The sequence below is a fragment of the Dietzia sp. IBK-p2-16D genome (genome assembly GCF_057773085.1).
On sequence record NZ_JBYMTL010000007.1, the window covers coordinates 1 to 55707 of the forward strand.

55 protein-coding genes (1 of these 55 only partly in view) are annotated in these 55707 nt (G+C 71.8%); 16 read left to right on the forward strand and 39 right to left on the reverse strand.

Annotated elements, in window-relative coordinates; genetic code table 11:
- On the forward strand, window positions 1–1372 hold a 1372-nt coding region (locus AC3DE3_RS14300), incomplete at its 5' end, for an HNH endonuclease (protein WP_488370434.1).
- A 69-nt stretch (window positions 1373–1441) separates the two neighbouring features.
- Here the strand turns inward: AC3DE3_RS14300 and AC3DE3_RS14305 are convergent.
- The 4 genes from AC3DE3_RS14305 to AC3DE3_RS14320 form a co-directional block, all read right to left on the reverse strand.
- Entirely contained in the window at window positions 1442–2197 is a 756-nt protein-coding gene (locus AC3DE3_RS14305; protein ID WP_132061553.1) for an SDR family oxidoreductase, read from the reverse strand.
- Window positions 2194–3069 (reverse strand): DNA-formamidopyrimidine glycosylase family protein, encoded by an 876-nt coding sequence (locus tag AC3DE3_RS14310; RefSeq protein WP_488370435.1) that lies wholly within the window; start codon window positions 3067–3069, stop codon window positions 2194–2196. The genes AC3DE3_RS14305 and AC3DE3_RS14310 overlap by 4 nt, the downstream gene beginning before the upstream one ends.
- A gap of 3 nt (window positions 3070–3072) precedes the next feature.
- Window positions 3073–3984, reverse strand: a complete 912-nt coding sequence (locus tag AC3DE3_RS14315) for a cation diffusion facilitator family transporter (RefSeq protein WP_488370436.1) — start codon at window positions 3982–3984, stop codon at window positions 3073–3075.
- Between the two features lie 75 nt (window positions 3985–4059).
- Entirely contained in the window at window positions 4060–8736 is a 4677-nt protein-coding gene (locus AC3DE3_RS14320) for an ATP-dependent helicase (protein ID WP_488370437.1), read from the reverse strand.
- A 66-nt stretch (window positions 8737–8802) separates the two neighbouring features.
- Here AC3DE3_RS14320 and AC3DE3_RS14325 point away from each other — a divergent pair, with 66 nt between their 5' ends.
- Genes AC3DE3_RS14325 through AC3DE3_RS14335 form a run of 3 tightly spaced genes read left to right on the forward strand, consistent with a single transcriptional unit; the run spans window position 8803 to window position 10908 of the window.
- Window positions 8803–9552 (forward strand): 3'(2'),5'-bisphosphate nucleotidase CysQ, encoded by a 750-nt coding sequence (locus AC3DE3_RS14325; RefSeq protein ID WP_260488392.1) that lies wholly within the window; start codon window positions 8803–8805, stop codon window positions 9550–9552.
- 28 nt (window positions 9553–9580) lie between these two features.
- Window positions 9581–10381, forward strand: a complete 801-nt coding sequence (locus AC3DE3_RS14330; RefSeq protein WP_488370438.1) for a thymidylate synthase — start codon at window positions 9581–9583, stop codon at window positions 10379–10381.
- 14 nt (window positions 10382–10395) lie between these two features.
- Window positions 10396–10908: a dihydrofolate reductase gene (locus tag AC3DE3_RS14335; protein ID WP_312027445.1), complete on the forward strand. Its 513-nt coding sequence runs from the start codon at window positions 10396–10398 to the stop codon at window positions 10906–10908.
- A gap of 37 nt (window positions 10909–10945) precedes the next feature.
- Here AC3DE3_RS14335 and AC3DE3_RS14340 read toward each other — a convergent pair whose 3' ends face one another.
- The 14 genes from AC3DE3_RS14340 to mftA all read right to left on the reverse strand — a co-directional run bounded on the left by AC3DE3_RS14340 (window position 10946) and on the right by mftA (window position 22598).
- Complete coding sequence (locus AC3DE3_RS14340; protein ID WP_260488394.1) at window positions 10946–11554, reverse strand: DUF1707 SHOCT-like domain-containing protein; 609 nt, start codon at window positions 11552–11554, stop codon at window positions 10946–10948.
- 13 nt (window positions 11555–11567) lie between these two features.
- Window positions 11568–11954, reverse strand: coding sequence for a DUF302 domain-containing protein (locus AC3DE3_RS14345; protein ID WP_488370439.1), 387 nt, complete (start codon window positions 11952–11954; stop codon window positions 11568–11570).
- A gap of 91 nt (window positions 11955–12045) precedes the next feature.
- Window positions 12046–12345 carry a metal-sensitive transcriptional regulator gene (locus tag AC3DE3_RS14350; protein ID WP_260488396.1) on the reverse strand — a complete coding sequence of 100 codons (300 nt, stop codon included), beginning with the start codon at window positions 12343–12345 and terminating at the stop codon, window positions 12046–12048.
- A gap of 170 nt (window positions 12346–12515) precedes the next feature.
- The gene (locus tag AC3DE3_RS14355) at window positions 12516–13637 is read right to left on the reverse strand and encodes an NDMA-dependent alcohol dehydrogenase (protein WP_260488397.1); all 1122 of its coding nucleotides are present in this window, start codon (window positions 13635–13637) and stop codon (window positions 12516–12518) included.
- 159 nt (window positions 13638–13796) lie between these two features.
- Window positions 13797–14180 carry a thioredoxin gene (gene trxA, locus AC3DE3_RS14360; protein WP_260488398.1) on the reverse strand — a complete coding sequence of 128 codons (384 nt, stop codon included), beginning with the start codon at window positions 14178–14180 and terminating at the stop codon, window positions 13797–13799.
- 179 nt (window positions 14181–14359) lie between these two features.
- Window positions 14360–15277, reverse strand: coding sequence for an alpha/beta fold hydrolase (locus AC3DE3_RS14365; RefSeq protein WP_260488399.1), 918 nt, complete (start codon window positions 15275–15277; stop codon window positions 14360–14362).
- A gap of 56 nt (window positions 15278–15333) precedes the next feature.
- Window positions 15334–16578, reverse strand: coding sequence for a mycofactocin system GMC family oxidoreductase MftG (gene mftG / locus AC3DE3_RS14370; protein WP_488370440.1), 1245 nt, complete (start codon window positions 16576–16578; stop codon window positions 15334–15336).
- A complete protein-coding gene (mftF, locus tag AC3DE3_RS14375) occupies window positions 16575–18095 on the reverse strand; it encodes a mycofactocin biosynthesis glycosyltransferase MftF (protein WP_260488401.1) in 1521 nt (506 codons plus the stop codon). The genes mftG and mftF overlap by 4 nt, the downstream gene beginning before the upstream one ends.
- Window positions 18092–18805 (reverse strand): mycofactocin biosynthesis peptidyl-dipeptidase MftE, encoded by a 714-nt coding sequence (mftE, locus tag AC3DE3_RS14380; RefSeq protein WP_260488402.1) that lies wholly within the window; start codon window positions 18803–18805, stop codon window positions 18092–18094. Before mftE ends, mftF begins: the two co-directional genes overlap by 4 nt.
- Before the next feature lie 6 nt (window positions 18806–18811).
- Window positions 18812–19627 (reverse strand): mycofactocin-coupled SDR family oxidoreductase, encoded by an 816-nt coding sequence (locus tag AC3DE3_RS14385; RefSeq protein WP_260488403.1) that lies wholly within the window; start codon window positions 19625–19627, stop codon window positions 18812–18814.
- A 33-nt stretch (window positions 19628–19660) separates the two neighbouring features.
- Window positions 19661–20884: a pre-mycofactocin synthase MftD gene (gene mftD / locus AC3DE3_RS14390; protein WP_260488404.1), complete on the reverse strand. Its 1224-nt coding sequence runs from the start codon at window positions 20882–20884 to the stop codon at window positions 19661–19663.
- 46 nt (window positions 20885–20930) lie between these two features.
- Entirely contained in the window at window positions 20931–22187 is a 1257-nt protein-coding gene (gene mftC, locus AC3DE3_RS14395; RefSeq protein ID WP_488370441.1) for a mycofactocin radical SAM maturase, read from the reverse strand.
- Entirely contained in the window at window positions 22184–22510 is a 327-nt protein-coding gene (mftB, locus tag AC3DE3_RS14400; RefSeq protein ID WP_260488406.1) for a mycofactocin biosynthesis chaperone MftB, read from the reverse strand. The genes mftC and mftB overlap by 4 nt, the downstream gene beginning before the upstream one ends.
- Window position 22511: 1 nt before the next feature.
- A complete protein-coding gene (gene mftA, locus AC3DE3_RS14405; protein WP_067716580.1) occupies window positions 22512–22598 on the reverse strand; it encodes a mycofactocin precursor MftA in 87 nt (28 codons plus the stop codon).
- A 113-nt stretch (window positions 22599–22711) separates the two neighbouring features.
- On the opposite strand from mftA, the gene mftR reads away from it, so the two are divergent.
- The 4 genes from mftR to AC3DE3_RS14425 all read left to right on the forward strand — a co-directional run bounded on the left by mftR (window position 22712) and on the right by AC3DE3_RS14425 (window position 25006).
- Entirely contained in the window at window positions 22712–23314 is a 603-nt protein-coding gene (gene mftR / locus AC3DE3_RS14410; RefSeq protein WP_260488408.1) for a mycofactocin system transcriptional regulator MftR, read from the forward strand.
- A 62-nt stretch (window positions 23315–23376) separates the two neighbouring features.
- The gene (locus AC3DE3_RS14415) at window positions 23377–23898 is read left to right on the forward strand and encodes a hotdog fold domain-containing protein (protein ID WP_260488409.1); all 522 of its coding nucleotides are present in this window, start codon (window positions 23377–23379) and stop codon (window positions 23896–23898) included.
- Window positions 23899–24083: 185 nt separating this feature from the next.
- Window positions 24084–24665: a hypothetical protein gene (locus AC3DE3_RS14420; protein WP_488370442.1), complete on the forward strand. Its 582-nt coding sequence runs from the start codon at window positions 24084–24086 to the stop codon at window positions 24663–24665.
- Window positions 24662–25006: a transcriptional regulator gene (locus tag AC3DE3_RS14425; RefSeq protein ID WP_488370443.1), complete on the forward strand. Its 345-nt coding sequence runs from the start codon at window positions 24662–24664 to the stop codon at window positions 25004–25006. The genes AC3DE3_RS14420 and AC3DE3_RS14425 overlap by 4 nt, the downstream gene beginning before the upstream one ends.
- 3 nt (window positions 25007–25009) lie before the next feature.
- On the opposite strand, the gene AC3DE3_RS14430 is transcribed toward AC3DE3_RS14425, so the two are convergent.
- Together AC3DE3_RS14430 and AC3DE3_RS14435 are read right to left on the reverse strand one after the other, a co-directional pair.
- Window positions 25010–25888 (reverse strand): ABC transporter permease, encoded by an 879-nt coding sequence (locus tag AC3DE3_RS14430; RefSeq protein WP_488370444.1) that lies wholly within the window; start codon window positions 25886–25888, stop codon window positions 25010–25012.
- Window positions 25885–26880: an ATP-binding cassette domain-containing protein gene (locus AC3DE3_RS14435; RefSeq protein ID WP_260488413.1), complete on the reverse strand. Its 996-nt coding sequence runs from the start codon at window positions 26878–26880 to the stop codon at window positions 25885–25887. The genes AC3DE3_RS14430 and AC3DE3_RS14435 overlap by 4 nt, the downstream gene beginning before the upstream one ends.
- 133 nt (window positions 26881–27013) lie before the next feature.
- Between AC3DE3_RS14435 and AC3DE3_RS14440 the strand changes: the two genes are divergently transcribed.
- Entirely contained in the window at window positions 27014–27409 is a 396-nt protein-coding gene (locus tag AC3DE3_RS14440; RefSeq protein WP_260488414.1) for a VOC family protein, read from the forward strand.
- 109 nt (window positions 27410–27518) lie between these two features.
- A complete protein-coding gene (locus tag AC3DE3_RS14445) occupies window positions 27519–28340 on the forward strand; it encodes an HpcH/HpaI aldolase/citrate lyase family protein (RefSeq protein ID WP_488370558.1) in 822 nt (273 codons plus the stop codon).
- A 35-nt stretch (window positions 28341–28375) separates the two neighbouring features.
- On the opposite strand, the gene AC3DE3_RS14450 is transcribed toward AC3DE3_RS14445, so the two are convergent.
- The 6 genes from AC3DE3_RS14450 to eccCa form a co-directional block, all read right to left on the reverse strand.
- Complete coding sequence (locus AC3DE3_RS14450; RefSeq protein ID WP_488370445.1) at window positions 28376–29248, reverse strand: sulfurtransferase; 873 nt, start codon at window positions 29246–29248, stop codon at window positions 28376–28378.
- 46 nt (window positions 29249–29294) lie between these two features.
- Complete coding sequence (locus tag AC3DE3_RS14455; RefSeq protein WP_260488416.1) at window positions 29295–30653, reverse strand: NAD-dependent succinate-semialdehyde dehydrogenase; 1359 nt, start codon at window positions 30651–30653, stop codon at window positions 29295–29297.
- Between the two features lie 161 nt (window positions 30654–30814).
- Window positions 30815–31108, reverse strand: a complete 294-nt coding sequence (locus AC3DE3_RS14460; protein ID WP_260488417.1) for a WXG100 family type VII secretion target — start codon at window positions 31106–31108, stop codon at window positions 30815–30817.
- A gap of 34 nt (window positions 31109–31142) precedes the next feature.
- Window positions 31143–31463 (reverse strand): WXG100 family type VII secretion target, encoded by a 321-nt coding sequence (locus tag AC3DE3_RS14465; protein WP_260488418.1) that lies wholly within the window; start codon window positions 31461–31463, stop codon window positions 31143–31145.
- 128 nt (window positions 31464–31591) lie between these two features.
- Window positions 31592–32431: a hypothetical protein gene (locus AC3DE3_RS14470; protein WP_488370446.1), complete on the reverse strand. Its 840-nt coding sequence runs from the start codon at window positions 32429–32431 to the stop codon at window positions 31592–31594.
- Entirely contained in the window at window positions 32428–36474 is a 4047-nt protein-coding gene (gene eccCa, locus AC3DE3_RS14475) for a type VII secretion protein EccCa (RefSeq protein WP_488370447.1), read from the reverse strand. Before eccCa ends, AC3DE3_RS14470 begins: the two co-directional genes overlap by 4 nt.
- A 189-nt stretch (window positions 36475–36663) precedes the next feature.
- Here eccCa and eccD point away from each other — a divergent pair, with 189 nt between their 5' ends.
- Both eccD and mycP read left to right on the forward strand, forming a co-directional pair.
- Complete coding sequence (gene eccD / locus AC3DE3_RS14480) at window positions 36664–38181, forward strand: type VII secretion integral membrane protein EccD (protein ID WP_488370448.1); 1518 nt, start codon at window positions 36664–36666, stop codon at window positions 38179–38181.
- The gene (gene mycP / locus AC3DE3_RS14485; RefSeq protein WP_488370449.1) at window positions 38178–39560 is read left to right on the forward strand and encodes a type VII secretion-associated serine protease mycosin; all 1383 of its coding nucleotides are present in this window, start codon (window positions 38178–38180) and stop codon (window positions 39558–39560) included. The genes eccD and mycP overlap by 4 nt, the downstream gene beginning before the upstream one ends.
- An 11-nt stretch (window positions 39561–39571) precedes the next feature.
- Here mycP and eccB read toward each other — a convergent pair whose 3' ends face one another.
- Complete coding sequence (gene eccB, locus AC3DE3_RS14490) at window positions 39572–41062, reverse strand: type VII secretion protein EccB (protein ID WP_488370450.1); 1491 nt, start codon at window positions 41060–41062, stop codon at window positions 39572–39574.
- 100 nt (window positions 41063–41162) lie between these two features.
- Between eccB and AC3DE3_RS14495 the strand changes: the two genes are divergently transcribed.
- Complete coding sequence (locus AC3DE3_RS14495) at window positions 41163–42842, forward strand: hypothetical protein (protein WP_260488424.1); 1680 nt, start codon at window positions 41163–41165, stop codon at window positions 42840–42842.
- On the opposite strand, the gene AC3DE3_RS14500 is transcribed toward AC3DE3_RS14495, so the two are convergent.
- The gene (locus AC3DE3_RS14500) at window positions 42796–43917 is read right to left on the reverse strand and encodes a DUF695 domain-containing protein (RefSeq protein ID WP_488370451.1); all 1122 of its coding nucleotides are present in this window, start codon (window positions 43915–43917) and stop codon (window positions 42796–42798) included. The genes AC3DE3_RS14495 and AC3DE3_RS14500 overlap by 47 nt on opposite strands.
- 149 nt (window positions 43918–44066) lie before the next feature.
- Between AC3DE3_RS14500 and AC3DE3_RS14505 the strand changes: the two genes are divergently transcribed.
- The gene (locus tag AC3DE3_RS14505; protein ID WP_488370452.1) at window positions 44067–45227 is read left to right on the forward strand and encodes an NAD(P)H-binding protein; all 1161 of its coding nucleotides are present in this window, start codon (window positions 44067–44069) and stop codon (window positions 45225–45227) included.
- Window positions 45224–45943, forward strand: coding sequence for a CPBP family intramembrane glutamic endopeptidase (locus AC3DE3_RS14510; protein WP_488370453.1), 720 nt, complete (start codon window positions 45224–45226; stop codon window positions 45941–45943). Before AC3DE3_RS14505 ends, AC3DE3_RS14510 begins: the two co-directional genes overlap by 4 nt.
- A gap of 13 nt (window positions 45944–45956) precedes the next feature.
- On the opposite strand, the gene truA is transcribed toward AC3DE3_RS14510, so the two are convergent.
- A complete protein-coding gene (gene truA, locus AC3DE3_RS14515) occupies window positions 45957–46835 on the reverse strand; it encodes a tRNA pseudouridine(38-40) synthase TruA (RefSeq protein WP_488370454.1) in 879 nt (292 codons plus the stop codon).
- Between the two features lie 77 nt (window positions 46836–46912).
- Between truA and AC3DE3_RS14520 the strand changes: the two genes are divergently transcribed.
- Window positions 46913–47818: an SGNH/GDSL hydrolase family protein gene (locus AC3DE3_RS14520; RefSeq protein WP_488370455.1), complete on the forward strand. Its 906-nt coding sequence runs from the start codon at window positions 46913–46915 to the stop codon at window positions 47816–47818.
- Window positions 47819–47967: 149 nt separating this feature from the next.
- Here AC3DE3_RS14520 and rplQ read toward each other — a convergent pair whose 3' ends face one another.
- From rplQ to secY, 10 genes are all read right to left on the reverse strand, one after another.
- Window positions 47968–48564 (reverse strand): 50S ribosomal protein L17, encoded by a 597-nt coding sequence (rplQ, locus tag AC3DE3_RS14525; RefSeq protein ID WP_488370456.1) that lies wholly within the window; start codon window positions 48562–48564, stop codon window positions 47968–47970.
- Window positions 48565–48598: 34 nt separating this feature from the next.
- Window positions 48599–49633, reverse strand: coding sequence for a DNA-directed RNA polymerase subunit alpha (locus AC3DE3_RS14530; protein ID WP_067716627.1), 1035 nt, complete (start codon window positions 49631–49633; stop codon window positions 48599–48601).
- 106 nt (window positions 49634–49739) lie between these two features.
- A complete protein-coding gene (gene rpsD / locus AC3DE3_RS14535) occupies window positions 49740–50345 on the reverse strand; it encodes a 30S ribosomal protein S4 (RefSeq protein ID WP_260488431.1) in 606 nt (201 codons plus the stop codon).
- A gap of 22 nt (window positions 50346–50367) precedes the next feature.
- Complete coding sequence (gene rpsK, locus AC3DE3_RS14540; protein ID WP_043566757.1) at window positions 50368–50775, reverse strand: 30S ribosomal protein S11; 408 nt, start codon at window positions 50773–50775, stop codon at window positions 50368–50370.
- Window positions 50775–51143, reverse strand: a complete 369-nt coding sequence (gene rpsM / locus AC3DE3_RS14545) for a 30S ribosomal protein S13 (protein ID WP_488370457.1) — start codon at window positions 51141–51143, stop codon at window positions 50775–50777. Before rpsM ends, rpsK begins: the two co-directional genes overlap by 1 nt.
- Window positions 51144–51310: 167 nt before the next feature.
- Window positions 51311–51532: a translation initiation factor IF-1 gene (gene infA, locus AC3DE3_RS14550; RefSeq protein ID WP_005140011.1), complete on the reverse strand. Its 222-nt coding sequence runs from the start codon at window positions 51530–51532 to the stop codon at window positions 51311–51313.
- A 149-nt stretch (window positions 51533–51681) separates the two neighbouring features.
- Window positions 51682–52962, reverse strand: a complete 1281-nt coding sequence (locus tag AC3DE3_RS14555; protein WP_260488433.1) for a lipase family protein — start codon at window positions 52960–52962, stop codon at window positions 51682–51684.
- Between the two features lie 117 nt (window positions 52963–53079).
- Entirely contained in the window at window positions 53080–53883 is an 804-nt protein-coding gene (gene map, locus AC3DE3_RS14560) for a type I methionyl aminopeptidase (RefSeq protein WP_260488434.1), read from the reverse strand.
- 8 nt (window positions 53884–53891) lie between these two features.
- Window positions 53892–54437: an adenylate kinase gene (locus tag AC3DE3_RS14565; RefSeq protein WP_260488435.1), complete on the reverse strand. Its 546-nt coding sequence runs from the start codon at window positions 54435–54437 to the stop codon at window positions 53892–53894.
- Between the two features lie 48 nt (window positions 54438–54485).
- Window positions 54486–55707, reverse strand: partial view of a preprotein translocase subunit SecY gene (secY, locus tag AC3DE3_RS14570; protein WP_260488436.1) — the 3' portion only. The gene runs 101 nt beyond the window's last position; 1222 of the gene's 1323 nt are visible here — the last part of the coding sequence; its start codon lies off the right edge, out of view — the gene reads right to left on this strand; its stop codon occupies window positions 54486–54488.

Genomic DNA, 55707 nt, shown 5'->3' on the forward strand with positions numbered 1-55707 from the left:
CTCCCAGATGGCCACCGTCCACGTCGACGTGCTCGATTTGGTGCAGCAACAGGTCGTCGACGAGTACCTCGCCGCGATCGAGGGCGGGATCCGCCTGGGCGAGAAAGCCATCCGCAGCAACGTCGACGCCATCATCGCCGGCTACGACGCCAATGGCATCCGCCTGCGCCGCCAGGAAGCCACCCGCACCCGCGGGGTGCGCGTGCACAAAGGCATCGACGGCATGTCCACCATCTCGGCGATCCTGGCAACCGAAGAAGCCGCCGTCCTGGCCGAGGCCCTCGACCACCGCGTCGCCGACCACCGGGCCACCGACGCCGCAACTGCCGCAACTGCCGCAACTGCCGGCACTGATGCCGACGCTAGCGCCGCCGGTGAGGTCGACGCCGACGCCAGCGCCGCCGGTGAGGTCGACGACTACTCCCTCGCCGAACGCCGCGCCGACGCGTTGATGTCCCTGGTCTGCGGCGACACCGGCCCCGGCCAGCCCGGTGCCGCGGGCCAGTCCGCCACCGCGGGTGCCGGGGTGGCGCCGTTGCGGCCACGGGTCACCGTCATCGCCACCGGCAACCACGCCCGCGACGACGGCGGGGCCCGGGTGGAGTTCGCCCGCACCGGCCAGGCCGCCCTGCAGGCCCTGCTCGACATGCTCGCCACCAGCGACGGGGCCACGTTTGAGGCCGTCGATCCCCGGATCGGGGCCGCCGACGACGCCCGGGCCGCCCTGACCTACCGGCCTAGCGCCGACCTGGCCCGCCGCATCCGACTGCGCGACGGCGCCTGCCGCCACCCCGGCTGCACGATCCCGGCCGAGACCTGTGATCTGGACCATGTGGTGCCGTTCGATCACACCGACCCCGAGCGTGGCGGGCACACCACCGAGGTCAACCTCGCCGCGATGTGCCGGCGCCACCACCGGTTCAAGACCTTCTCCGACTGGCGCTACCACCTCCAGCCCGACGGCACCCTGACCGTGACCACCCCCGAGGGCTCGACCATGCTCACCCGGCCCTCCGGCCCCCTGGCCGACTACCGACGCGAACACGCCCACACCGAAACCAGCGCCTGGGCCCGTCAGCAACGCCGCACCCCCGACCCCACCGGCGACGACCGGGCCGACGCCGAACCGACCTACTGGTCCCGCCGCGCCGCCCGCCACAACACCGAACGCCACAACACCGAACGCGCCCGCACCACAACACCGGACACCGCCGCCACTACCGACACCATCCCCACCCCACCGGCCGAGTCCAGCCGCTGGTGGAACCGCAACGCCCCACACGCCAGCGCCATCGAACTCGGCATCCGCACCCTCCTACTCGACCACCACCGCCAACGCCTCGACGACATCATCGACCCACCACCCTTCTGACGCCACGAGGGCCGCGCCGGGCATGACCGGCGCGGCCCTCGTCAGGACCCGGGTGGGGCCGCCAGGGGTTCAGACGAAGCGGCGGCTGACCTTCTCCGGTAGGAGCGTCAGCAGCGGACCGATCGCCTTCCATGGTTTGGCCGGCACCAGCGCGCGGGTGGGCTCGGCGTCGATCGTCTTGACCAGCGCGTCGACACCCTCGTCGAACTCGGTCATCAGCGCGGTCTTCACCGAACGGTTGATGTCCGTGCGGATGTACCCCGGCAGGATGTCGGTCACCTTGATCCGGCTGCCCGCGCTGTCCAACTCGGCGTACAGGCCCTGCGCGAGCGCCGAGACGAACGCCTTGGTCGCGCCGTAGGTGTTCTGCGCCTTCGGCATGCCGCGCAGCGAACTCACTGACGAGATGAACACCAGGTGCCCCTCACCCCGAGTGAAGAGCCGTTCCATCGCCGCCTCGGCCTGGTTCAGCGTCCCGACCACGTTCACCATCGCGGTCTCCCGGTTGGCATGCGCCTTCCCGGTGCCGATCGAGGCTCCCTTGCCCAGCCCGGCGTTGAGTACGAACCGGTCGATGCCACCGAGCTCGGCGTCCAGCTCGCCGAAGACCCTCTCCACCGCGTCGCCGTCGGCCACATCGAGCTCACGAACCGCCACCGTGATCGAGGGATTCGCGGCCAACAGTTCGGCGCGGAGCTCCTCCAGGCGGTCCAGACGCCGCGCACACAGCGCGAGGTTCTTTCCCTGCGCGGCCCAGCGGCGGGCCATTCCCTCGCCCAGACCAGAGCTGGCACCGGTGATCAGAATCGTCTTGCGGTCGGTCACGAGCTCTCCTCCGTTGGCGATGCGCCCAGTGTGGCACGACGCGGCTGGCAGGACGGGCAACGGTAGGCGATGCGGTCGAGCGAGTCACTCGGCTCGTCCGGGTCCGCGAGCCCGCCGAGGCGGAATGCCTCCACCTCGGTCCCGCACCGGCGGCACGGCTTGCCGTCACGGCCGTACACCCATAGTTCGCGCCCGCGCCGGGTGTCGCCGGTCGTCACCCGGACGGTGCGGTCGGCGTTGGCGACCAGCATCCGCCGCGCCAGTGTGACCATGGCCCGTGGATCCGGCACGGCCTCGACCGGATCCCGCGGGTCCACCCCTCGCAGGAAACACAGTTCCGCCCGGTAGACGGTCCCGATCCCGGCCAGATTGCGCTGGTCGAGCAATGCCTCGCCGATCGTACGGGTGGGTCTCTCGCCGATGCGCCGCACGACCTCATCGGTACTCGTGACCGGGTCCCACTCCGCACCCAGGAGGTCGGGCCCCAGATGGTCGACGGCGCGCTCCGCCTCGGCGGGGGTCAGCGCGCGCACCAGACCGAGCTCGGTACCCACCACCTCGACGTCGCCGGAGCGCAGCAGCAGTCGCACGGTGTGCGCGGGGAACCGCCAGCGGTCTCCCGACCGGAGAATGTGGATCCGGCCCTCCATCTTCAGGTGGATGTGGAGGGTGACGGGATCGCGGCCCTGCCCGTCTGGGCCGACGACGACGAAGAGGTGCTTTCCCCGGGACCGGGCACCCTCCACGGCCCTGCCGCGCAGGTCGACGGCGGCGAATCTCGGCACCCGGAGCTCGGTGCGGTCCAGGGTCCGCCCGGCCAGGACCTCATGGACCCGGGCCGCGGCCCTGTGCACTGAATCGCCTTCGGGCACGGCTCACCACCCCAGTTCGCGGCAGCCGACGACCCCTGCGGTCTCGATCTGCACGGTCACATGCTCGACCCCGTGCCCCTCCAGCAGGACGCGACGCGCGTCGTCGAGCACCACGGCATGATCGGCATCCGGGTCGACCACCAGGTGCACGGTACCCACGTCCATCCCCGAGGTCAGGGTCCACAGGTGCAGGTCGTGCACGTCCTCGACGTCCCGCAACGCCCCGAGCTGGGCCTCCACCTCCGCGGGTTCGACGCCGGCGGGAGCGTGCTGGGCGAGGACGGCGAGCACCTGCCGGCCGAGCACCACGGCGCGCACCACGATGAACACGGCGATGGCCACCGCGACCACAAGGTCCCACACGCCCGACCCGGTCGCCCGCACGAGTAGGGCGGCAACGATCACCCCGACGGACCCGGCTGCGTCGGCGAGCACCTCGAGGTACGCGCCCCGGACAGCCAGACTCTCGGTGGAGCCGCTGCGCAGCAACATCAGCGAGATGATGTTGATGACGAGTCCCAGCGCGCCGACGAGCAGCATCGTCCCCACGGCGACGGGGGCCTCCGAGCCGATCCTGCGGGCGGCTTCGACCAGGACGTACCCGCCCATGGCGACCATGATGATCACCGCCAGGCCAGAGGCGAAGATCTCCACGCGGTAGTGGCCGAAGGTCCGGCGGCCGGTCCCGTCGGGGCGGGTGGCGATGATCGTGGCCAGCAGGGCGGCGCCGAGTGCCACTACGTCCGCGCCCATGTGGCCGGCGTCGGAGAGCAGTGCGAGGGATCCCGAGACCAGACCGGCGACCAACTCAACGACGAAGAACGACGCCGTCAGCACGAATGCGGCGGCGAGCCGAGCCCGGTACCGGGCCCCGGCGTGACCGGCGGACGGAGCGTGGGAGTGACCCGCACCCATGAGCACCTCCTCCCCACACATGCACTAATGCGCATATTCTAACTATTCGCGGCGGCCGGCTCAAGATGTGGACGTTCAGCGCCGGATCCGGAGCCCCTTGGGAGTGATGCCGAAACCAGCGGTTTCGAACGCCGCGGCATGGGGCGAGGTGTGGACGGGTTCCCCGCCGAGCGTGGTGACGGTGAGGGGCCCCACCGCGCCCGCCTTCACTGTCTCCGCGAGCGCGGTGGCAGCGAGCGGGACGGCCCGGTCACGGTCGTCGAGGACCAGGACGGTCCTCCCGCCCCGCTCGACGAACAGCACGCACACGCCGTCCACCAGCACCACCAGAGCTCCCGCCTTGCGGCCGGGACGGTGTCCGGACCCGTTCCCGGCTCCGTCTCCGTCACCGCTCGGGGATGCTGCGGGCCAGGGCAGGGCCGCCCCGTACGGGTTGGCGGGATCGGTCGCGGCGAGAACCCGGACGGTGGGGTCGTCCGCCCCGGACGGCCAGTGGGCCTCGTCGGCGGTGTCGTCGAAGGTCCGTAGTCGGTCGATGGTGTTGCCGGCGGCGAACTGCGCGGCCCCGAGTCCGTCGACGAAGTACCCGCGTCTGCAGCGACCCGAGTCCTCCATCTGCGCCAGCACCTTGTACACGGCTGCGAACCCGCCGGGGATCTCCTCTGCCTCCACCGCGCCCCGGGTGACCACACCGTGACGCAGCAGCAGCGTCTCGGCCCAGGCATGAGCACGCAGGGTCGCATCGGTGACCGGCTCCGGCACGAGCGACCAGCGGCCCGCGAGAACGGGAGGCGTCCTCGTCCCCGCGGCGACGGCGCCGTTCAGCTGCGCCATGGTCGTTCTCCCCAGGCGGGCTCGGCGGGGCCGGGCCGACGCCCGGGGCGAACGGTGCGCGGTCCCCGACCCCGACGAACCACCGCCGGCCAGCACCGCGCGCAGTGGCGCGAGGGTGTCATTGGTGACCACTCCGTCCCACACGAGGTCCCACAACGCGTCGCGGACGACCGCCTCGGTGATGGTGTCGGTCGGTGCGGTGGCCTCTTTCACCCTGGCGACGATGTCGCGGAAGAACAGGGCTCCGCCGCGCAGGGAGTCGACGACGGCGAGGTGGACCAGCCCCTCCGGCTGCGGTCGATCGAGGGGCAGGGTCGCACCGGCTGAATCGGCCGGATGCAGGGAGACCCATCCGTCGCGGGAGCCGGCCCGACCGCGCCCGCTCCAGATGACCTCTCCCCCGGCCAGGAGCTCGTCGAGCATCGTCGGGGAGTAGTCCCGCACACGGGGAGCCAGGACCAGCGGTTCGAGCGCGGAGGCGGGCAGGGCGAGCCCGTCGAGTTGCTCGATCACCGCGAGCACCCCGTCCACACCGGACTCCGCGCCCGCCCCGGTGCCCAGGCTCTGCCAACCGGGCAGGAAGCGGCCGAGCGCGGAGTGCGAGACCGGTTCGATCTGCGAGCGCAGCGCGGCCAGCGACCGGCGACGGATGTGCCGCAGGACCTCGGCGTCGCACCATTCCGGGCCTGTCGAACCCGGGCGGAACTCACCGGCCAAGAGCACGCCGGAGGAGGTGAGCCGATCGAGGACGCCACGGGCGACGGCCACCCCGAGCCCGAAACGCTCGGCGACGGCGTCGACGGTGAACGGGCCGTGTGTACGCGCAAAGCGTCGGATGAGCTCGCCGAGGGGGTCATCGACATCGCCGAGGAACGCCGACGGCACCCCCGGCGGCGGCGGGACACCCAACCCGTCGCGGAGCCTGGCCACGTCCTCGACGCCGGCCCACCACGTCCGGCCGGAGTGCTCGACGGTGACCACACGCCACGCCTCCGCCAGGGAGTCGAGCCAGGCGGGGACGGCCGCGGGATCCGCGGAACGGGCGGCGATCTCCGCCGCCGTGAGTGGGCCCAACAGGCGCAGGAGATCGACCACGGCCTCGGCGTCACGGGCCGCGCGCTCGGGCTCGAGGTGCTGTAGGCGCCGTTCGATCGAGTCCAGGACCTCGATGTCCAGCAGCTCCCGCAGCTCGACGCGCCCCAGGAGCTGTCCGAGCAGCGACGGGTCTATGGCGAGCGCCGCAGCCCGCTTCTCCGCCAGCGGCGAGTCACCCTCGTAGAGGAACGCCCCGACGTAGTCGAACAGCAGCGACTGCGCGAACGGCGAGGCGCCGGGCGTGTCCACCTCGACGATCCGTACGGTCCGCGACTCGATCTCGTTGAGGATCCGCTCGAGGGCGGGCACGTCGTAGACGTCCTGCAGGCACTCGCGCACCGCCTCGAGGATCATCGGGAAATCCGGGTAGCGGCGCGCGACGTCGAGCAACTGAGCCGACTTCTGCCGCTGCTGCCACAACGGCGCCCGCCGGCCCGGGTCGAGCCGGGGGAAGAGCAGGGCGCGCGCCGAACACTCACGGAAGCGGGAGGCGAACAACGCGGACCCGCCCACGTGCCGGGTGACCAGGTCCACCGCCTCCTCGGCCCCGATGGCGAACGTCTCGGCTCCCGGGCGTGCGCTCGCCTCGCCGTCGTCGCCCATGTCCGGGACCCGGAGGATGATGCCGTCGTCGGACACCACCGGCACCGCGTCGAACCCGTGCGCGGCGGCGAGCCGGGCGCGCACCGCCTCCGCCCACGGCCAGTGCACCCGCGCACCGAACGGCGAGTGGAGCACCACCCGCCAGTCCCCGACCTCGTCGCGGAAACGCTCCACGACGAGCGTGGTGTCACTGGGGACGTGGCCCGTGGCCTCGCGCTGCTCCGTCAGGAAGCGACGAAGATTGGTCGCGGCGTTGGTGTCGAGTCCGGCGCTGTCCAACCGTGCGGCGACCTCCGCGTCCGTTCCGCCCGCCACCTCGCGCAGGAATCCCCCCAACGCGCGACCGAGCTCGGCGGGCCGACCCTGGTCGTCGCCGAGCCAGAACGGCAACCGGCCGGTGCCGCCCGGCGCGGGGGTGACCAGCACTCGGTCGTGCGTGATCTCCTCGACCCGCCAACTCGAGGCGCCGAGCGCGAAGACGTCACCGACGCGCGACTCGTAGACCATCTCCTCGTCCAGCTCGCCGACGCGGGTGGCCTTCTCCCCCACCATGAACACGCCGAACAACCCGCGGTCCGGGATGGTGCCGCCCGAGGTGACGGCGAGACGCTGGGCGCCGGGACGGCCGGTGAGTGTGCCCGCGTCGCGGTCCCAGACGAGCCGCGGCCGCAACTCCGCGAAGTCGGCGGACGGATACTTTCCCGCGAGCATGTCGAGCGTGGCCTCGAACGCGGGCCGCGGAAGCCCCTGATACGGGGCCGTGCGCCGGACGGCCGAGAACCACTCCTCGACGTCGATCGGCTCCAGCGCGCACGCCGCCACCGTCTGCTGGGCCAGGACGTCGAGGGGGTTGGCGATGACCGACAACTCCTCGATCGCGCCCTCGAGCATCCGCTCGACGGTCACCGCGCTGTGCACCAGATCTGCGCGGTGCTTGGGGAACACCACCGCCCGGGAGACCTCGCCGACCTGGTGGCCCGCGCGACCGACGCGCTGCAGCCCCGACGCCACCGACGGCGGCGACTCGACCTGGATGACCAGGTCCACCGCGCCCATGTCGATGCCCAACTCGAGAGACGAGGTGGCCACCACCGCCCGGAGTCGGCCCGATTTCAGGGCGTCCTCGATGAGTGCCCGGCGCTCCTTGGACACCGACCCGTGGTGGGCCATCGCCAACTCGGGCGGCGCCCCCCGCGAGACCTCCGAGGGCACCATCACCTGGGCGGGCGGCCGGGCCGGGGGCGCGGGCAGGGACCCGGGATCGGTGTCCTCGGCGTGGATCTCGTTGAGCCTCGCGGTGAGTCGCTCGGCCAGGCGGCGGGAGTTGACGAACACGATCGTCGAACGGTGTGCGGTGACCAGGTCCACCACCTGCCGCTCGACGTGCGGCCAGATCGATCCCTGTCCCGGTGTGCCCGGCGGGGCGGACACCTCCGGCGCCGACGCCGACAGGTCCGCCATGTCCTCGACCGGAACCCGGACGGACAACTCGAAGCGCTTGTCCGATCGCGGTGCCACCACGGTGACCGGGCGCTCGCCCGCCAGGAAGCGGGCCACCTCGGAGTGCGGCCGGACCGTCGCCGACAAACCCACCCGCTGCGCGGGCGCGTCGAGCATCTCGTCCAGCCGCTCCAGGCTCAGCGCGAGGTGCGCCCCGCGCTTGCTTCCGGCGACCGCGTGGATCTCGTCGATGATGACCGTGTCCACGCCCGTCAGGGTCTCGCGGGCCGCCGAGGTCAGGAGCAGGAACAGCGACTCGGGCGTGGTGACGAGGACGTGCGGGGGCCTGGCGCGCTGGCGGCGCCGTTCGTCCGGCGGGGTGTCGCCGGTCCGGATCCCGACGGTCACGTCCGGCGTCTGTACGCCCAGCGCCGCGGCCTCCCGGGCGATCCCCGCGAGCGGCGCCCGGAGATTCCGCTCGACGTCGACCGCCAGGGCCTTGAGCGGGGAGATGTAGAGGACGCGGGTGCCGGGTCCGGACGCCCGGGTGCTCGCGACGGGATCTCCCGGATCGGGTTCGCTCGGCCCCAGGAGCAGCCCGTCGAGCGCGGCGAGGAACGCCGACAACGTCTTGCCCGAGCCCGTCGGTGCGACGACCAGGGTGTGCGCACCGCCGGCGAGCGCCGCCCACGCGCCGGACTGCGCGGCGGTGGGCTCGCCGAACGCGCCACGGAACCAGGAGACGGTGGCCGGGTGGAACCGGTCCAGGGCGACGGACATGAACTCATGATGTCGTACGCCTACGACACGCGCCGTGACACGCCGACCGCTCCGTAGAGTGTCGGCATGCGCGATCTCGATGACCACGACCTGGCCTCCCACCTCGCCCACGGCATCGGGGACATCGTCCGGGGCACCCGCGCGGGCGGCCTGCTGCACGGCCGTTCGCTCGCACGGGTGGCCAACGAGGTCGCCCAGAACTGGACCGACGAGGTGCTCGCGGTGCACCGTCCGGACGACGGGACGCTCTCCGAGGGCGTCGCCGACGACCGCAGTCGGCTCAGCAGGTCGCGGGTGTGGATCATCGACGTGATCGACGGCACCAAGGAGTTCTCCACCGGCCGGTCCGACTGGTCGGTACACGTGGCGCTCGTCGTGGACGGCCACCCCACCGTCGCCGCGGTCGGACTCCCCGACGCCGGCCGGGTCTTCCGCTCGGACCAGGTCGACCACGTCGACGGCCCGCACTCCGGGACCATGGTCATCAGTCGGAACAACCCGCCCGCCGGGATCCACGAGGTCGCCGATGAACTCGGGCTGCACGTACGGCCGATGGGTTCGGCCGGCGCCAAGATGCTCTCCGTGCTCCTCGGCGACGCCGACGTCTACCTCCACGCCGGTGGGCAGAACGAGTGGGACCAGGCGGCGCCCGTCGGCGTGGCGCTGGCCGCCGGGCTGCACGCCTCCCGGATAGACGGGTCACCCCTCGAGTTCAACAAGTCCGACACCTACTCCCCCGACATCCTGGTGTGCCGCCCCGATCTCACGGAGAAGGTGCTGACCGTGACGGCGGGGCACCCGGTCTGGACGGCGTGAGCGGACAGCTTGAGTAGACTTGAGCGCCATGACCGTCCCCACCCCGTACGAGGACCTGCTCCGGTTGGTCCTGGAGCAGGGCACCCCCAAGGCGGACCGCACCGGCACGGGCACACGCAGCCTGTTCGGCCACCAACTGCGCTATGACCTCGCACAGGGGTTTCCGCTGATCACCACCAAGCGCGTGCACTTCAAGTCCGTGGCCTACGAGCTACTGTGGTTCCTGCGTGGCGAGTCCAACGTCGGGTGGTTGCGCGAGCACGACGTGACCATCTGGGACGAGTGGGCGGACGACGACGGCGAGCTCGGCCCCGTCTACGGCGTGCAGTGGCGCTCGTGGCCCACCCCCGACGGTGCCCACATCGATCAGATCGCCGCGGCCGTGGAGCTGCTGAAGACCGACCCGGACTCGCGGCGCAACATCGTCTCCGCGTGGAACGTCAGCGAGCTGTCGGACATGGCACTGCCGCCCTGCCACCTGCTGTTCCAGTTCTACGTGGCCGACGGCAGGCTCAGCTGTCAGCTGTACCAGCGCAGCGCCGACCTCTTCCTGGGCGTGCCCTTCAACATCGCCTCGTACTCGCTGCTCACCCACATGGTTGCGCAGCAGGTGGGTCTCGAGGTGGGCGAGTTCATCTGGACCGGCGGCGACTGCCACATCTACGACAACCACGTCGAGCAGGTCCGCAAGCAGCTCTCCCGGGACCCCTACCCCTACCCCGAGCTGCGGCTCCACAGGGCGGACTCCCTCTTCGACTACACCTTCGAGGACTTCGAGGTCGTCGGTTACGAGCACCACCCGGGCATCAAGGCCCCGGTCGCGGTCTGACCCGGCGGGCGGCGGTGACGGTGCGGATGGTGTGGGCGCAGGCCCGCGACGCGGTGATCGGTGACGGCCGCGACATGCCGTGGCACATCCCCGAGGACCTCGCGTTCTTCAAGCAGGCCACCACCGGGCGGCCCGTCGTGATGGGCCGGGCCACGTGGGAGTCGATCCCGGAGCGGTTCCGTCCCCTACCCGGTCGTCGCAACATCGTGTGCACCCGTGACCCCGACTGGTCGGCGGAGGGGGCCGAGCGGGCCGGGTCGGTGGAGGCCGCCCTGGAACTGGCGGGTCCGGACGCCGCGGTGATGGGCGGCGGTCAAATCTACGCGGCGGCGCTGTCCGCGGCGGACGAGTGCCTGGTCACCGAGATCGACGCCGACGCGCCGGGCACCGTGCTGGCGCCCGAACTGGGCGACGCCTGGGAGCTGGTCGAGGTCGGCGAGTGGATCACCGATCCACGGAGTCGGGTCGAGGGGTACGACGACGAGGTGCGGCACCGACACACCGTGTGGCGTCGCCGGCAGCGCTGAACCGGCCGGGACCGCGCCAACTGGAACCACTTGCCGGCTAGAACCACTTCCACGTCTTGGGGATCTTCTCCCCCGCTGCGAGGATCTTGATCTTGGCCGTGGCCATGAACCCGTTGATCTCGATATCCAGGTGTGGGCCGCCGTGGACGTCGTAGCGTCCCTCGTCGATCTTCAGTTCGCTCATGGTCCGGTTGCCGGTGATCGACACCGACACCCCGGGCGGGAGCAGGATCTTCGCGTTGGCGCCCCACAGGTCCACCTGGAGGTGGGTCCGTGGGCGGTCGACGACGGCCTCCCGGGCGTCGAGGTAGATCTCACCGAGCCAGGACGTCAGTCGGTAGTCGTCCGGCAGCATCCAGCGCCCCTCGCGCTTGAGCGTGTCGAAGACAGAGGTCCTCTTCTGGCTCTCGTCGACCGTGATCGCGCTGCCGGGCCGGGTGGCCGGCGGGCGGGACTGCTGTGCGGGGCCGGGCCGATCGGCGGGGAGACCGCTCAGTGCCACGTCGAGTTCGGCGGGGCAGGTCGCGGCCCAGATCTTGGCGGCGCGGTCCGAGAACTCGGCGAGCGACAGCTCACCACGCCCCACCATCGCCTCGAGTCGCCGCTGCGCCAGGGTCCGCGGGTCGTTGTCCTGCTCCGGGTTCATGCCCCCAGGTTACTCAGCGCGTGAGGTCCTTCATCATCGAGCGCATGTCGGCTGCCAGTTCGTCGGCCAGGTCCTGGAGGCCACCGGAGATGACCTGCGAGAGGAGATCCGGATTCTGCGCCTCGATCACGCAGCCGCCGCCGGACTCGCGGATGACCACGTTGCACGGGATCATCAGGGCCACGTCCTTGCTCACGTCGAAGGCCTTCCCCGCGAACCCGGGGTTGCAGGCGCCGAGGATGAGGACGCGCTCGATGTCCTTGCCGATCTTGTTCTTCAGGGTGGCCGTGAAGTCGATCTCGTGGAGGATCCCGAATCCACGATCGGCGAGCGCTGCCCGGGTCGCCTCGACCGCCTCGTCGAACTCCATCTCGGTGTACGTGCCGATTCCGATGTCCATGTCGACTACCTCCGATGTCTCGTTGGTGCTTGGTGCCGTCGGTTCTGGTCTCCGGTGTCGTCACCCAGCCTGCCATGCGGCCGGGCGGTGGTCAGGCGAGCGAGAGGAACAGCTTCTCGAGTTCGGGCAGGTCGACCCCGTCCGCCCCGGGTTCGCCGTCGCGGGCGATGCACTCCTGGATGTTCTCGCTGATGATCTTGAACCCCGCACGGTCCAGCGCCTTGGACACCGCCGCGAGCTGGGTGACGATCTCCTTGCACGAGCGCTCCTGCTCGACCATGTCGATCACCGCGTTGAGCTGGCCACGCGCCCGGCGGAGCCGGTTGAGGACCTGCTGGCGGGGCTCGGACGCGGCCCTTTCGGGCACCGCCCGGTCGGGCACAGCTTTCACGGACTCTGCTCGTTCGGTTTCCGACATCGTCGTTCCTCTCGCGGATCGCTGATGGTCTCGGATGGTGAAGGCGGACTGACGCGAGACCCCCGTGGGTCCACCGGATGCCTCCAGTGTACCCACGGGGGTATATTTGCGCGAGTGCCGGTTCGGGCCGGCCCGGCTGACGCTCAGTCGTCGTGGACGATGATCCCGCGGACCATCCCCTCGCCGCCCTTCTCCATGATCTCGTAGCCCTCGTTGACCTGGTCCAGCGTGAAGCGGTGGGTGATCAGCTCGTCCAGCTTGAGCTGCTTCTCGTCCCACAGCCGCAGGATGTTGGGGATGTCGTGGAAGGCGTTCGCGGAGCCGAAGAGTGAGCCCTTGATGACCTTCTCGTACTGCGAGACGAACAGCCCGGGCAGGGTGATGGACTGGTTGTCGAGGCCACCCATGGAGGTCAGGACCACGACGCCGCGCTTGCCGACCATGTCGGTCGCGTCGGCGGTGACCTTCGCGTCGGCCACCCCGATGGTGATGATGGCCTTCTCCGCCATCGTGCCCCAGGTCAGCCCCGGGAGCTCGGCCTTGGCCTCGTCCACGTCCGTGTAGACGTGGGTGGCGCCGAACTCCTTGGCCTTGGCCAGCTTCGACTCGTCGGTGTCGATGGCGAGGATGAAGCGCGCACCGGCGTGCTTGGCACCCTGGATGGCGTTGATCCCGATCCCGCCGATACCGAAGACGACGACGGTGTCGCCGGCCCGGACGTCGGCCGAGTAGACGGCGGAACCCCAGCCGGTGGTGACGCCACAGCCGACCAGCGCCGCCACCTCGAAGGGGATCCAGTCCTGGACCTTGACCACCGAGTTCATGTTGGCCACGGTGTACTGCGAGAACGTCCCCAGGGTGCACATGGCCCCGGCGGTCTCGCCGTTGTCCAGCTTGAACGGGTAGCGGCCGTCGGCCATCTCACCGATGGTGCCGTTGAGGCCGCCGTCGCAGAGGTTGGTCATGCCGCGCGCACAGGCCGAACACTTGCCACAGGCGGGGATGAAGGACCCCACGACGTGGTCACCGGGCTGGACGTGGGTGACGCCCTCGCCGACGGCCTCGACGACGCCGGCCCCCTCGTGACCCCCGACGATCGGCAGGCGACCGGGCAGGTCGCCGCTGGTGATGTGCAGGTCGGAGTGGCAGAGTCCGGCGACCTTCCACTTGACGAGCACCTCGCCGAAGTTCGGTCCGTCGAGCTCGGCCTCGACGATCTCGAACGGCTTGCCGAGCTCGCGGGCGATGGCGGCCTTGGTCTTCAATTGATCTCCCTCCGGGCGCGACGGGGCGAGACCCGTCACTGAAACGTGTTCTAGCAACGTTAGCCCCATAGGTGAATTTCGTGGGGTGGTTACAAGAACACGTTCCAGTGCGGATGCCCGTCGCGGTGACCGGTCAGGAGGCGCGAGCCGGGTCGCAGATCAGGGCTGGGCGTCGCCCTGCTGCGCCTGGGCGTCCTCGACGGCCTTGCGGACCTCGTCCATGTCGAGCCCCTTGATCTGCTCGACTAGGTCGTCCAGTGCCTGCTCCGGGATCGCTCCCGAGTGGCGGAACACCGCGATGCCCTCGCGGAACGCCATGAGCGTCGGGATGGACTGGATCTGCAACATCGCCCCGAGCTGCTGCTCGGCGTCGGTGTCCACCTTGGCGAAGGTCACCTCGGGGTTCTTGCCCGAGACCTTCTCGAAGACCGGACCGAAGGCCTTGCACGGGCCACACCACTCGGCCCAGAAGTCCACCAGGACGATGTCGTTGTCGGTGACGGTCTTCTCGAACTCGGCGGTCGTGATGTCGACGGTGCTCATACGAATGCCCTCCTAGCGCGGACGGGGCGACTCTCGTCCCGCCTCGTGTGGTCGCCAGCCTACGGACAGCCCGCGCCGGCGACGACCTTGCGCGTCAATCGATACCCATGAGGGTATGAATGCCCGCGTAGTCAGGGACAACGCCGTCGGGAGCGGGATATTCCCCGGGCCCCCCGCCGTCATGCTCCCGGGCGAGGCGGCGAGTCGAGGACCTCGGTGAGGAACTTCTCGAGCTGGTCGAGGAAGACGGCGTTGTCGTCCCCCGCCACCATGTGCCCGGCGTCGGGCACCTCCATCGTGTACGCGTGCGGGAGCAGCTCGCGCAGATGCCGCACGGACTCGTCGCTGACGATGTCGGATGCCGAGCCCCGGATGAGCAGGGTCGGCTGGGTGATGTGCGGGACGAGGTTCTCGAAGAACGCGTTGCCCATCTCGGCGTTCTGGGCGGAGGCGCCTCCCGCGAATCGGGGATCCCAGTGCCAGTGCCAGCGTCCGTCGTCCCGCATCCGCAGGTTTTTGCGCAGGCCCTCGGGGTTCGGCGGTCGCTTGCGCTGCGGCTGGTAGGCGGCGATCGCCTCGGCCGCCTCCTCGAGGCTCGCGAACCCGTCGAATCCGGAGCGCATGAACTCCCCGACCCGCTCGACGCCCTTGGCCTCGAGCTTCGGGGTGACGTCCACCAACACGAGCGCGCGGGCCACGTCCTTGCCGGTGCCCAGCGAGAGCATCGCGGTCATCCCGCCGAGGGAGGCGCCGACGATCACCGGGCGCCGTGAGGGGAACCGCTCGGCGACGATCGCCTCGAGGTCGGCGGCCAGGCGGTGGATGTCGTAGTCCCCCTCCGGATCCCAGTCGCTGTCCCCGTGACCGCGGGCGTCCATCGCGGTGACCCTGTAGCCCTCCCCCGACAGTCGCCGTGCGGCGCGGCTCCACGCGTGCCGGGTCTGGGCACCTCCGTGCAGCATGAGGATCTCCTCGACCGGATCGAGTGCCTCTCCGGCCGGACCCGCCGGCTCCCATACCTCTCCGACCAGCGTCACTCCGCCGTCGCGTTCCACCGTGAACTGCCGTGGTTCGCAGATCGTCTCGGTCCTCGACATGTACGGGCCTCCCGGCTGTCGCCCACCCCGTCGGTGGAACGTGTTCTCGTGTCGTTCTACCACGCCCGCTCGGCGATCACCCGGGCAGCGAGGTCCTCGGCCACCGCGAGCACCGTGTAGTACGGCCCGCACCTCGGCAGTGCGGGCAGCGCCGCCGCGTCGGCGACCCGCAGTCCCCCCACCCCGAGAACGCGCCCGGACCCGTCGAGCACCTCCCCGATCCGCGCCGTGCCGGACAGGTGTTGGGAGGTCGAGGGCGTGACGGCACCGTCCAGGTCCAACCGGTCCGCCACCAGGGCCGCGGCCCCGGCCAGGACGGCCGCGTCGTCCGGGTCGTCGGCCAGTTCCACGCTCCCGTCGTCACGGATCCGGCCACGACCGGTCGGGTTCATCAGGGCGATACCGATCCGGTGCGGCAGCGGCTCCAGTCGCGGGATGACCTGGTGCAACGGCACCGCGTAGGGGCGGATCTCGATCTCGGCCTCGGCGGACACCCGCAGCCGGACGACGTGGGAGAGCAGCGGCGGCAGGCCCCGGGCCGGGTCCGGGCCCGTCGTGACCTCCGCGGGCAGGTCGAGCAGGACTTCCGGATGCTCCTGTACGCCGTGGCCGACCGGGTGCCCGGAGGACGGTCCGATCCCGGACGCCCCCAGCAGTGCGGCGGTCCCGATCGCCCCCGCACACAGCACCACCTCCCGGGCACCGATCTCCTCGTCGTCGTCGAGTACCACGCCGTCACACCGCCCGGCGACGCGCCCGCCCTCCCACCTGAGCGACCGGACCCGCGCCCCGGTCCGCACCCGCACGCCCGCGCCGGCCGGGTCCCAGGCATCGAACGCCGTCACCCGCCGCCCACCACGGCGCGCCTGTCCGATCGCGGACACACGGCCCGGGAAGGCTGCGGCCACGCGCGCGGCGACCGGCCCCATCGGCGCCAACCCGGGTCGGAGACGCTCCGCGGCGCGGGCCAGGCCCACCGCGTAGCGCCGCGGCCAATCCGGACCCCATTCCGCGAGGTCCGCCGGACGGGCGGGCGTGCAGTAGCCGCCGTTGACCGCTCCCGACCCACCGAGGGTGCGGCCGCGGGGCAGGTCGAGGCTCGCGCCGCCGAGCGTGGCGCGGTGCCGGGAGACGACCCTCGACCCCGGCCCCACGTCGAGCAGTCCCGCCCGGGGTGAGGCGGCGACCGAGCCCGCCTCCAGCAACAGGACGTCGGCTCCGGCCTCCGCCAGGCGACGGGCCATCACGCAGCCGGCGGGGCCCGCGCCGACCACCACGATGTCGGCCCGCCCCCCGCTCATCGCGTGACGTCCGGCCGCAGGGCGTCGGGTGAGCGCGCCGCCCACGCCGATCGCCACACGCCGACGCCGTAGGCCAGGTCGTCGAGACGGTGGATCAGAAGGTGCCCGAGGGGTTCGTCGACCGGTGCCCGCCCCGGCTCACGCACGCTCCACCAGTGCCACAGCCCCTCGCCCACCGCCGCGGCCAGGACTCGCCGCCGCAGCCCGCGGGCCATGCGCGACCGCGACCGGGCGGTGACGGCGAGCGCGACCGCGGTGAGGGGCCAGTACGGGCGGAGCAGTGCCTGGGGTAGCTGCCGGATCGAGGCCTCCGCCCCCCTCGCCACCAGTTCGGCGGCGGCGCGGCCGTCCCCGGTGAGAGCGCGCGTACGCCACCACGACCGGGCGATCGCACCGGCCGCGACCAGCGATCCCATCGGCGTCGCGCTCCACACCCCGATCGCCACGGCGAGCGACCACGGTGCGGCGACCGCGGGAGCCACCGCCGCACCGTGCCGGTCGGCCAGCGGCGCGGCTCCACGCCCGTAGTAGGCGCGGCGGGCGAGCAGTGTGGTGAGCGACGTCCGGTGGCGGTGAGCCACCCGCGCGGCCGGCTCGTAGCGGACGTGTCCGCCCGCGGCGTCGGTGCGCCAGCACAGGTCCACGTCCTCGGCGACGTGCATCCGCTCGTCGAACGGGCCCCCACCCCCGCCCCGGGGAGGAGGCGGTAGCCGGTCGGGCCGCACGGCGAGCGCGGCGCTGGGGACGTACGCGACGCGCGTGCGGGGCCGGACCCGGGCGGGCTCGGGCCCCATGTCCAGCGCCGAGCGGGCCGTCTCGTAGCCGCGCACCCAGAACCGGCCGGGGTCGGAGGCCACGATGCGCGGTGCGACCGCCGCGACCCGGGGGTCGTCGAGTCGTGCGAGCAGGACGTCGAGCCAGCCGGGCAGCGGGAGGACGTCGGCGTCGAGGTAGACCACGACCTCCGCCCCGGCCGCGACCGCCACGGCGGTTCCGGTGTTGCGGGCGGCCGCAGGACCGCGGGACCGGTCGTGGCGCAGGACCGTGGCGGCGCGCGGGGTGTCGGGGGCGGCCGCGGCCGCGGCGGGAGGCGGGGTCGTGACGGGCAGGGTGAGGGGCAGGGTGGTAAGGGGCAGGGTGGTAAGGGGCAGGGTGGAGCCGTCGTCGACGACGACGAGGTGCGCGCCCCTGGCCAGTTCCGGCTCGAGGGCCTTCGTGAGTGCGGCCACCCCGGCGGCGTCGTCGCGGACGGGGACCACCACCGCGACGGCACCCAGCGGGCGTGCGCCCGTCGCGGCGCCGGCGGGATGGGCCATCCCCCGGTCCGTGAGGGCACGCGCGAGCGCCGCACCCGCGGGCGTGTCGGTGGCGACCGAGTTCCCGCCGGCCAGGAGCGCCGAGACCGCGGGCGAGGGCGTGATGAGGGTGACCGGGTCCCCGCCCAGCACCTTCACGACGTCGCCGCGCCGCAGCACGCGGGTGCGACGGTCCAGCAGGACATGGGGGACCTCGCTCATCGGAGCATCCCGTCCTCACCCGGACGCCACCGGCCCAGACGGACGCTCGCGTCGGCGACCAGCGCCGTCCACAGTCGCCTGCCCTCGTCGGCGGATGCGGCGGTGGGGTCGCCCAGCACCCCGTTCGGGCTCACCGCGGCGACCCCGCCCTCGCGCAGTGCGGGAAGGATGTCGGGCAGCGGCTCGACGCACCCGGCCACCGCCAGGTCCGCACGGACGAGGCCGGGGTGCAGGTGCATCAGGAGCGAGGTCTCGGCGTGGCCTGCATGGGTGTCGGTGGGGTCCTCGCTCGTTCGGCAGGACAGCCAGGCGGCGTCGCGCCCCTCGTAGCGGAGCCGGGAGACCGCGCGGCGCAGCGCGTCGACGTTGCCACCGTGACCGTTGACCACCACCAGCCGATCCGCCCAGGTGCCCACCGACCGGCCGAGTTCGACGAGGGTCCCGGCGAGCGCGTCCGTGCCGATCGACACCGTCCCCGCGAACGCCTGGTGCTCCCCGCTCGCCCCGTAGGCGAGGGCGGGGAGCACACGGACGTCACCGGGAACGTGCGTACCCGGCCCACCCGCGCCGAGCGCGCGGGCGGTCGCGGTGGCCAGGATCGTGTCGGTCTCCGGCGGCAGGTGCGGTCCGTGCTGTTCGGTCGCCCCGAGGGGTAGCACCGCGAGCACCCCCGCACCGGTCGGGCCGGTCGCGCCGATCGCGCCCGTCACGTCGGGTCAGACCTTGATCGCGCCCATGTCGACGGTGAAGGTCGAGGCGGTGATCGTCCGCGAGGCGTCCGAGGCGAGGAACATCACCGAGTCCGCGATGTCGTCGGTGGTGGCCATGCCCATCCCCAGGATCGGCGTGAAGTGCGGCAGGAACTGCGGCATGGTGTTGAACACCTCGAGCGCGTCGGGGTCCTCCGCGCCCATCGGCGTCTGGACACCGTAGGGGTGGATCGTGTTGACCCGGATGCCGTGCTCGCCGAGCTCCTTGGCCGCCGTCTGCGCCAGGCCCACCACGCCGTACTTGGACGCCGAGTAGGGCGACTGCACCGGCATGGCCTTGAGACCGGCCACCGAGCTCACCAGGATGATCGACCCGCCGTTGCCGGCGGAGAGCATGTGCGGGATCGCCGCGCGCAGCGTCTTCCAGTAACCGGTGAGATTGATGTCGATGGTGTCCTGCCACTGCTGCTCGTCGAGCTCCCAGACCTTGCCCCAGTTGCAGATGCCCGCGTTGGCGATCACCACGTCCAGGCGGCCGCCGAAGCGTTCCACGCCGCGCGCGACGAGGGCCTGCTGGAACGCCAGGTCGCGGACGTCGCCGACCTCGGCGAGGATCTCCCCTCCCTCGGCCTCGACACGCTCGATCGTGGTGGCCAGGTCGTCCTCGGTCGCGGTCCGGTACTTCACGTACTCGGACGGCGAATCACACAGGTCCAGTCCGATGATCTTCGCACCCTCACGCGCGAATCGGATGGCGTGCTTGCGACCCTGGCCGCGGGCCACGCCGGTGATGTAGACGACCTTGCCGTCGAAATCTCCCATTACAGGGGTGTCCTTCTCTCAGGTGGTGGTGGGTCAGGCGCCGAGACGGCGCGTGAAGCCTTCGGGGATGACGTAGTCGTCACGGCTCAGCTCGGAGATGGAGGACTTGCTGAGCCCGATGAGGCTCGAGTCGAGCCCGGAACGCATGATGTCGAGCACGTTCTCCACGCCCGCCTGCCCGTTGGCCCCCAGGCCCCACAGGTAGGCGCGTCCGATCATCACGGCGCGGGCCCCGAGCGCGAGCGCCTTGGCCACGTCCGAGCCGCGGCGGATGCCGCCGTCGAGCAGGACCTCCACCTGGTCGCCCACCTCGTCGGCGATCGGGGCGAGGCAGCGGATGGACGCCGGGGTCGCGTCGAGGTTGTTGCCGCCGTGGTTGGACACGGAGATCGCGGTGACGCCGGCGTCGACGGCGCGCTTGGCGTCATCGACCCGGGTGATGCCCTTGAGCATCACCGGCCCGTCGTAGTTCTCCACGACCCAGGCGATGTCCTCCCACGTGGCGGGCGGGGTGCCCATCCACTCGCCGTACGCACCGAAGAAGGTCGGGCCCATCTCGCCCTGGTTGACGAGGTTGGGGGTCGTCAGGTCCGGGAACCGCTTGTTGACCACCACGTCGCGCGCCCACTCGGCGGCCCACCGCGGCCGGACCGCGATCTGCGGGGCCAGGGTGATCATCGCCTTCGCGTCGAGCTTCTCGGGGATCGCCGGGCTGCCCCAGTCACGGCCCATCGAGAACGACCAGTCGGTGGTGAGGATGACCCCGGCAGCGCCGGCGGCCTTGGCACGCTCCAGCCGCTCCAGGACCTTCTCCTTGCCGCCCAGCCAGTACACCTGGAAGAAGGTCTGCGGGTTGGCCGCGATGACCTCCTCGATCGGCTTGGACGCGAACGAGCTCAGGCCCATCGCGGTACCGCGGGCGGCCGCGGCGCGGGCCACGTCGACCTCACCGTCCGGCGTCACGGCCTGGACACCGGTCGGCGAGATCATCACCGGCAGGCTGATGGGCTGGCCCATCACCGTGGTGGCCATGTCGCGGTCCTGTTTGGCGCCGATCACGTGGGGCTTGGGCTCGAGCTCGGTGAAGGCGTCCATGTTGTCGCGGATGGTCACCCCCGCCTCGCTGCCGCCGACGAGCGCCATGTACACGCTCTTGGGCAGCTTCTTCTGTGCGCGACGCTGGGCCTCGGCGACCGACTCGAACCACGGGTTCTGGCGCCAGGGGTTGGCCTCGGCGATCTTGGACAGGCGGGACACGGTGGTGGGTGCTCCTTCTTGGTGGGTTTCGTCCGGGTGGGACGGCTCAGATCGGGGACTCGTCGCACAGGCTGGTGGGCCTGCGGGGCGGTGTCGTGACGAGGGTCAGCGGCACCGGGCCGGTGGGCTGCTTGCGCGCCGCCAGCCCCATGGGCCGGGTGTGGTCCTGCGACGGGTCGGGGATGCTGCGCTCAGCCGCGAGCAGTCCCTCTCCGTACCCCTGGACGCACTCGGGGTCCGGGCCGTCCATCGGCAGCCCGGTGAAGAACTTGGCCGCCATGCAGCCACCCCGGCAGCTGTCGTAGAAGTCGCAGGACGCGCACGCCCCGGCCGACTGCGGCTCGCGCAGCTCACGGAACAACTCCGAGGTCTGCCACACCGTCTCGAACCCGCCGTCGGCGACGACGTTGCCGGCGAGGAACTCCTCGTGGATGGCGAAGGGGCAGGCGTAGACGTCGCCGATCGGGTCGATCAGGCACACCACACGCCCGGCACCGCACAGGTTGAGCCCGGGAAGCGAGCCCTGCGCCTGCCCCTCACCGAAGGGGGTCAGGTGGAAGAAGCTGTCGCCGGTGAGCACGTCGGAGCCGTTCGCGACCAGCCAGTCGTACAGGTCCTTCTGCTGTTCGGGCAGCGGATGCAGGTCGTCCCACACGTCGGCACCGCGGCCCGAGGGACGCAGGCGGGTGATGCGCAGGGTCGCGTCGTATTTGTCGGCCAGCGCCTTGAACTCGTCCAGCTGGGTGACGTTCTCGCGCGTCACCACCACCGAGATCTTGGCGTCGGTGAAGCCGGCGTCCTTGAGGTTCTGTAGCGCACGGCAGGCCATGTCGAAGGATCCCGGGCCGCGGACCGCGTCGTTGACCTCCGCGGTCGCACCGTCGATGGAGATCTGAACGTCCACGTAGTCGCTCGCGGCCAGGCGCCGGGCGACCTTCTCGTCGATACGGACGCCGTTGGTGGAGAACTTCACGCCCACCTGGTGGCTGGTGGCGTAGTCGACCAGCTCCCAGAAATCGGAGCGGACCGTCGGCTCACCACCGCCTATGTTGACGTAGAAGACCTGCATCTTCTGCAGCTCGTCGATGATCGCCTTGCACTGCTCGGTGCTGAGCTCGCGCGGGTCACGGCGACCGGAGGAGCTCAGGCAGTGCACGCAGGCGAGGTTGCAGGCGTAGGTGAGTTCCCAGGTCAGGCAGATCGGCGCGTCGAGACCACGCTCGAACTGGTCGACGAGGCGGCCGACCGGGGCCGGGGTCGCGGGGGCGGACGTCGTCGCCGGGCGGTTGAGCATGCTGGTCATGAGGTCTCCTCGATCATGCGCGAGGCGGCGAGCTGGCCGAGCGCGTGCAGGTACAGCCGCGACGTTCCCGGGTCATCGATCGACACCCCGGCGGCCGCGCAGGCGGCGCGGGCCGACGGGTGGTCGGCGAGGGTGCGGACCACCTCGACGATGGTCGGCGACTTCAGGAAGCTCAGCTTGCGGGTGTGGAAGTGGTAGAGCAGTGCCCCGAACGGCTCGGGCCGGAGCGCCACGCCGGGGTGCAGGCGCCAGCCGGCATCGAGGTCGAATTCCGCCGCGGCGGTTGACTGCTCGGCACCGGCCGGCGCTGCTGCGGAGGTCATCTCAGTAGACCCCACACATGCCGTCGATGGAGACCTCCTCGATGAGGGCCTCCTCCAGCACGACCTCGGTGTTCTGCGTGTTCTCCATGACGTGTCCTCTCGTCTGGCACTCCGGCGGTGTCCCACCGTGTTCCGGTGAGATCCGCATCATATTGGCACTTAGTGCCAGTGGCAAGGGTCACTCATCTAGGCTCTCGTGTCATGGGAACGCCGGAAATGCCCGGAACCGAGACACGGCCCCCCGGGCGTCGCCCGTCGACCACGCGCGCCTCGATAGTCGACGTGGCCCTCGACCTGTTCGCACGTCAGGGATACGAGGCGACCAGCGTCGACCAGATCGCCGAGGCCGCCCACATCTCCCGCCGGACCCTGTTCCGCTACTTCCCCGGCAAAGCCGCTATCGCGTGGGGCGAGTTCGACGTGCAGATCGACCTCATGCTGGACTACCTCTCCGCCGTGCCCGAGCAGACGCCGCTGCGGGACGCCCTCGCGGACGCGCTCATCGCGTTCAACACCTTCCCCGCCTCCCAGACCGAGGTCCACCGACTGCGGATGCGGCTCCTGCTCGGGGTGGACGAACTGCAGGCGCACTCGACCCTGGTGTACGCCGACTGGCGCCGGGCCGTCGCCGGGTTCGTCGCGGACAGACTCGGCGAGACCGTCGACGATCTGGCGCCCTCCGCGATCGCTCACGCCGCGCTCGGGATCGCGCTCTCGGCCTACCGCCTGTGGGTGTCCGAGCCCGGAGCCGATCAGGATCGCCTCCACGATCTCCTGCGTCGCGGGACGCAGATCCTCGCCTGAGTCGACGCCCTCGCGCCCGGCGGGCGGGCGCGACGAACTTACCGACGGGTAACCTCGTCGTCGTGACCGATACGACACCGACCCCCGCCTCCCCGTCCACCGGCGCGGAGACCCCCACCTACCGCCTGTGGAAGACCGCCTCCCGGCTACCGTTCGGCTCACGCCTGTTCAGTGCCGGGGTCAGCCTCAAGGCCCCGTACTTCCGCACCGTGCGCCCGCACGTCGTCGACGTCCGACCCGGCCGCTGCGTGGTGCGGGGGCCCGGATGGTGGGGCAACCGCAACCACATCGGCACCTTCCACGTGATCGCGGCGTGCAACCTCGCCGAGATGGCGATGGGCGTGCTCGCCGAGGCCACCGTCCCGGCCACCCACCGCTGGATCCCCGTGGGGATGAACGTGCGGTACCCGGCCAAGTCGACCGGAGGGATGACGGTGACCGCGGAGTGGACGGAGCTGCCGGACTTCTCGTCCTTCACCAGCGGGCAGGACGTCGAGGTGCCGCTGAGGTTCGTGGACGACGCCGGGGTCGAGCCCGTGGTCGGTTCGATCACCATCCGGGTCTCGCCCAAGAAGAAGGGCTGAGGCCACCGGGGCCCGGGACTGCGCGGTCCCCCGGGCACCGTCACTCCGCCCTTCGACCCCGGCAACCCGCCCTTCGGATGTCGATGCGCCCCCGGAGCCCGCAGCGTGGTTGCGAATCCGGAGGGCGGATCCGGCCCGCTGGTTTTCCGTTGCGGAAACGGAAAGAGAGGCCTATGTTTTCCATCATGGAAAACAACGGGCCCGCTCCGGGCACCGGGCCCCTCGACCCGGACAACGCCGTGCCGCAGGACGGCACCTCCCAGCAGGACACCGCTGCTCCGTGCGGGACCACCGCGTACGACCCGGCCGCCGCACTCGCCGATGTCGACTCCGCACGCCGCGCCGTGGCGGACCGGCTCATCACCCCGTGGTGGTATCACCCCGCGCTCGGGGCGATCCTCGCCGCGATCCTCCTGGTCGGCGCTCTCGACCTGCACGACCTCATCCGCCTCCCGGTGGCACTTGTCGGCGCCGTGGGCATCGGCCTGCTCGTCGCCGCGTACCAGCGAATCACCGGCCTGTGGGTGGACATGCGCAACCTCGGCCCCGTCTCGCGACGGTGGTGGCTCGCCTACGCGGTGGTGGTCGTCGTCGTCACCGTCTCCTCGCTCGCACCCACACTCACCGACCGGGCACTGCCCGTGTGGGCGGCCCTGGCCCTCGCCGCCATCGCGCTGGTCGCGACGATCGTGTTGGGACGCCGGGTCGACGAGGCCCTGCGGACGGAGATCCGCTCGGGCGCCGCCGCGCTCCCCCGCCGGCGATGAGGGCCGGACGCCCCGCGGCGCAGTTCGACGAGATCATCCACGCCCCGCACCGCCTGCGGATCTGCGCCCTGCTCGCGCCCGTGGAATCGATGGAGTTCGGGACCGTCCGCGACGAGCTCGGGGTGGCCGACTCCGTCTTGTCGAAGCAGTTCAAGGTCCTCACCGACGCCGGGTACGCGTCCACCTCCAAGGCCGCCGGGAAGACCGGTCGCGCACGGACCTGGTTGGCCCTGACACGGGCCGGGCGGACGGCGTTCTCCGGTCACCTCGAGGCGCTGCGGGAACTGGCAGCCGCCGCGGAGGGCGCACCTACCCCGGGGCGAGGGCCCGGCGCGCAGTGACCGTCAGTCCCGGGTGCGGGCGTCGAAGGCCTTGATCGCGATCGGGGCGATGATCACCGTCAGACCCACGATCCACAGCAGCGACGCCAGCACCGGGTGCTGCAGTGGCAGTGCGGCGTCCGGCCCGACGGCAGGCGCGTTCCCCCACAGCTGACGCATCGCCTGCACGACCGACGAGAGCGGGTTCCACTCGGCGATCACCCGCAGCCAGGCCGGCATCGACTCCGGCGGGGCGAAGGTGTTGGCGACGAACGTGATGGGGAACGTCGTGGTGAACATGACGCCGTTGACCGCCTCGATGGTCTTGAGCCTCGAGCCCACGACGATGCCGATCCAGATCATGACGAAGCCGAAGCCCACCAGGATGAGATAGCCCAGCAGCGCGTCGAGGATCCCGCTGCGGATCCGCCACCCCACGATGAGGCCCGTCAACGACATCACCACCACGCCGATCGACGAGTGGATGAGGCTCGAGGCGCTGCGGGCGATGAGGATCGACGCGCGCTGGATGGGCAGCGAACGGAAGCGGTCGATGATCCCCTTGTTGAGGTCGTTGCACAGACCGGAGGCCACGACGAACGAGGAGAACGCCATGGTCTGGGCCATGATGCCCGGAAGCAGCCACTCGCGGTAGTCACCGCCCGCCACCGCGATGGCGCCACCGAAGACGAACGCGAACAGCAGCACGAACATCACCGGCTGGATGGTGACGTCCGCGAGGTTCTCCGGCTGACGCCGGATGTGGAAGAGGTTGCGGCGGGTCAGCGCGGAGATCTGGCGACCGAACGAGGGCCCGTCCGGGCGGGCCGGCACGGAGAAGTGCTCCGCGGTGGGCGGTCCCGCTGTGGACGGGCCCGCCGAGGGGTCGGCGACTGTGCTCATACCCGTGACTCCTGTTCCATCGTGTCGGTGTGCTGCGGGTCCTCGGCCTTGCGTCCGGTCAGGGACAGGAAGACGTCGTCCAGGCTGGGACGCTGCAGGCCGATGTCATCGAGTTCGATCCCCGCCTCGGTGAACGCGGCGGCGATCCCGGCCAGCGCCGACACCCCCTCGGACGGTGCGGTGAGCCGCCGGGCGTCCCTGTCCACGTGGAAGTCCGCGATGCGGGTACCCAGTACCCGCACAGCCTCGTCTACGTCCTCTGACCGGGACACCGTGATCACCAGACTGGCCGCGCCGGAGCGGTCCTTGAGCTGCAGCGGCGTGCCCTCGGCGATCACGCGGCCGTGGTCGATGACGATCACCCTGTCCGCCAGCTGGTCCGCCTCGTCGAGGTACTGGGTGGTCAGCAACAACGTCGTGCCGTCCCGGACGAGGTCGCGCAGGACGTCCCACAGCTCGTTGCGCGAGCGGGGATCCAATCCCGTGGTGGGCTCATCGAGGAACAGCACCGGCGGGGCCGCGACGAGGCTCGCCGCCAGGTCCAACCGGCGCCGCATACCGCCGGAGTAACTCTTGGCGACCCTGGTGGCCGCGTCGCTGAGCGAGAACTTCTCGAGCAACTCGTCCGCCCTGGCCTTGACCGCCTTCTTGGGCAGCCCGTACAGGTCGCCGATGAGGCGGAGGTTCTCCCGCCCGGTGAGCAACTCGTCCACCGTCGCCGACTGGGCGGTCAACCCCATCGCCTTGCGGACCTTCGCCGGCTCCCGCATCACGTCATGACCGGCGACCCGCGCCGTCCCGGAGGTCGGCGGGCTCAGAGTGGTCATCATCCGGATGGTGGTGGTCTTGCCGGAACCGTTGGGCCCCAGCAGACCGAGGACCGTCCCGGTCGGGACGGCGAACGAGATGTCGTCGACGGCGGTGAAGTCGCCGAAGCGCTTCACGAGGTGCTCGGCCTCTATCGCCGGGGCGGAGGCGGGTCGGGTATCCACCTCAAAAGGGTGTCCCCCGTCCGCGCCCGAGTCAACACTCACCGCCCGCTTTGCGGACAGGATCTGTCAGCAATGGGCCGGAACCGGCCGGGATCGGATGCCGACTGCCGATGAGCGGCCTACCGTTCCCGGTATGCCGCGCATCACAGTGACTTCCGTCCACGTTGACGACCAGGCTCGTGCGCTCGCCTTCTACACCGACGTGCTGGGGTTCGTCCTCAAGTACGACCTCCCCGCCGGTGACTTCCGGTGGCTGACGGTGGTGGATCCCGGCGACCCGGGTGGCACCCAGCTACTGCTCGAGCCGGACCAGCATCCCGCGGCGCGCGCCTACACCGCCGCCCTCCGCGCGGACGGCATTCCGGCCGCGCAATTCGAGGTGGACGACATCCACCGGGCCCACTCCGAACTGCAGGAGAAGGGCGCCCGCATCGTGCAGCCTCCCGCCGAGATGGGCCCGGTGTGGACGCTGGTCCTCGACGACACCTGCGGCAATCTCATCCAGCTCGTCACCGCGCCCGATATGTGAGAGTTGTTCCCGCGTGGGCTCGCCGGGGGTGCCCGGCGTATCGTGGGGAGGTTGCCAGCGCGATCGTCGCCGCCTCACGACCAAAGGATGACCGGTACCCATGAGCCCCATGTCGACCATCCCACCGACCATCGCCCGATCGTGGCTGCTCCTGCCCGCGGACAAATCCGAGCGATTCGACGACGCCGTCAACTCGGAGATGGACGTGGTGGTCCTCGACGTGGAGGACGGGTGCCGGCAGTCCGAGAAGGAGCGCGCCCGTCGCGAGGTCCGGCAGTGGCTCGAGGCCGGCAACCACGCGTGGATCCGCATCAACGATGTCCGCTCCCCCGAGTGGGAGAGGGACCTCATGGCACTCGGGCACTGCCCGGGACTGGACGGCGTGATGCTGGCCAAGACCGAGAACGCCGAGCACGTCTCCCTCACGGCCGCGCGCCTGGCCGAGAACACCCCGATCGTCGCGCTGGTGGAGTCGGCCGACGGCCTCGCCCAGGCCGCCGAGATCGCCAAGTCCGACCAGGTGGTGCGGCTGGCCTTCGGCGTCGGTGACTTCCGTCGCGACACGGGCATCGGGTCGTCGCAGATCGCCCTGGCGTACACGCGCTCGCAGTTCGTGGTGGCCAGCCGGATCGCGCGCGTGGCCCCGCCCATCGACGGGCCGACCATCTCCAACGACACGCAGGTCCTCAGGGACGCCGCCGAGCACGCCGTCGAGATGGGCATGACCGGCAAGCTGTGCCTCCGCGTGGACCAGGCGCCCTACATCAACGAGGTCCTCTCCCCCTCCGCGGCCGACGTCTCCTGGGCCGAGTCCGTGATCGACGAGCTGGGCCCCGGCGGCGAGCGCGCCCGGGACGGCGCCGATCTGCCGCGGTTAGCCCGGGCCCAGAAGATCGCGCGCCTCGCGCAGGCGTACGCCGGGGCTCGCTGACGCGGCCTCGCGCGCGGACAGGGCCCCGGAGGAGGTCAGCGGGGTGAGTCCCCGGTGACGAGCGGCAGGTCGGGGTCCGCCGCCCAGGCCACCATCGATCCGTCGTAGACCGCCACGTCCTCGCGACCGGCCAGCGCCAGCGCGTGGGCGACCCCGGTGGCGGCGATCCCGCCGCCGCAGTAGGTGACGACCTTCCGGTCCTCGTCCAGCAGCCCGGCCGCCTCGAATTCGGCGCGCAGCTCCCCGATCGGCCGGAGCGCGCCGGACTCGGGGTCCCGCAGGCTGGTCACCGGCAGGTTGATGCTGCCGGGAATGTGGCCCGGCCGACCGTACGAGTCGACGTCGCCGCGGTAGGTGGCCTCGTCGAGGACGTTGACGAGGATCGTGTTCTCGTCATCGAGGGCTGCGGCCACGTCCTCCGTGGACCGGATCATCTCCGGGCGGCGGACACCGCTGAAGGTGCGGGGCGTCGGCACGGCGATCTCATCGGTGACCTCGTAGCCCGCGGCCTTCCACGCCGGCAGGCCGCCGTCGAGGACGGTGACGTCGTCGAAGCCCTCGAAGCGCAGGTGCCACCAGAGCCGGGTGGCCCAGAACCCCTCGTGCTGGTCGTAGACCACCACGGTCGCCCCGTCCCCGATGCCCAGCGCACCCGCGGCAGCCGCGAAGCGCTCGTGGTCCGGCGCGGTGGCGGGCAGGGCACTGCCCGGGTCGGCGAAGTCGCCGAGCAGGTCGGCGAACAGGGCGCCGGGGATGTGGTCGGGTCGGTACGTCGCGAGGCCCGAGACCGGGCGCGGGGTGCCGTCCGCGTCGGCGGTCAGGTGGGTGGTGGCGTCGACGACGACGAGGTCGGCGTCACCCAGGTGCGCGTGCAGCCACTCGGGGCTCACGGTGAGGGGGGTCGTCATGTCTGCTCCTTTCGATGACTACCCCTCCCAGGATAGACAGATCTGTTCAGTGGACGCGCTGGAGCCGGACGTTGGCGAACTCGGTCAGTCCCCAGCGGCCGAGCTCGCGGCCGTAGCCCGAACGCTTGACGCCGCCGAACGGCAGGCCGGGCATCGTCGTGCCGTGCTCGTTGACGTAGGCCATACCCACCTCGAGCCGCTCGGCCACCTCGGAGGCGCGGTCGACGTCGGTCCCCCACACCGAGCCGGACAGGCCGAAGTGGGTGTCGTTGGCGATCCGCACGGCCTCGTCGACGGAGTCGTAGGCGTACACCATGGCAACGGGGCCGAAGATCTCCTCGCGGTAGGCGTCCATCTCCTCGGTGATGTCGGTGAGGACGGTGGGCTGCATGAACGCGCCGGGCCGGTCGATCGCGGCGCCGCCCGTGACGAGCGTCGCGCCCTGCTCGACGGCGCGCTCGACCTGCTCCACGACGCCGTCGCGCGCGTCCTCGGAGGACAGCGGGCCCAGCTCGGTGCCCTCGTCGGCGGCGGGACCGACGGACAGTTCCTCGTAGAGGTTCTTCAGTCGCCCGACGAAGTCGTCCTTCATCTGCGCCGGGACGAAGATCCGCTTGGGCGAGTTGCAGGCCTGCCCACAGTTGGAGAGTCGCGCCCGACCCACGGTCTCGACCAGCTCGTCGAGGTCGTCGGCGTCCAGGACGACCAGCGGGTCGGAGCCGCCGAGCTCCAGGACGCTGGGCTTGAGGTTCTCCGCGGCCACCGTGGCCACCGCGGCCCCGGCGCCCTCGCTGCCGGTGAGGGAGACGCCCTTGATCCTGGGGTCGGCGATCATCTCGGCCACCGTGTCGCTCGAGGCGTACACGTTGACGTAGGCGTCCTCGGGGAGGCCGGCTCCGCGCTGGACCTTCTCGATCGCCGCGGAGGAGCGGGCGCAGATGCTCGCGTGCTTGAGCACGACGGTGTTGCCCAGTAGCAGGTTGGGTGCCGCGAACCGGGCCACCTGGTAGTAGGGGTAGTTCCACGGCATGATCCCGACCAGCGGTCCGACCGGCTCGTAGGTCACCCGGTTGAGCCGGGCGTCCGGCACATCCAGGGTGTCGGACTCGAGCAGCGCCGGGCCGTGCTCGCCGTACCAGCGGTAGATCGACGCCGCGAGGGCCACCTCACCCCGCGCCTGTTCGGGGAGCTTGCCCATCTCGGTGGTGATCGCCTTGCCCAGCTCCTCGCGGTGCTCGTCGAAGGCGTCGGCGATCGCCAGGAGGATCCGTGCCCGCTCGGACACCTCCGTCGCGCGCCAGGCGGCGAACCCCTCGGTGACCGTGCTCAGGATGGTGTCGACGTCCTCGGTCTGCTCGTACTCGCGGTCGGTCCGGCCGGTCGATGGATCGTGCGTGACGTACATGCGGTTCTCCTTCGCGTGGCGTTCTGGTCGAGGCTCGCCGGGATCGTTCCCGGCTCGTGCCGCGACGGTAGGACGCCCGCGGGCCGGACGCATCCGGTCGACACGCCACGACCCCGCCGGCGTCCAGGCGTGCCGGCGGGGTCGATCGGAGGTCGGGAGGGTCAGCCCCAGCCCTGGGCGGCGCGCCGATCGGCGTCGGCCATGCCCTGGTTGCCCTGGCTCGCGGCGCGCGAGATCTCGGCCAGCATCGCCTGGAGCGCGGCCGCGGCCTGGTCCCAGTCGTTCTGGTGCGCCTGGTAGGCGACGGCGGCGTCACCCTCCCACTCGGCGACGAGCGGCGCGAGGTAGGCCTTGAGGTCGTCGAGCGTGCTGCGCAGGGCGGTGGAGGCCTGCGTGACCTGCCCGACGAGCGCCTCGATCGGGCCATGGTTGTAGGTGATCTGTCCTGAGGTCATGGGAGTTCCCTTCCGGTGCTGGCGGTGTCGGCGGTCAGAGGTTGAGGGGGCCGGCGGCGCCGGCGCGGTTGATGAGTGCGGCGGAGTCCTGGTCCGCGGCGTCGAACGACGAACTGTTGGTCCGCATCGTCTCGGAGATCCCCGCCAGCGCGTGGTTGAGCTTGGTGCTCTGCTGCTGCCATTCGGTCATGATCTGGGTGAACCGGGCCTGGGCGGCGCCCCGCCACACCGAGCCCCCGAGCTGGGACACGGAGTCCCGCACAGTGCCGAGCAGTCGGTCGATCTCCAGGTTCACGTCGTCGACCCTCCTGGCCGCGGTGTCCATGGTCCCGATGTGGGTGTTGAACCCGGTCATCTCGTCCTCCCCTGTGGTCGGTGCGGAATCCCCTTCTGGGTCCGTCACAGTGTTCGACGCGCCCTCGGGGCGGTTCGGTTCCGCCTGATCGGCGAAAACTTCCCCGCGATTCACTCAGCGGGGTGCGATCACGCGGTCGCGTGCAGCCGCGATGCCGCCTCCACGGGGCCGATCGCGGGGACCACGAAGGACAGGAGACGGGCCCGGTCGCACGCGTCCACCACCCGCTCGGCGAGGCGTCCGCGCGCCAGCACCTCGGTCGACCCGGTGCCCGCCTCCCGCCTCCGTCGCCGCAGTCGGGCGAGGGCGTCGAGGATCCGGGGCACCTCGTCGTCGGTCATGGTGTCGCGGTAGGGGTCCCGGCGGTGCACCACCTCACGGTCGACCAGCGTGAGGCCACTCCGCGTCCGCTCGACCAGGCCCACGGTGGTCCGTGTGCGGCAGGTCTCCACGCAGATCGCCCACCGGGCCGAGGAGGACGGGAGCGCCTCGGCGGTGACCAGCGCGGCCCTGACCACGCGGGCGGTGACACCCACCGCGTCGGCGGCGCCGACCAGCCGCGCGGTGCGGCTGGCCCCCCAGTCGGTGGGTACGACCAGCACCACGGCGTCGCCCTCGCGTGCCGCGCCCCACCGCAGTGCCCGGGCTACGGGGGGCCCGAGGAGCTCCGAGACGGGGACCGACAGGCCCGCGACGTCGACGCGGTCACGATGGGCATAGGCGACGGGGTCGGATAGGCACCGGTCCGGGAATCGGCGGGCGGCCGACTCGACGCGGTCGGAGCACTCCAGGCGATCGCCGCCCGGGGGCAGGGCCGTTCCGTCCATCCCGGCGAGCACGGACACCGGTGCGACGACCGGGGACAACTCGGCGGAGGCGGAGGCGACCGCCACCGTCAGCCCGGAGCAGGACAGATCGATAGCAAGGGTCGCCGCCCGCGGCCCCGGCGCGGACCGCTGCCCCGTCACGACTCGGACAGGGCGGTCTGCACCAGCCGGACGCCCCCGTCGCGGGTGATGAGCCTGCCCCGGCCCGCCGGCAGCGGCCCCGGCCGGACGCCGCCGAGAAGAGGGCCCTCCTCCCGACTTCCGGACATGAGGACACCGGCGCCACCGAGGTCGCGGATGCGGGCGACGAACGGGTCGAACATGGCGCGCGACGCCCCGGCGCTGCGTCGCGCGAGGACCACGGTCAGACCGATGTCGCGGGCATGCGGAAGGAACCGGGTGAGCGGCTGCAGCGGGTTGCCCCCGCCGGTGATGACGAGGTCGAGGTCGTCGACCAGCAGGTTGATCCGCGGGCCGGTCCACCACGACCGGGCCCGCAGTTCCTCCGGGGTGACATCCGCGCCCGGCATGCGCTCGTCGAGGACGCGGACGAGGTGCTCGACCATCGGGGCGAGGGCGGTCTCGGTGGGCGCGTAGCCTGCGAGGTGCGCGCCCTCGATCTCGCCGAGCATGGTGCGCCGGTAATCCACCACGATGAGCTTGGCGTGTTCCGGGCTGTTCCCGGCCACCAGTCCGCGCGCCAGCGAGCGCAGCAGCGACGTCTTGCCGCACTCGGAGTCGCCGAGCACCATCATCAGCGGGTCGCCCTCGAGATCGGCGTAGACCACCTTGAGGTCGGCCTCGTCCACCCCGAGCGGGACCCGGGTGCGGCGCCCGTCCGGGCCGGGGCGGGACAGGCTCGCCAGCTGGGCGTACGGCAGCATCTCGGGCAACATCCGGACCGGCGCCGCCGCGACGTCCCCCACCCGCGCCCGCCACCTGCGGGCCAGATGACGCGACGCCTCCGCTGTCGCATCGGCCACGCCGTCGGGGTCGACCCGCCCGTCCAGGCGGGGTTGATAGACGAGCATGTGGTGACGCTCCGGCGTGAGTCCGCGGCCCGGGGCGGCGGGCACGGTCATCGCGGCCCGCCGGTCGATCATCGAGTCGGTGGGATCCCCCAGCCGCAGTTCCACCCGGGTCCCGAGGGCGTCGCGCAGCGCCGGGCGCAGGTCCGCCCACCGGGAGGCGGACAGCACCACGTGGATCCCGTAGGACAACCCGTCCGCGGCCAGTCCCAGCACGACCTGCTCGAGGTCCTCGAACTCGGTGCGCAACGCCTGCCATCCGTCGATCACGAGCAGGACGTCGGGGTACTCGGCCACCGGGCGCCCGTCCCGGTCGACCATCCGTCGCCGAGCCTGGTCGAGGGAGACCACGCCGGCGTCGCGGAACTCGGTCTCGCGGCGGCGGCGCTCGGCGGCCACCTCGGCGACGGTGCGACGGATCTTCTCCTCCTCACCGCGGCGGGCCACCTCGCCGACGTGGGGCAGGTCCGCGATCGACTGCAGCACCCCGCCGCCCAGATCCACGACGTACACCGACAGTCGGCCGGGCTCGGTCGTCGCAGCCGCGGACAGCACGAGGGTGCACAGCGTGGTCGACTTGCCGGAGCGGGTCCCACCCACCACGGCCGCGTTGCCGTCCGCCCCGGACAGGTCCACGTGCCAGATGTCCCGACGCTGCTCGAACGGCAGGTCGACCTCGGCCAGCGGGAAGCGCAGCAGTGCGGTCCCGCCGGTGCCCGGGTGCAGGCCGCTGCCGGTGGGCCCGGCGACAGCGGGTTCTGTGCCCACGGCGGAGTCGAGCGGCGCACCCTGTCCCAGCGGCGCCAGCCACACCTCGTGCGCCGGCCTGCCGTGTCCTGCGAGTCGTCCCACCAGCACCTCGAGCAGGCTCGCGGACCCGTCGGCGGTGCCCGCATCCGCGGCGCCGTCCGACACCGCCCCCTCGTCGTCGGCCCCGGACGCCACCGGTGCCGGGGCGGGCACCGGCATGTACCAGGACGTGAACGGGCGGACGGTCGGGCGGGCGGCCGGCGTGGCCACCGATGACCCGTCGACGCGGCGGTCCCGGTGGTACGGCCCGGAGACGTAGGCCGCGTCGAAGCGCACCGGGTCCCCGGCGTCCACCTTGAGGTAGCCGGCGCCCGGGGTGGCGGGCAGGTGGTAGGCGTCGGTGACCCCGAGGACCGTGCGCGACTCGGTGGCGGAGAACGTCTTCAGCGCGATCCGGTAGGACAGGTGACTGTCGAGCCCGCGCAGCCGCCCCTCCTCGAGCCGCTGCGAGGCGAGCAGCAGTTGGATGTGCAGACTGCGGCCCAGGCGACCGATGGTGAGGAACAGCTCCGCGAACTCGGGCTTGGACGACAGGAGCTCGGAGAACTCGTCGACCACGATCACCAGCGCCGGGAGCGGATCGAGCGGGGCGCCTTTGGCGCGGGCGGCCTCGTACTCGGCCACGCCTCCGTAGTTGCCCGCCGCACGCAGCACCTCCTGGCGACGATTGAGCTCGCCCTCGAGCGCGTCACGCATGCGGTCGACCATGGTGATCTCGGCCTGGAGGTTGGTGATCACGGCGGACACGTGCGCCAGCGACTCCAACCCGAGGAACGTGGCGCCGCCCTTGAAGTCCACCAGGACGAGGTTGAGCGAGTCCGGGTCGTGGGTGGCGACCAGGCCCAGCACCAGGGTGCGCAGGAACTCGGACTTGCCGGAACCCGTCGCACCGATGCACAGCCCATGCGGGCCCATTCCCCCGTGGGCGGCCTCCTTGAGGTCCAATTCCACGGGCGCGCCGTCCGGGCTGACACCCACCGGTACCCGCAGGCGATCACGCTCGCCGCGGCGACGCCACGCCACCGCCGGGTCCACCTGCCCGGCGACGCCGATGCCCAGCAGGTCGGGCAGACCGGGCGCGCGACGGGTCGTGGTGGACCCGTCGGCATGGGTCACCGTGTCGGCGGGTCGGTACCGCGCCAACGCCATCGCCAGCCGCTCGGCCTCGGGCGGGCTCATCGCGTCGACCCGGGCGATGTCCTCGTCACCGCCCTCGGTGCGCACGCGGGCCACGCCGTCGTCGTCGACCCGGACACACAGGCCGCGACGCAGCGCGAGGTCGCGCAACTGCCCCGCGCGGCTGCCGGAGACCTCGAGCACCGTCACCCCGTCGAGTCCGTCCTCCGCGAGCAGACGTTCGGCGCCGGTGACCCCGACACCGTCGACGACGACGACGAGGTGCGCCCGTCCCGGGACGACCGCCGCACTCGGTGAGAACGCCGAACGGTCGGACATGTCCTTCCCCAGCATCGACTCCACCCCGGCCAGTGAGAACTCGGTGAGTCGGACCCGTCCACCGCCGTCGGTGTAGTCGGGGTGTTCGTGGTGCGGGAGCCACTTGAGCCACTCCCAGGCCTGACGTGCGTCGCCCTCGCTCGCGGCCACCGCGACACGGACGCGGTCGGGGCCGTGGGCCACGACGAGACCGGCGATCATCGCGCGCACCGCGGAACGGACCACGGCCACCTCCCCGTCGAGCGACAACGCCGCGAACGCGCGCAGTTCGAGCGCTACGGGCAGCTCGTCGACCACGGAGTGCACGCGGACGAAGCGACGCATGCTCACCACCGACACCGGTTCGAGGTCGTCGACCGGACCGGTGTCGGGTGCCTCCAGTCTCGTCGCGAGCGCCTGACGGCCCGGCCCCACGCGGATGGTGAGGTCGTCGGGGTCCGACTCGTCGCGCTTCCACATCCGGGGCGTGCCCACCAGGGCGGGCAGTTCCACGGGGTCGGGGTGACGCCACAGCGCGGCGGCCCGCTGCGCGGACGCGGTCGCGCGCACGGTGTCGCGCGTCTGGCCGAGGTAGCGCAGGTAGTCCTTGCGCAGTTCGTCGGTCTCGGCGGTCTTGTTGCCGCCGCTCAGCGTCCCGGCGAGCATGCCGACCGCCGAGACCGCCATCATCACCGGGAAGAGCAGGAACATGGGGCTGCGCATCATCCCGGTGCGCATCATCACCACGACCATCCCGCCCACGGCCACCACGAGCACGATCGGCAGGATGATCTGGATGAGCGGCCGTGGGGTGGGCCGGGGCAGCGCGGGCGGCGCCTGGAGTGCCAGCTCCCCGCCGGGCATCGGCGGGGGGTCGAGCCTGACCGCGCGGGTGAACACGACATCACCCATGAACGTCACCCGTCCACGTCACCAGTGATCAGTCCCCTCGCTCCCACCGGGTGTGTCCCGGCCGCCGGGAGATGACGCCCCCACAGGCGTCCGTCCGACCCGACAATGATCGGCGTATCGGATGGCGATGTTAGGACAGTGCACGTCCTGACGGGGGCACCATCCGGTGGCCGGTTGGGAGGACCAGCAGTGCCGGAACGCAGTGGGATCCGTGAGGTCGCGGCGGGCGTCGAGCCCCTGGACCAACGTCGGGTGTCGATCGTGTGCCGCTCCACCCGGGTGGACCTGAGTCTGCCCGCCCACCTCGAGCTGGTGGCGGTGATACCCGAGGTCGTGGATCTGGTCCGCGAGCACATCCGTGCGATCACGGGTCCGGCGTCCGGGGTGGACGTGGACGCACGGATGGGCGGGGACACCGGCGGGTCCTGGCAACTCTCGCGTCTCGCGGGCGGGCCCCTGGCGGTGTCGGAGACGCTCGCTCAGCAGCGGGTCCACGACGGGGAGATCCTCGTGCTCGACCACCGTCCGGTCCCGACCCCGGCGCCCCTGTTCGACGATGTCCTACAGGGTCTCACCGAACCGGATGTGGCCCGTTCCCCCGCCTGGGACCGGCACGACGCGGTCACGGCCGCGACCGCGACGGCGGCGGTCGTGGCGCTCGCCGCCATGGTGGCGCTGGTGCGCCAGTGGTCGACCGCGGGCGGGCTCATGGTCCCCCTGGTCGCGTCCCTCGTCGCCATCCTCGGCCTGGCGGCCGTGCTGGGGCTTCGCCGCACCCCGGCGCCGGGGTCGGCCCACGCCGTCGCGGGTGCGTGTGCGGTCGGGTTCACGGTGCTGGCGGGCACCGCCGTGGGTGGCCCACCCGTCGGGGCCGGCCACCTCGTCGGTGGATTCACCGCCGGGGCGGTGCTCGCGGGCGTACTCCGGTGGACGGTGTTCCGCCCGGGGCCGGGCGACTACACCCTGGCCTCCGGCTACCTGGCCGCGGGCGTGGCCCTGGCGACCGGGGCGGCCGGGGCGATGGTGGTCGCCACGACCCGAGTTCCGACCGCCGCGACGGGAGCCGGAGCCGTCGTCCTCGGGCTGGTGCTGCTCACCGCGGCGCCCCGGATCGCCGTCTGGGCCGGGCGCATCCCCATCCCACCGGTGCCGGCCCCGGGCGAGGACGTGGAGGCCGGTGACCTCGAGGAGATCGACCACGACGTTCGTGGTCGGGCTCGCGGGCCGCTGCCGACCCCGGACGTGCTCCGGCACCGTTTCCACACCTCGCGCTCGTGGCTCACCGGGATGCTCGTCGCGGCGGGGGCGGTCTGCACCACCGGGTCGCTGATCTCCCTGACCGGGGACGCCGACTCGACCCGCTGGGCGGCGCCACTGGCCCTGGTCCTCATCGTCGTCCTGGTGCTGCGCGGCCTCGGTTACGCGGACCGGGTGCACACCGCCGCGCTGCTCGTCTCCGCACTCGTGCTCACCGCCGGGGTCCTGGTGGGGGCAGGACTCACGGTCGCCTCCCCCGTGGGCGTGGTGGTGCCGGCGGCCGTCGCGGTGGCGGCCGCCGTCGTGGTCGCCTCGTCGGTACTGCCCCACGTCGAACTCTCCCCGGCGGCTCTCCGTGCCGTCGGGGTGATCGAGGCGATCGGGATCTGCGTGGTCGTCCCACTCGCGGTGGGCGCGATGGAGGTCTTCTCCCTCGTCCGTCAGCGATGAGGAACCGACCTCCGACCGCCAGGGTCGCGGCCACCGCCGGGGCCGTGGTCGCGATCCTCGCCGGGCAGCTCGCCGACACCGCCGTGGCCGCCGCACTCGAGCGACCGTCGATCGACGGGCCGGTGCCGGAGGCCTCCGGACCCGACGCCGGTCCGCTCCGACTCGACGGGCCGTGCCGCACCACCGCGGCCGTCCTCGACCCCGGTGCGTCGCCCCCGTCGGCCACTGCGGCCGAGCTGGGCGGGGCGTGGATCCACGGGCGTGGCGAGGGCCAGGTCGTGGCCGTGATCGACACCGGCGTCAACCGCGGCCCCCGCCTGCCGCGGGTGCGGGGCGCCGGTGACGTGGTACCCGGACGCGACGGCACCGAGGACTGCGACGCGCACGGAACCCTCGTGGCGGGGGTGCTCGCGGCGACCGAGGACGAGACCGGCCACTCGGGCGTCGCGCCCGGCGTCGAGATCGTCTCGATTCGTCAGTCCAGCAGCGTCCTGCGTCCCGAGAACCGGGACCGGGGGGCGGACGAACCGACGGTCGGTTCCGGGGTCGGTACGGTGTCGTCCCTGGCGCGCGCGATCCGGGCCGCCGTCGACGCCGGTGCGGGCGTCATCAACATCTCCGAGGTCGCGTGCGTCCCCGCGGGCACGGTACTCGCCGACGCCACCCTCGGCGGAGCGATCCGTTACGCCGCCGTTGACCACGACGTGGTGTTGGTCGCCGCGGCCGGCAACGTCGGGGACGCGTGCGGGGACCAGAACCCCGGCGGTGCCGACCCGTCGGTCCCGGGAGACGACGGCTGGGACGACGTGGTCACCATCGCCTCTCCCGCCTGGTACGACGACCACGTCCTCACCGTCGCCGGGGTCGACGCCGACGGCGTACCCGCCGACTTCTCCCTGCGCGGCCCGTGGGTGGACGTCGCGGCGCCGGCGGTGGACCTGCGCTCCGTCGGTGCGGACGGGGCCGGGGTGTCCGACTTCGTGGTCGCCGGGGACGGTTCGCGCACGCCCATCAGCGGGACGAGCTTCGCCGCCCCGTTCGTCGCCGGCACCGCCGCGCTGATCCGGCAGGCCCACCCCGGACTCACCGCGCGTCAGGTGATCGCCCGGATCGAGAACACCGCGATCCCCGCCGCCGGAGGTCACGACTTCGCGGTGGGACACGGGGTGGTCGACCCGGTGGCGGCGGTGACGGGAGTCCGCAGGTCCGGGCGCCCCGGTCCCGCGTCCACCACCATCGCCGCTGCCCCGGCCGATCCGGGCCCACCCGGTGTGGGCACCGGTGCGGCGGTGGCGGGGGGTTCCCTCGCCCTCGGGACGATCGCCCTCGTCGTCGTCCTCCTCGTCCGGCCCCGCGATGAGGCGGACTCCCCCGCCTGACCGGTCACCCCTCACCCCGTGGCGGCGGTCCCTCCCACGGACTCAGCGTCGGCCCCGTCGCGGGCGACCAGCGCGGACTCGCGGTCCAGACGCGGCCCTGCCGGGAGCCGGTCGAGGACGCCCCCGTCCACCGGCACCGGGATTCCTCCCAGGCCCAACACCGCGGCGGTCGGGGCGTCGGGCACGTCGAACCGCACGCCGGTGTCGGAGACGATCGTCGTCACGGCGCTGCGCGTGGTCGTCCCGCGCCCGGTCGCCGCCACCAGCAGCCCGCCGCCCGGGATCCCCACCGCGTCCACGGAGGGCCCCCCGTCGTCGGCGCCGGCAACCGCCCGCACCTCACCCGGGCCGGGCGCGGGCGCCCCCGCCACGAGCGTGACCCGCCGCAGGGCGGAGTCCCGCCGGCCCGCGTCGCGGACACACAGCACGGGCGAGTCGGCCGCGTCCAGTACCGTCGGGTGCTGCCCGGGGAACGCCTCCACGTCGAGCGCCACCGACCGCGGCACGCCCATCCGGTCCGGCGGGACCTCGACGACCGACCCGACCGTCGACGTGGACCGGATGACATCCGCGAGCACCGGCCCCACCTCCTGCACCCCGTCGGCGAGCGCGACGTGGGTGCGCGTACCTGAGGCGGTGTCGACGGTGAACACCTGCCCGATCCGCAGTCCGTCCAGGCCGTAGTCCACCGGGTCGCCGGCCATGTCGATCACCGGACGACGCACCGGGTCGACCTCGGGCAGCGGATCCACCAGGGCCGCCGTGACCGGCCGCGGGTCGACCCCGCCGAGGCCGAGGATCGACAGCAGGTCACCGTCGTCGAGGTCGATGCGCGCGCGGGTGCCGTCGCGCAGCAGCCATCCGGTCCCGTCCTGGTCGGCCAACACGACCTCGTCGGCGCCCGTGTCCCGACCCGGCCCACTCCCCTCGCGGGCGACGATGCTGGTGCCCTTCAGCCGCGGACGCCCGCGCTCGGCGTCGGCCACCTCGTCGCACACCGTCCACGACACCGCGGCCGCGGCCTCGGCGTCGCGGTGGGCGGGCAGCGCGGACGGTGCCCCGGGGATTCCGAGCAGTCCGCCCCGTGGGGTTCGCGCGATGTCGGCGTCGCGCACGGTGCGCGGTTCGGCGGGCTCGCCCAGCACCAGCCGCGCGGATGCGAGATTGCGGACGGGGTGGACGGTCTCGCCGGCGCGCACGTACATCTGCCCGGAGTCCCGCCCCACCATGACCGTGGTCGCGTCGACGTCCGGTGCGGGGTCGAGCAGCGCCAGTACCGCGGCCCCGGCGACTCCGATCACGGCGAGGACCACGCCCACCGTCAGTCCGGTGCTCTGCCGTTTGAGGGGGTCGTGCAACATCCGGACGTCGCGGGCGACCACCGCGTGCCGGGCCCGGCGGGTGAGGAATCGGTGCCCGTCCACCTGCGCCCCGGTCGTCGGCTTGAGCGGCACGTCCCCGGCTCCCTTCGCCTGATGTGACACCACCGCGACCGGGGGCACCGGGGGTAGGGTACGCCACGATCCGGCCCGCGTGGCCGGTCTTCCGAGGCCGCCGGCCGGGCGCGCCCGGGTCTCGTGGCGCGACGGAGGTGCGGGCGGTATGACGGCGGTTCCGACCCTGTCCGGGCTGGTCGTCGTCCTCGTGTCCACGCTCGTCCTCACGGTGGTCTGCCCGCCGTCCTGGCAGCCGTGGGTGCAGTTCGTCGTCGCCGGTGTGGTCGCCGCAGCGATCACCGCGCGGCGCAGCGGTCGGCCCGTGCTCGCTCGGGACCAGGCCCCCCGGCGGCTGTCGGTGGACGTGGTGGACCTCGTCGCGCCCGACCGCTCGGCCGTCGGATGCGTCGAGGGCGACCGGATCGTCACCACCGCCGTCGAGATCTCGGCCGGCGCCCTCGTGGTCACCGAGGTGGGGCGCGACGACCCGGCCGACCACCGCGGCGTCCGCCTGCCCCTGGCCGTGGTGGCGCGGCAACTCGACCAGGGCGGGGTGGTCCTGGAGGGGATCGACGTGGTGGTCGACGGTCGCCGCGCGGCGGACGGTGACGACGGCGGGGTCTACGACTCGCTGGTCGGGCCGCTGGCACTGATCTCACACCGCCGCGTGCACCTGTTGGTGCGGTTCGACCTGGCCCGGCTGGCGACGGGGCCCGCCGGGTCGGCCGGGTCGGCCGGGTCGCAGGGTGCGATGCCTGTGGGCCCGCTGGAGCAGGTGGTGGCGGTGGCCACCGAGCGCCTCCGGCGCGCCCTGGTCCACCACGGGGTGCCGTGTCGGGTCCTCGACGCCGCCGAGCTCGCCGCCCTCTACCTGGACGCCGAGGCCCATCCTGGTCCCGGGGTGGGCCTCGTGGTCCGCCCGTCGGCGGACCCGCGGGCGGTGATCGACGGGCTCACCACCGTCCGGGCCGCCCGCATCACCGAGGTCGTCCGGTTGCGGCGGGTGGAGGGCCGCGACGACGTGGTGGACACGGTGACCACCGTCGGGCTCACCGGGGTGTCGGACCCCGAGATCGCGGGAACGGTGCTGCCGACGACCGCGGTCACCTGTCACCCCCTCCCGTCCGTCCGGGTGTCACCCGTGCCCGGCGAGGCCCTACCAGGCGCGATCGCCGGCTCGCTCGCCCGGCGGGCCGTCGACGACCTCGCCGACCTCGCCCCGCCCGCGCACGGTTGCGGTCAGATCCTCGGCGCGACCCGCACCGGCGCCGCGGCCGCCATCCAGCTCGCCGGACCACACCTCCGGTCGGTCCTGCTCGCCGCCCGGCCCGCCGTCTGTCGTCAGGTGGCGTTCCGCGCGGTCGCGGCCGGGTACCGGGTGGCCGTGGTGACCGACGTGCCCGACCGGTGGGAACCGCTGGCGGTGATCGGCGACGAGACCCGATACCGGATCATCGACCCCGCCTCGTCGGACGCGGGCGCACCGGTCGACGCCGTGTTGTGGGACGTCGACGGCCCGCTGACGGAGGGACGGATCGACGCGCTCGCCGGGCCCGGTGGCCCGGATGTCACCCCGCCCACCGTCATCAGGGTGGACGCCGACTGGGAGCTGCGCGGCGGCAGTCGATTGGCGTCCGCCGCCGCACCGCCCGACCTCGTCCTGGACGGCCGGATCGACGGGTGGATCTCCGTGGAGCCGCGGGCCGGCGAACCCCGGCGCGTCTCGATGGTCGCAGGGCCGGGTGAGGACGCCTATGTCGGGCCGCTCGAGATGCCGGCCGGTCTCGCGACGGACGGTCTCACACCCTCAGGTGCTGCACCTTCCGCCAGCCCGGATCATCGGTGACCGTGACGGTCACCTCGCCCTGGTCCCACCCGGACGCCGCCACCCGCAACTGCTCGTGCGCGGGGGTGGTGGAGTCTACGTAGAAGTGCAGCAGCCGGCGCCCGTTGCAGCTCTCGGCCCCGACGCATTCCCCGTTGCCCTCGAGGCGCTCCACCAGGTGGTCCTCCAGGTCCCGTAGGCCCGGCAGGGACAGGGACCCGGGCAGACCGCCGTCCTCTACGTCCGTATAGGGGACGTGGACGGCGACGTGGCGGTCGAACTCCGGCGCGGACAGTGCGACCAGCGGGACCCGGACCACGGCCACTAGCGGTCCGCAGCCGGTCTCCCCGTGCAGGATCTGCCATGCCGGGTCGCCCAGCTCATCGGTGTTGTCCTCGGCGAGTTCCCCCAGGATCTCCGGCAACTCCCACAGCGGGACCGCCTCGACGCCGGGGGCGGTGGCGTTGGCCCGGATCAGGCCGACCCAGGTCTCCACCTGCTCCTCCCCGCACAGGGCGTCCAACAACAGGTAGGCGGCGATGCCCAGATCGGCGCCCGACAGCCCGGTGAACGCCGGGTGGTGCACGGTGACGTCGGCCCGGGACAGGCCCAGGTCCACCACGACCTCCGCCTGGTCGAAGTCCAACCGGCGGTCGCGGAAGTACATCGCGCAGCCCCGCACGGGTTCACGCAGGTCGGCGAACGACCACGTCTCATCGGCGTCCGGCGCCGCCGCCAGCCACCGGCGGGCCGCGCCACGCAACTCGGGCACCCCCGCGGCGGTGACGGTGAGCCGGTGCGGTCCGCCCTCGCCCGCCGGGATGAACTCCCACGACAGGCCCGGGTCGATGGCCTCGATCAGCGAGGTGATCTCCGGGACCACCCGGCGGGCGTCGCCGGAATCGAGCGCCGCCGTCGCGCGGCGCCTGCCGCCCTCCGCCCACCACCGCCAGAAGGTGGTCACGGCCCGGTCCGACCGCAGTCGGGCCGTCTCCACGCGGACGCCGGAGAAGTCCAGCGATCGCGAGAGCTGCCGGGGTCGCACCGCACGGATCGCCATCTGTTCTCCTCCCGTCACCGCGGTCCTCGTGAACATGTCTCCACCCCAGTATCCGGATATCCCGCCGATCGTGCCCGCGCCGACACACCCGGAGGGGTCGAGCGGGCACTCCCGGCGGGGTCGAGGGGCTCTCCCGGAGCCTCCAGCGGGTGCGCCCGCGCGCCCGCGCTGGCAGGGTCGTGGGTATGACCACGCCCCAAGATCTGGCCCGGCTCTCCTCCGGCACGTCCGAGGGCACGGAACCGACGCCGCGACCCGGCCCACAGCCCCGACCCGACCACGACGGCCGGAGCGGCCCGCGGGTGCTCGTGATCGGCGCGACCGGGTACATCGGGTCACGGCTCGTCCCCCGGCTGCTCGCCGACGGCGCCGAGGTCTCCGTGCTGGCCCGGACGCCGAAGCGCCTCGACGACGTGCCGTGGCGCGACGAGGTCACCATCCACTCCGGCGGCCTCGGCGACGCCGACGCGCTGCGCACCGCCCTGCGCGAGGTGGACGTCGCGTGCCACCTCGTCCACTCGATGGGTGACTCCAAGGACTACGCCCGCGAGGAACGCGAGACCACCGAGACGTTCGTCCGCGCCGCCGAGGAGGCGGGCATCGAGCGCATCGTCCACCTGTCCGGCCTCCACCCGGAGGACGAGACCGACCTCTCGCCGCATCTGCGCTCCCGCGCCGAGGTCGCCCGGATCATGCTGGAGTCCTCCGTTCCCGCGCTCGTGATCCAGGCCGGGGTGGTCATCGGTTCCGGCTCGGCCTCGTTCGAGATGATCCGTCACCTCACCACCCGCCTGCCGGGGATGGTCACGCCCAAGTGGGTCAGCAACCGGATCCAACCCATCGCCGTGCGCGACGTGGTGCACTACCTCGCCGCGGCCACCACGTGTCCCCTCGAGGGCGACCTCGCCCGCGGGCGCGCCATCGACGTGGGCGGCCCGGATGTGCTGACCTACGGCCAGATGATGCAGATCTACGCCGAGGAGGCCGGCCTGCGCCGCCGCCTCATGGTCCCGGTCCCCGTCCTCACGCCCAAGCTGTCCTCCCTGTGGATGGGACTGGTCACCCCGCTCGAACCCGGCCTGGCCAAGCCCCTGGTGGAGTCGCTGCGCTGCGAGGCCGTGGTGCTGGTCGACGACGCCGACGAGGTGCTCGGACCCCCACCCGGTGGACGGACCAGCTACCGGGACGCGCTGCGCGAGGCACTGCGGGTCCCCCACGGCCCGGCTCGCCCGCCGCTGTGGGACGGGGCCGACCCGCTGGACGATCCCGCGCGCCTCCTGCCCTCGGACGCCGACTGGGCCGGCGTCCGCCCGCCCACCATCGGGCGTGTGCGCGGCGGGCGATGAGCGACCAGCGAGAGGCGCCCGCCCCGCCCACCAACCGGTACCTGCGGGCGCTGCGATCAGGTGACATGGACACCGCGCCGTCGCGGCCGTCCCGCAGGCGTGTCCTCGTCGTCGTCGTCACCCTCGTCGTCGGCGCGGCGGTGAACGCGTGGGCGCTCCGGATACCCGCCGGCGACGCCATGTTCTACCCCGCCACCGCACTGCTGGCCGCGGTGTGGCTGGGCGGGGCGTTCGCCTCCGGGCCGATCCGGGTGGGCTGCGAACCGTACCGGCCCCGCCGGCCCGTGCTGTCGTCGGTGCTCACCGCGGCCGCGCTCGCCGTGGTGTTCTGCCTCGGCGCACTGGTGGTGGCGAGGATCGAGCCGCTGCGCGACCCCGTCGACGCCCTGCTCGACCACGCCACCGTGGGCAACCTCGCCCTGGTGGCGCTTTTGACCGCGGTCAACGGCGTCGCCGAGGAGTGCTTCCACCGCGGTGCCGTGTACTCGGCCGTCGCCGACCGGCGGCCGATCGTGACGACGACCGTGATCTACGCGACCGTCACGGCCACCTCGGGGATCCCGCTGCTCGTCCTGGCGGCCGTCATCCTGGGGCTGGTCACCGCGGTCCAGCGGCGGGTCACCGGCGGCGTGCTGGGGCCGGCGATCACCCACGTGGCGTGGTCGATGGTCATGCTGTTCGCGCTGGGCCCGATCCTCGACGCGGCGCGGGTCTAGACGCGGCGCGGGTCTACCCCCCGCAGCACCCCGCCCCCGGCCCCGGCCGCACCTCGCGGGTGACGAGGTTGCGCGCCGCCAGGTCGTCGTCGGCCGGGTAGTCAACGCCCACCAGGGCCAGTCCGCACGCGGGCGCCACCGGGACCGCGGACGACCGTTCGGTCTCGGCGAGCAACCCGCTGACCCAGTCCGGGCTCCGGCGCCCCTCCCCCACCGCCATCACCGCACCGACGAGGCTGCGGACCATCGACCAGCAGAACGCGTCCGCGCTCACCGACGCCGTCCACACCTCGGCGGCACCCGGCGCGTCGGGCCCACGGGTGTCGGGCTCGGCGCGCCAGTCGAAGCGCTGCAGCTCGCGGATGGTGGTGGCGCCCTCCCGTCGTCGACAGAACGCGGCGAAGTCGTGCAGGCCCAGCAGCCGCCCCGACGCCTCGCGAACGGCGTCGAGGTCGGCGCCGCGCTGCCAGGCGGCGGTGTCGCGGGCGCGGGTCGGTTCGGGCCCCCACGGTGCCGTGGTGAGGCGGTACTCGTAGTGGCGGCGCAGCGCGGAGAACCGGGCGTCGAACTCGCCCGGAACCCACCGTGCGTCCATCACCGCGATGTCCGCCGGTAGCAGCCGCGCGAGCCGACGCACGAGCGCCTCCGGGCGGCCCTCCAGCGAGCGCTGGTCCAGCCACCCGGGGTCCACGTCGAGATGGCACACCTGGGCGCGCGCGTGGACACCGGCGTCGGTGCGTCCGGCGACAGTGAGGACGACCGGGTTGCGCAGGATCTTCGCGAGTTCGGTCTCGAGCACCCCGCACACGGTCCTCAGTCCGGGCTGGCGCGCCCAGCCGGAGAAGTCGGTGCCGTCGTAGGCGACGTCGAGGCGGATCCGGCGGGTGCTCACGGCCTACAGACGGTAGACCACCGCAGCGCGTGCCCGCCACACCGCCCGCCGCGGGCCGTTCCGGCACGATGGGGACCATGTCCACGTCCCCGCCCCCTTACCGCGCCGCGCTCCTCGCCGCCGGCGCGACCGTCGCGCTCGCCCTGTCCTCCTGTGCCCCCGGCGACGACGACGAGGCCCCGCCCGCCGCGGCCGGGCCCGCCGCCACCGACGTCACCGAACCGGCCGGGTCGACGGTCTCGAGGTACGTGGCGCTGGGCGATTCCTTCGCCGCCCTGGGACCGACCGACGCCCCCACGAGCGGGCCGGCGGGGTGCCTGCGGTCATCCCTCAACTACCCGTCGGTGCTCGCCGACCGCATCGGTGTCGCCGACTTCGTCGATGCCACGTGCGGGGGCGCGCGGACCCGGGACATGACGGCGCGCCAGATCGAGGGGACGCCACCGCAGTTCGACGCCCTCACCCCGGACACCGACCTGGTCACGCTCTCGATCGGCGGCAATGACATCGGGTTCGGTGCGATCGCCGGGTGCGTCGCGCAGACCCCCCGCTCCGTGGACGGGGCGCCGTGTCGTGAGCGGCTGGCCGCGGGGGTCTCGTCGGCGCTCGAGGCCCTCGACGCCGATCTCGACGCGGTGCACGCCGGCATCCGGGAACGCTCCCCCGGGGCCCGGGTGGTGGTGACCGCGTACATGCCGCTCGTCCCGGCCGACGGTGGGTGCGATTTCCTCGAACGCGTCAGCCCCGCCGACGTCTCCTGGGCCCGCGACGTCACGGACCGGGTCAACCGGGCGGTGTCAGGCGCGGCCGCCCGGGCCGGCGCGGAGGTCACCGCTCCCGATGACGCCGACGAGCGCCACGCGTGCGCTCCCGCGGATGTCCGCTACACCGATTTCACCGGCTCGGAGACGGGGTCGCATCCCATGCACCCGACCGCGGCCGGCCAACGCGCGATGGCCGCGGCCGTGGCCGGCAGTCTCTGACCCCACCGGGACTGCGCGTCCGCGCCCGCACTCCCGCGCCCGCACTCCCGCGCCTCCGCGCCTGCACTCCCGCAGCGGCGCAACGACGAGGGCCCCTCCACCGCGTGATGCGGTGGAGGGGCCCCGGAGGCGTGATCCTGTAGAGGCGATCAGGCCTTGTCGGCGTCCTCGCCCTCGGCGTGCGTGGTGTCCTCGGACACGGCCTCGGCGGTCTTCTCCGCGGCCTCGACCTCGGCGTCGTCCGCCGCGTCGACCTGATCGGCGATCGGGCTGTTGGCCTCGGCCTCAGCCGTGACGTCGTCGGTCGACTCGGCCGGGGTCTCGGCCGGCGCGGCGGCGGCCTTGGAGGCCGCGGCGCGGGTGGCACGCGAGGCCTCGGCGGAGGCGAGCTCCTCGGTGACGAGCGCGATCATCGCCATGGGCGCGTTGTCGCCCTTGCGGTTCTCGAGCTTGACGATCCGGGTGTAGCCACCGTCGCGGTTGGCGACCCGGGGGCCGATCTCGGCGAACAGCTTGTGCAGGACGTCCTTGTCGCGGATGACCTTGGCGGCCTCACGACGGTCGGCGAGCGTGCCGCGGCGAGCCTTGGTGATGAGCTTCTCCGCGTACGGACGCAGCAGCTTCGCCTTGGTCTCCGTGGTGCGGATCGCATCGTGCTCGAACAGCTGGGTGGCCAGGTTCGAGAGGATGAGCCGCTGGTGGGAAGCGGATCCGCCGAGGCGGGCGCCCTTCTTGGGCTTGGGCATCAGATTCTCCTAGGAATGGTGTTCCGGGCGCTCGTCAGAGCTGCTCGGTCTCGGCGTAATCCTCGCCGCCCTCGTCGGTCCACGTGCCGGTCTCGGCGTCGTAGCCGGCGACCGAGGCGGGATCGAATCCGGGGGGCGCGTCCTTGAGGGACAGGCCGAGCTCCACGAGCTTGACCTTGACCTCGTCGATCGACTTCTGACCGAAGTTGCGGATGTCGAGCAGGTCCGACTCGCTGCGCGCCACGAGCTCGCCCACGGTGTGGACGCCCTCGCGCTTGAGGCAGTTGTAGGACCGGACCGACAGGTCCAGATCGTCGATCGGCATACCGTAAGCGGCGATGTGGTCGGCCTCGGCCGGGCTCGGCCCGATCTCGATGCCCTCCGCCTCGTCGTTGAGCTCACGGGCGAGGCCGAAGAGCTCGACGAGGGTCTTGCCGGCGGACGCCAGGGCGTCCCGGGCGGTCATCGAGTTCTTGGTCTCGACGTCCAGGACCAGACGGTCGAAGTCGGTGCGCTGGTGCACACGGGTGGCCTCGACCTTGTAGGTCACCTTGAGCACGGGCGAGTAGATCGAGTCGACCGGGATCCGGCCGATCTCGTGGCCCGCGTCCTTGTTGAGCCCGGCGGGAACGTAGCCGCGACCACGCTCGACGACCAGCTCGATCTCCAGGCGCCCCTTCTCGTTGAGGGTGGCGATGTGCAGGTCCGGGTTGTGCACCTCGACGCCGGAGGGCGGGACGATGTCACCGGCGGTGACGGCTCCCGGACCCTGCTTCTTGAGGTACATGGTGACCGGCTCGTCCTCCACGGACGAGACGACCAGGCCCTTGAGGTTGAGGATGATGTCGGTGACATCCTCCTTCACGCCCGGCACGGTGGTGAACTCGTGCAGGACGCCCTCGATGCGGATGCTGGTGACCGCTGCGCCCGGGATGGACGACAGCAGCGTGCGCCGCAGGGAGTTGCCGATGGTGTAGCCGAAACCGGGCTCGAGGGGCTCGAGCACGAACCGCGAGCGGTTCTCGGACACGACCTCCTCGGTGAGGGTGGGCCGCTGGGAGATGAGCATGTGCTACCTCTTTCGATTCTCGGCGCCCGCTATTTGACGCCGTGGGAACCCACCGTCGCCGGGCGGGCCGCGGTGTGCGGCCCGCCCGGCGACGAGGGGGGACAGATCACTTCGAGTAGAGCTCGACGATCAGCTGCTCCTGCAGCGGCACATCGATCTGCGCGCGCTCGGGGAGCTGGTGGACGAGGATCCGCAGGGTCGTCGGGACGACCTGCAGCCACGCCGGGACGGGACGCTCGCCGAGGGTCTCCTGGGCGATCTCGTACCAGTCCATCTTGGTCGACTTGGGGCGGACGTCGACGATGTCGTACTGCGAGACGCGGTAGCTCGGGATGGTCACCTTCTGGTCGTTGACCAGGAAGTGGCCGTGCGCCACGAGCTGACGGGCCTGGCGACGCGTCCGTGCGAGACCCGCGCGGTACACGACGTTGTCCAGTCGCGACTCGAGGATCTGCAGGAGGTTCTCACCGGTCTTGCCGGCGCGGCGGTTCGCCTCCTCGTAGTAACGACGGAACTGCTTCTCCATCACGCCGTAGGTGAAGCGGGCCTTCTGCTTCTCCTGCAGCTGGGTGCGGTACTCGGACTCCTTGATCCGCGCGCGGCCGTGGTGACCGGGCGGGAAGGGCCGACGCTCGAATGCGGTGTCTCCACCCACGAGGTCCACGCCCAGACGGCGGGACTTGCGGGTGGCGGGGCCGGTGTAACGTGCCATGATTTAGTGCGTTCCTTCCGGCTCAGACTCGACGCCGCTTGGGCGGACGACAGCCGTTGTGGGGCTGGGGGGTGACATCGGAGATCGTGCCCACCTCCAGGCCGGCGGCCTGGAGCGAGCGGATCGCGGTCTCACGTCCCGAGCCGGGGCCCTTGACGAACACGTCGACCTTCTTGACGCCGTGCTCCTGCGCCTTGCGGGCCGCGTTCTCGGCGGCGAGCTGGGCGGCGAAGGGCGTCGACTTGCGCGAGCCCTTGAAGCCGACGTGGCCGGAGGACGCCCATGCGAGGACGCCACCGGACGGGTCGGTGATCGAGACGATGGTGTTGTTGAACGTGCTCTTGATGTGGGCCTGGCCCAGCGGCACATTCTTCTTATCCTTGCGACGGCCCGTCTTCTTGGGGCCCGCAGCGCGTGACTTGGGGGGCATTACTTCTTCTTTCCGGCGACGGTCTTCTTCGGACCCTTACGGGTGCGGGCGTTGGTCTTGGTGCGCTGACCACGGACGGGCAGGCCACGACGGTGACGCAGTCCCTGGTAACTACCGATCTCGATCTTCCGGCGGATGTCGCCCTGGATCTCGCGGCGGAGGTCACCCTCCACCTTGTAGTTGCCCTCGATGTCGTCACGAAGGACGGTCAGCTGCTCGTCGGACAGGTCCTTGGTGCGCAGGTCCGGGCTGATGCCCGTACGCTCCAGGATCTCCGACGACCGGGTGCGACCGATGCCGAAAATGTAGGTGAGCGCGATCTCCATGCGCTTGTCGCGTGGGAGATCGACGCCGGCAAGGCGTGCCATGTGGCGTATCTCTTTCGTCGTGCGGTAGGTCTGCTCCCCGACCGTCCCCGTGCCGGATGGTCATCTCACGATGAGCACCCGTCCGGGGCCCCGGCCTCCGCAACCGGGGGTATGCACCCGCCGTCCCTCGACGAGGGGCGGCGGCTGGTGCGGGGAGTTGAGCGTCTTTACTTGTAGCGGTAGACGATCCGACCCCGGGTCAGGTCGTAGGGCGAGAGCTCCACGACGACGCGGTCTTCCGGCAGGATGCGGATGTAGTGCTGCCGCATCTTGCCGCTGATGTGTGCGAGGACCTTGTGCCCGTTCTCGAGCTCGATGCGGAACATAGCGTTCGGCAACGGCTCAACGACACGGCCCTCGACCTCGATGGCTCCGTCTTTCTTTGCCATGCTGGTTACGGTCCTCCACGATTCCCCGGGTGACGTCTACCGGATTCTCGGTGCACTGGTGGGCACACCGACGTATAAGCCTACGTCAGCTCGGGGGTCTGCGCCAATCGGGCCGCAGGCGCCCCCTCGGTCGTCACGGAACCGGACGCTCAGACGTAACAGGCGCGCCCCGCCGGCACCCCGTCGAAGCGCTGCTGGAGCCAGTTCATCGCCGTGGGCAGCTTCTCCACCGCACCCATGAGGTGCTCCGGCGCGAGACCGGGCTCCCAGGTCAGCGGTGCGCCCTCCCGGCAGTATCGCTTGGCAGTCTCCTCCGCGTCCCAGAACGGCACGAGCGGGTCGGTCCCGGAATGCCACATGAACACCGGGACCCGGGGTACGTCCGGACTCTGGCGGATGCTGTTCTCCGCGAACGCCCGCATGAGCCCCTCCTCCGCCAGGAGATCGCCGCCCCGGAGGACCATCGGGACGGACCGGAACGCCCCGAATGTCAGCAGCGTCGCCGTGCACCGTCCCTTCAGCTGGCTGTAGAGCGCCCATCCGTCCGGGGTGAGCTTCTCCTCGAGTCGGATGGCCTCCGGGTACTCCCGCGCCATGCCGACGGCCGCCGCGAACGCCAACCCGAACGCCGGGTGCGGCCAGTTCCCGACCATCCGCGCCATCGTGGTCATGTCGGTCGGGACACCGCCCTGTGCCACGCCGACCAGGTTCACGTCGGGGGCGTAGTCGTCGTGCAGGAGGGACACCCATGCACTCGCGATGCCGCCCCCGGAGTAGCCGAGGGCGCCGAACCGGCTGTGCCTGGAATCGAAGCGGGGGTCGTCCCGGACCGCTCGCATCCCGTCCAGCACGATGCGGCCCGACAGCTGCCCGCCGGGGTAGGCGACCTTCGGACCGAGATGGTCCGGGATGATCACCGTCCACCCCTGGTCCAGGCGCGCCCGCAGGAACACCATGGCGTTGTCCTGCACGGTCTCGAGCGTCGGGTGCACCAGGGTCTCGGTGGGTGCGCAACGCTGGCCCAACGCGTTGAGATAATGCTGGTAGCTCAACACCGGGCCGTCGGGCCGGGCGTGAGGTGGCCGGACGACGGTCGCGGTGGCCAGTAGTGGCCGGTCCCGCGAGTCGGTCGACCGGTAGGCGATCTCGGTGACCCGGTACCCGAGGAAGGCCGGCATGGTCACGACCCTCGAGTTGATGACCTCACCGAGCGGGGCGTCCGCGAGGGCCTGTGGATCCGCGTGGTAGAAGGGCCCCGGCTGAGGATCGGCCTCGATGGACCCCGCGCCACCCTCCATGACGGACTGGGCGGCCGACGTCGGCACGCCCGGCCCCGCGACATGGGCCAGGACCACAGCGAGCGCCACGACCAGCGCGGCGGCCCCCTGCACGACCGATCGGAGCGGGACAGACGCCTGCTGAGCGAGCATGCAGAGACCTTTCGAAGGAAATGTTCACTACCGGCACACACTCTAACCCGCGGCGACCGAACCCCACGGGTAATCGTCCCCGCTCCCCGGGGATCACTCCCCTGTCGCGGATCGCCCTCAGTCGCGCGGGCGCGGAGTGAGGATTCGGGGACCGTCCGCCGTCACGGCGACCGTGTGTTCCCAGTGTGACGCCGGCGATCCGTCCACGGTGACCACGGTCCAGTCATCGGAGAGCGTTCTGGTGTCGGTCTCCCCTCCGAGCACGAGCATCGGCTCGATGGCCAGGACCGACCCCTCCTGGAGCCTGGGGCCCTTGCCGGGCTTGCCCTCGTTGGCCAGGAACGGCCACTCATGCATCTCGCGACCGATCCCGTGACCGCCGAACCCGTCGACGATCCCCAGGGTGACACCGTGACGCTCTTCCGCACGTCGGGTCGCCACCTCCAGGGCGTGGGAGACGTCCGTGAGCTTGTTCCCCGGCAGCATCGCCAGGATGCCCTCCTCGAGGACCTCCCGGGTCGCCTCGTTGAGCGTCGCGACCCCCGGGTCGAGCGTGCCCACACCGAAGGACCACGCGGAGTCCCCGTGCCAGCCGTCGAGGATGGCACCGCAGTCGACGGAGACGAGGTCGCCCTCCCCCAGGACGGTCCCGGGCCCGGGGATCCCGTGGACCACGACCTCGTTGACCGACGAACAGATGGATCCCGGGAACCCCTCGTATCCCTTGAAGGACGGGATCGCGCCGGCCTCACGGATCAACTGCTCCACCACCTCGTCGAGATCACCGGTGGTGGCACCGGGGACCGCGGCCTCGCGGGCGGCGACCAGGGCACGCCCGACGATGCGGCCCGCGGCCTCCATCGCATCGAGCTCACCCGGGGTGCGCGCGATGACCGCGCTCTTACGGGAGCGTCCGAACACGGCGGACGTCAGCGCCCCAGCGCGGCGAGAGCGCGTGCGTTGATCTCCTCGACCTCACCCACGGCGTCGATGCTCTTGACCTCACCCGCGTAGTACTCGAGCAGTGGGGCCGTCTCGGACCGGTACACCGACATCCGATTACGGATCACGTCCTCGGTGTCGTCCTCACGGCCGCGGGCGAGCATCCGCTTCACCACCGTGTCGTCGTCGACCTTGAACTCGAGGACGGCGTCGAGGGAGTGACCCGCCCCGCGGAGCATCTCCTTGAGGGCGTCCGCCTGCGCGGCGCTGCGCGGGTAGCCGTCGAGGAGGAACCCCTCGGTGGCGTCGGGCTCGGCGATACGGGCCTCGACCATGCGGTTCGTCACCTCGGCGGGGACCAGGTTGCCGGCATCGATGTAGGTCTTGGCCTCCCTGCCCAGGTCGGTGCCCTGGGAGATGTTGGCGCGGAACAGATCACCGGTCGAGATGTGCGGTACGCCGAGCTTCTCCGACAGCAGAGCCGCCTGGGTTCCCTTGCCGGCTCCGGGGGGGCCGAGGAGGACGAGACGCATGGTGGGGACCAGCCTTTCTACGATTGGATTGCTCGGACGAGGCCGCGCCTACTTGAGGAAGCCCTCGTAATTGCGCTGCATCAGCTGCGCCTCGATCTGCTTCACCGTGTCGAGGCCCACGGAGACCATGATGAGCACAGCGGTGCCGCCGAACGGCATGTTCTGGAGATCTCCACCCCCGCTGCCCATGTCGAGGAAGACGTTGGGAAGTACCGCGATCAGTCCTAGATAGAGCGAACCGAACAGCAGGATCCGGTTGAGGACGTAGCCCAGGTACTCCGCCGTGGGGCGGCCCGGTCGGATCCCCGGGATGAACCCGCCGTACTTCTTCATGTTCTCGGCCTGCTCCATCGGGTCGAACTGGATGGCCACGTAGAAGTACGCGAAGAAGATGATGAGGGCGAAGTACAGGAGGATGTAACCCCAGCTGGAGGGGTTCTGCAGATACTGCATCACGTACCGCTGCCAGAACCCGTCGCCCGACGGCTCGGGACCCTGGATCAACTGGGTGATGAGGATCGGGACGTACATGAGGGAGGACGCGAAGATCACCGGGATGACGCCGGCCTGGTTGACCTTGAGCGGTAGGTAGGTGGAGGTGCCGCCGTACTGGCGGCGTCCCACCATCCGCTTGGCGTACTGGACCGGGATCCGTCGCTGCCCCTGCTCGACGAACACGACGGCGACGACGATGAGGACGACGGCCAACATGACCGCCGCGAACTTCATGGTCGACGAGTTCTGGTAGATGTTCACACCCTCGGCCGGGATCCGGGATGCGATACCGGCGAAGATGAGCAGCGACATACCGTTGCCCACGCCGCGGTCCGTGATCAGCTCGCCGAACCACATGACGAGGGCGGCGCCGGCGGTCATCACGATGACGATGGTGACCAGGGTGAGGATGCTGTCGTCCATGAGCACGGACTGGCCGTTACCGAGGAGCTGACCCCGGTCCGCCAGTGCGACGATGCCCGCGGACTGGAGGACGGCGAGCGCGATCGTCAGATAACGCGTGTACTGCGTCATCTTGGCCTGACCGGACTGCCCCTCCTTCTTCAACTGCTCGAAGTACGGGATCACGACGGTGAGCAGCTGCACGATGATGCTCGCGGTGATGAACGGCATGATGCCGATCGCGAACACGGACAGCTGCAGCAACGCACCACCGGAGAAGAGGTTCACCAGCGAGAACAACTGCGCGTTGTCGCCGGTCATCGCTGTGTCGAGCAGGCCCCGGAGCTTGGGGTAGTCGACGCCGGGTGACGGG

What these genes read in the sequence shown, in the direction of transcription:
- AC3DE3_RS14315 (WP_488370436.1), bottom strand. Translation starts at nt 3,984, where the DNA reads ATGGGTGCGGGTCACTCCCACGCTCCGTCCGCCGGTCACGCCGGGGCC.
- AC3DE3_RS14320 (WP_488370437.1), bottom strand. Translation starts at nt 8,736, where the DNA reads ATGTCCGTCGCCCTGGACCGGTTCCACCCGGCCACCGTCTCCTGGTTC.
- AC3DE3_RS14325 (WP_260488392.1), top strand. Translation starts at nt 8,803, where the DNA reads ATGCGCGATCTCGATGACCACGACCTGGCCTCCCACCTCGCCCACGGC.
- AC3DE3_RS14330 (WP_488370438.1), top strand. Translation starts at nt 9,581, where the DNA reads ATGACCGTCCCCACCCCGTACGAGGACCTGCTCCGGTTGGTCCTGGAG.
- AC3DE3_RS14340 (WP_260488394.1), bottom strand. Translation starts at nt 11,554, where the DNA reads ATGAACCCGGAGCAGGACAACGACCCGCGGACCCTGGCGCAGCGGCGA.
- AC3DE3_RS14345 (WP_488370439.1), bottom strand. Translation starts at nt 11,954, where the DNA reads ATGGACATCGGAATCGGCACGTACACCGAGATGGAGTTCGACGAGGCG.
- trxA (WP_260488398.1), bottom strand. Translation starts at nt 14,180, where the DNA reads ATGAGCACCGTCGACATCACGACCGCCGAGTTCGAGAAGACCGTCACC.
- AC3DE3_RS14365 (WP_260488399.1), bottom strand. Translation starts at nt 15,277, where the DNA reads ATGTCGAGGACCGAGACGATCTGCGAACCACGGCAGTTCACGGTGGAA.
- mftG (WP_488370440.1), bottom strand. Translation starts at nt 16,578, where the DNA reads ATGAGCGGGGGGCGGGCCGACATCGTGGTGGTCGGCGCGGGCCCCGCC.
- mftF (WP_260488401.1), bottom strand. Translation starts at nt 18,095, where the DNA reads ATGAGCGAGGTCCCCCATGTCCTGCTGGACCGTCGCACCCGCGTGCTG.
- AC3DE3_RS14385 (WP_260488403.1), bottom strand. Translation starts at nt 19,627, where the DNA reads ATGGGAGATTTCGACGGCAAGGTCGTCTACATCACCGGCGTGGCCCGC.
- mftC (WP_488370441.1), bottom strand. Translation starts at nt 22,187, where the DNA reads ATGACCAGCATGCTCAACCGCCCGGCGACGACGTCCGCCCCCGCGACC.
- mftB (WP_260488406.1), bottom strand. Translation starts at nt 22,510, where the DNA reads ATGACCTCCGCAGCAGCGCCGGCCGGTGCCGAGCAGTCAACCGCCGCG.
- mftA (WP_067716580.1), bottom strand. Translation starts at nt 22,598, where the DNA reads ATGGAGAACACGCAGAACACCGAGGTCGTGCTGGAGGAGGCCCTCATC.
- mftR (WP_260488408.1), top strand. Translation starts at nt 22,712, where the DNA reads ATGGGAACGCCGGAAATGCCCGGAACCGAGACACGGCCCCCCGGGCGT.
- AC3DE3_RS14420 (WP_488370442.1), top strand. Translation starts at nt 24,084, where the DNA reads ATGGAAAACAACGGGCCCGCTCCGGGCACCGGGCCCCTCGACCCGGAC.
- AC3DE3_RS14425 (WP_488370443.1), top strand. Translation starts at nt 24,662, where the DNA reads ATGAGGGCCGGACGCCCCGCGGCGCAGTTCGACGAGATCATCCACGCC.
- AC3DE3_RS14430 (WP_488370444.1), bottom strand. Translation starts at nt 25,888, where the DNA reads ATGAGCACAGTCGCCGACCCCTCGGCGGGCCCGTCCACAGCGGGACCG.
- AC3DE3_RS14440 (WP_260488414.1), top strand. Translation starts at nt 27,014, where the DNA reads ATGCCGCGCATCACAGTGACTTCCGTCCACGTTGACGACCAGGCTCGT.
- AC3DE3_RS14445 (WP_488370558.1), top strand. Translation starts at nt 27,519, where the DNA reads ATGTCGACCATCCCACCGACCATCGCCCGATCGTGGCTGCTCCTGCCC.
- AC3DE3_RS14450 (WP_488370445.1), bottom strand. Translation starts at nt 29,248, where the DNA reads ATGACGACCCCCCTCACCGTGAGCCCCGAGTGGCTGCACGCGCACCTG.
- AC3DE3_RS14455 (WP_260488416.1), bottom strand. Translation starts at nt 30,653, where the DNA reads ATGTACGTCACGCACGATCCATCGACCGGCCGGACCGACCGCGAGTAC.
- AC3DE3_RS14460 (WP_260488417.1), bottom strand. Translation starts at nt 31,108, where the DNA reads ATGACCTCAGGACAGATCACCTACAACCATGGCCCGATCGAGGCGCTC.
- AC3DE3_RS14465 (WP_260488418.1), bottom strand. Translation starts at nt 31,463, where the DNA reads ATGACCGGGTTCAACACCCACATCGGGACCATGGACACCGCGGCCAGG.
- eccCa (WP_488370447.1), bottom strand. Translation starts at nt 36,474, where the DNA reads ATGGGTGATGTCGTGTTCACCCGCGCGGTCAGGCTCGACCCCCCGCCG.
- mycP (WP_488370449.1), top strand. Translation starts at nt 38,178, where the DNA reads ATGAGGAACCGACCTCCGACCGCCAGGGTCGCGGCCACCGCCGGGGCC.
- AC3DE3_RS14495 (WP_260488424.1), top strand. Translation starts at nt 41,163, where the DNA reads ATGACGGCGGTTCCGACCCTGTCCGGGCTGGTCGTCGTCCTCGTGTCC.
- AC3DE3_RS14500 (WP_488370451.1), bottom strand. Translation starts at nt 43,917, where the DNA reads ATGTTCACGAGGACCGCGGTGACGGGAGGAGAACAGATGGCGATCCGT.
- AC3DE3_RS14505 (WP_488370452.1), top strand. Translation starts at nt 44,067, where the DNA reads ATGACCACGCCCCAAGATCTGGCCCGGCTCTCCTCCGGCACGTCCGAG.
- AC3DE3_RS14510 (WP_488370453.1), top strand. Translation starts at nt 45,224, where the DNA reads ATGAGCGACCAGCGAGAGGCGCCCGCCCCGCCCACCAACCGGTACCTG.
- AC3DE3_RS14520 (WP_488370455.1), top strand. Translation starts at nt 46,913, where the DNA reads ATGTCCACGTCCCCGCCCCCTTACCGCGCCGCGCTCCTCGCCGCCGGC.
- rplQ (WP_488370456.1), bottom strand. Translation starts at nt 48,564, where the DNA reads ATGCCCAAGCCCAAGAAGGGCGCCCGCCTCGGCGGATCCGCTTCCCAC.
- AC3DE3_RS14530 (WP_067716627.1), bottom strand. Translation starts at nt 49,633, where the DNA reads ATGCTCATCTCCCAGCGGCCCACCCTCACCGAGGAGGTCGTGTCCGAG.
- rpsD (WP_260488431.1), bottom strand. Translation starts at nt 50,345, where the DNA reads ATGGCACGTTACACCGGCCCCGCCACCCGCAAGTCCCGCCGTCTGGGC.
- rpsK (WP_043566757.1), bottom strand. Translation starts at nt 50,775, where the DNA reads ATGCCCCCCAAGTCACGCGCTGCGGGCCCCAAGAAGACGGGCCGTCGC.
- rpsM (WP_488370457.1), bottom strand. Translation starts at nt 51,143, where the DNA reads ATGGCACGCCTTGCCGGCGTCGATCTCCCACGCGACAAGCGCATGGAG.
- infA (WP_005140011.1), bottom strand. Translation starts at nt 51,532, where the DNA reads ATGGCAAAGAAAGACGGAGCCATCGAGGTCGAGGGCCGTGTCGTTGAG.
- AC3DE3_RS14555 (WP_260488433.1), bottom strand. Translation starts at nt 52,962, where the DNA reads ATGCTCGCTCAGCAGGCGTCTGTCCCGCTCCGATCGGTCGTGCAGGGG.
- AC3DE3_RS14565 (WP_260488435.1), bottom strand. Translation starts at nt 54,437, where the DNA reads ATGCGTCTCGTCCTCCTCGGCCCCCCCGGAGCCGGCAAGGGAACCCAG.